The sequence below is a fragment of the Streptomyces sp. NPDC026522 genome, assembly GCF_055567555.1.
This window is the reverse complement of sequence record NZ_JBVHQF010000019.1, coordinates 1-57671: the sequence shown is the minus strand read 5'-3', so window position 1 is coordinate 57671 and position 57671 is coordinate 1. Positions and strand designations below refer to the sequence as shown.

Sequence of the window (57671 nt, the reverse complement as noted above, 5' to 3'; positions counted from 1 at the left end):
CGGGTCGGGGTGTCCATGTAGCCCGGGCTGTTGCTGACGCCTGCCATCTGGTGGCCGGCGGCGTTGCGCAGCGCGTTCACCATGGCGTTGTAGCTATCAAAGTCTCGGGCCGCGTATGAGCTGCCGTCTGAAAGCCCGTGGTACATGTGCCAGTCGATAGTGGTGAACCGCTGGCTGGTCTCCGCGTTGGCCTTGGGGGCGGCGGCCCCGAAGAGGACGCTGCACGCGGACACCAGGGCGAGCAGCAGGACCGCGAGCTGCTTTCCGGTTCGGTGCGTGTTGGATGTCGGATGCAGGCGCATCGGGTGGTTCTCCTGGAATTCTTGCGCGCGGGTGTGGGCCGCACGGCGAGGACCCCCGCGCGAGCGCCTGCCGCTGCGTCGGGGCAGGGGCGTCCTCGCGGGACGGATGGAGAGGAAGCGGCCGGCGTCCCGCCCGCCGGGCCCCTCGGGTCCCGGCGGGACGAAGGGTCGGCGGCGGAGGGCTTCCGGGTGGCTCCGGGGCCGTCTTCCTCAGGCTTCGATCCAACTCGGGCGGAGGGGCGTGAACCAGGCACTTTCACCGGCACAACTAGGTGGCGCATACTTTTGCCGGTTGGGTTCGCGGCCGAGCGCTACGTGGGGGGGGCTGCGGTGCTGACCTATTCCAAGATCATGACAGCCGGGCGGGGGCGTGACCATGAGTCGCTTCACGGACAAGTTGACCGGCACCAAATATCCCTGCAGGGGAGTCGCCGCGCAGCCGTCGCCGGAGGTGCGGGCCGCACTCCTCGCGATCAACGGCCCGACCGTCAGGTTCCTTGTGCGAGAAGGAACCCCCAAGGAACGCGCCGACGTAGTGGCGGAGTTTGAATACCCGCCGTTGGATCTGACCCTCAAAACCCGCATGCGCCTGAACCCCGCAAAGCACGAAGTCCGTGTCCTTGAGGAGATGTGGGAGCCCACGGCCGACGCAGCCCGCAGACAGTACGGACGCGGACCGGCGCACAAGGTGTATCGGCAGTGGGAGAAGCAGCAGGGGGCGGACGGCCGCCCACGCAAAGTCGAATCGTTCCGGTTCGCCACCCAGGACATGAGGATGCCCCTACAGCAAGTGGTCCTCGGCGCGGGCTGGACGTGGCGAGGTGTGCTGTTCAAACTTTAAGCTTCTTCCTGGTCTGTTTTTGTCACATTCGGTGGTGGTTTCGGCCATCCGACCATCAGCCCACGTCGTAGCGGGCGGCGGCTTGGTGGATGCACCCAAGGACCCGCTCGGAGACCTCTTTAGGCACGTTGACAAACGTGTTGAGTGGCGTCCGGGCCCTCTCGAGGCGGTCGTCGAGGAAATGCCGGTCGCTGCAGCATCGGCTCGTCGGCACGAGGCCGGGTCGATCCTGCGGCCACCGAAGTGGTGATGCTGGCACCCCCCAGAGCGGACTGTCGGATTCCATGTCGGTGGTTGAGCCACCCTTGTACATGTTCCGGTCAAAACGAGCGCAATGTCGTTGTCATGTGCATTCCTTCGGTAGATTCGCCCCGGCATTAAAACGATCTTCATTCAGCAGGGGGAATTTTGCACTTACGGGGAAGACTGCTCGCGGCCTTGTCGGCGGTGGGCGCAGCTACGGTGGTGCCGTTCGCAGCCGCATCACCTGCCAGTGCCAGCGCACCAGTCCAGAGCTGCAACGAAACCCATCAGGCGCGCATCTTCTTCTGGGCCGTGGCCTGCGCCCAGCCGGGACAGCCAGTGATCGGCGCATTCGGCACCTGGCGAAACATACCCATCACCTTCGGTGGCGGCGACGCAGGATCCGTGCAGGCATCGAACTACATGCGGATGGTCCCCAATACCGAAGGAGGCATGTTCGCCAACTCAATCGAGGTCGGCTTGTACGCTGAGAAGACCGGTACAACCACCAGCACATATGGGCCGCGGTGGACCGAACTGGGCAACAGTGGAGGGAAGACCAAGGCCATCACGGCCGGCATCAACCCGGCAGCAGCGGACAACATGAACCACACCTACATGACCATCCGCCAGGCCAGCGGTGACCAGTGGGACGTGTTGTACGACTTCAACTGGGTCGGCAGCACCACCGACCAGCTCAAGGTGCCTCGTGGCAACTCCAACCGCATCGACATAGGCCTGGAAGTCATGGGGCCCCAGAACGTCACGGTCCCCGAGATCGCGAACCGTGTGCAGTTCATGTCGGAGAACAAAGCCTGGTCCAGGGCGGCCACAGCGGACACCGCCCAAGTCGCCACCCTGGGTATCTGCGGGAAATCAAAAGGCCTGCCGTCCGACCCGACGGCCGTCTACACGGCGCCGTACTGCTTCAACACGAAGCTGACCGACACCACACAATTCACCCAGTGGACCGTGAGCAAGCCCGGCCCCGCGACAACTCCCGTCAGCCCGCGGCCTCTCCAGGCGGCCGGGACATTCAACGGTGTGGACCAGAAGAAGCTCTCCAGTTGCCTGGCCACCGACCCCGACTCCTGCCTGACCTCAGTGCCCGGACTGGCCACCTGCGTCCAGACCACCAAGACATGCAACGCCGCCGCACTCCGCACCACTCCGCCTCCCACCCTCCGGGGAAACAGGGCAGAAGGACCGACCGACATCCCAGCCCGTGCCGCAGCGACCTTCGGCGTTCCCCGGAATACCCTCACCGTCAAGACGGGCACCCGAGCACTCACCTCCGGGACCTTCGACCTCAACCGGCAGTCGCCGACCGCCGGCGACACGACTGTGGTGTCAGTGCAGTCTTCGGCGGCGACCCGCGGCCTTGACCGGCGTGACCTGACCTTCCAAGGCTTTCACGCCACCTATTCGGCCACCACCGGCGAGCTCCTGGACGCCTGCTGGGGACAGCTATGCCGCCCCTGATCGCCGCCACAGCGCCTGCCCCAGCCAAGGAGCCTCCCGTGCCCGACGAACCCACATCCCCCTCCGGCCAGCCCATACGGAAACGAGCCGCAGCAGCAATACTGACCACGGTACTCATGCTCGTGGCCGGCCTCGGAACCGCCGGATCGGCCAACGCGGACACCGCGCCCACAGCCGGCCCTCACGCCACGACATCCGCCGGGCAAGAGGACAAGGACCTGCGCACCGAATGCGCCACCCACCCGGAGGCGAATACCCGCAAGGGCTGGGTCAAGAGCCGCTTCGAGACGTGCGTGCACCAACCCGTCTACCTCAAGCTAATAGACGACAAGAAGCGCCTCAGAGGCGAGCTCTGGTTCGACCTGTGGATCCTCGGATTCTCCTACGACGGATCCCGCCGCGTCGACTACACCAGCAGCATCGAAGACATCCGCACCAAGGCGGTCCCCGGTGAAAACCCTTCGACGTGGACGATCGAGCAGAACTTCAGCCACACGATCAACGCCTCGGCCAGCGGCCCCAACCCCCAGATGACCAAACCGGCCGTCACCACCCGCAGCGAGAACATCGCACAGTGGGCCGCAAAACCCTTCTGGCAGCTCAACTACACGTCGCCCGACACCGGCAAACTTGATCCCGCCAACGCACAGATCGTCACCGGGATGGTCTCCCTGGACATGAGGGTGAGCTCACCCACCGCGGTGCCCTGGACGGATCCCGTCATGGCCTACTCCAGCGTCCGCTTCGACTACACCGGCCGCGCGGCAGGCAAGTACAAGGGCACCGTGTTCACCGAAGCGCGCGTGGAACTCGTGATGAGCCTCAAGGACCCCTCCGTGGACCAGAGCGCCCGGCACATACTCGATGCCCAGCAGTTCCCCGAACGCACCTTCCCCTCCTGGGCTGGCAAGACGGTGCCGGGATCGACGGAACCCCTGCACCGCCGCATCAACAAGACCAAGCAGGACGAGAACCGGGACAAGTCGATCAGGGAGTGCAGGGAAGTGTGGGGTGACTACAGCGGGACCCCCCTGGAGTGCGACGAATATCCCTTCGCTTCAACCTACGAAGGCTCGACGAAGGGAGACAACCGCTTCTCGGTACGCCTCATCGATGGAGGAGACAACGGAAGAGGAGGCCTGCTGATACAGAAGGTGTATGAAGAGAACCGGATCCTCGACGGTGATCCCTTCTACGTGAAGATCAACCCCTGACCGATGGAGACGGCGATGGCACTCATCACCGAGTACCGCACTCCCGCCCGCCCGAATTACCGCCTCGTCGAGGTCTACGATGCTGACGCCTACCTCACCGACAGCGCCGCCGTCGACCTGGCCCGCCAGCATGTCGTCGGCGGAAACGGCTATCACCTGTACCTGTACAGCCTGCAGCCGGATGTGACGGTTGAGGTGGCGATCCGCGTCTGGGACGCCCCTCGGCAACCACCCACTGACGTGGAAGGAACCCTGCCGGTGACGATCGAGTCGGAGACCGGGATCCTGGTGGTCGGCCAACTCACCCTCGGTCCTGCCGGAGAGATGACACTGCCCCGCCCTGGCGTGTATGAGGGGCACGCATCCTGGACGGGACGTGCGGCCACGGCGGCCTACTACGCCGAGACCCTTAGCCGGATTGACACCGACTGGACTACCGAGCGGATCGGTCAGGCCTGGAAGCAGAACCCTGTTACCGAGCAGTACACCCTCGACCTCTGGTTCGTAAGGGAATCTGAACCCGAGGACGAGGACGACGAATAGCCCTGGGGACTGCTCCCCCAAACACCACGTGGGGCCCGTGACTTCCCTCCACCTGCGCGGAAGCACGGGCCCTCTTCTCAGATTGCCTGCTACGCCCCACCGCCCTGGGGGGGCGGGCTGCTACTCCAGACCCGGCGCGGCGTGCTATCCCCGCAACTACCTGGCCTTCCTCGGTCTTGCAGCAGCCCTCGCGCTCTACCGGCGGACAGCCGAGATCAGTCCGCCGGGCCGCTCCTCTGCTCGCGCTGGAGCCGGCCCCGCGGCCGGTCGCCGAAGTCGAGCGGTTGTGGATCGTGGACGGCACCCTCATCCCAGTCCGCGACCGCACCATCGCCGCCTCGTCCCGCAACTACCGCTTCTCGGCGAACGTGCAGGTCATCATCGACGCCGACACCCGCTTGGTCGTCGCCAGCGCCCGGCCGGCGCCGGGGAACAAGGCCGATGCCCACGTCTGGCGGGAGTCGGATCTGCCGGCAGCCGCGGCCGGCACGACGGTGATCGCGGACGGCGCGTACCTGGGAACCGGCCTGATCGTCCCGCACCGCAGAAGGGCAGGACGCCCCCTCCTGCGCGGCCAGGAGGAGGACAACGCCGAACACCGACGCGTCCGGGCCCGCGTCGAGCACACCTTCGCCCGCATGAAGAACTGGAAGATCCTCCGCGACTGCCGCCAAAAAGGAGACGGCCTCCACCACGCCGTCCAGGCCGTCGCCACCATGCACAACCTCGCCATGACACAGTGAAAGATGCAGGTCAGGCGCCACTTCGGCCTGCCGAAGCCGGACCTTCGGCAACACCTTTTAGGCCGTGTATCGAAAGTGGATCTTGGGCTGTGAATGATCACGGTTCATGGGTCGGGGAGACCTCACGGACGAGCAGTGGGCAGTGCTGGAGCCGTTGTTGCCGAAGGGGACGAAGGCGGGACGGCCACCCGTCTGGCCTCGGCGGCAGCTGATCGACGGCATACGGTTCCGGGTCCGGACCGGTGTTCCGTGGCGGGACGTGCCCGTCGAGTACGGGCCGTAGAGCCGGGTCTACGACCTGTTCCGCCGATGGCAGCGGAACGGCACCTGGCACCACATCCTCACCCGGCTGCAGTCCCTGGCCGACGCGGAAGGCGCGATCACGTGGGACCTGAACGTCGATTCCACAGTCTGCCGTGCCCACCAGCATGCGGCCGGAGCCCGAAGGCAGGGTTACCTGCAGAAGGAACCACCAGGCGGTGTCCATGAAGAGCCCAGAGATCACGGACTGGGACGGTCGCGCGGCGGGTTCACCACCAAGCTGCACCTGGCCGTCGAGCAGGGCCAGAAGCCCATGGCGATCGTGGTGACCGCCGGGCAGCGCGGGGACTCGCCGCAGTTCGAACCCGTCCTGGCAAAGGTCCGCGTGCCCAGCCTCGGGCCGGGCCGGCCACGCGTCCGCCCCAACCGGGTCCGCGCGGACAAGGCGTACGCCTCCCGCAAGAACCGTGCCTACCTGCGCCGCCGCGGGATCCGCTGCACCATCCCCGACAAGGCCGACCAGGCCCGCAACCGCCGGAAGCTCGGTTCCCGCGGTGGCCGGCCACCGCACTTCGATCCGGTCGACTACCGCGAGCGCCACGCGGTGGAGTGCGGGATCAACCGCCTCAAGAGACACCGAGCTGTCGCCACGCGATACGACAAACTCGCGGTCCGCTACGAGGCGACCGCCCTCGTCGCGGCCATCAACGAGTGGCTGTGACCCTCGGCCATCACACGATGGGATCCACGTTCCACGTCTCCGGCAGATCGCTGCCGCAGAAGACGCAGACGAAGTCGTCCTCGTGCACGATGTTGTGCTCCTGGCAGTCAGGACACCGGCGGAACACCACCTCGTGGGTGAAGCTGGAGGGCCGTTCGATCCCTACGTCTTCCAGAGCGCGAGCGACTGCCGACCAGGAGCCGATGTCGGGGCAGTATCCGGTGGACTGGTTGCTGACCGTGCTCACAGCCCACCGGTCCCGCTCGCGCACGAAACCAATCTCGCCGGCACTCAAGACCATGGCTCCGCCGGCACAGGCCACGTGCTCGCTCCGTCGCGGCGCCAGCCGAAGCACACCGTCCACGCCGACCACGAAGGTGAACGGTTCGGTCAGTTCTGCTGCCGATAGCTCAGCGATCCAGCTGTCGAAGTCAGCCGCCGAGCCGATCGGGCACCCGCCGCTGTCAGGCCGGACCGCAGCCTTCAGCTCGACCGGTCCGACGTATCGGTAACTCCGCCCCCGCGTACTCACGTCAGCCAACCTAGAGCACTTCCGACACATCCTCCCAGCTCATACCCCTCACCCTCCCCGAACTCTGACGCCTGATCAGCCGACTCACTCGGCCCCGTCCGAGCATCGACCACATCCTGCACTGGTCACACTGGCGACGACGACGCCAGTTCCAAGCCCGCATCAGCCACTACAAACGACGCGGCCACACACCACCAGAAGCCAACAACCCATCACGGCAAAGACCGTTACAGTACTAGGCGGCAACACCATCGAGACCGGCATTCCTATCGCCTCGTCGCCGCCCGCCTCCAGGCCGAACTCATGATCAGTTGATCGTCGACAGACGGCTATCGAACAGGACCGCACTCATCGACCAGAACGTTCGGCTCCGACAAGAACACGTTCGGGTCGACGGGCCCATAGGCAACGTTGAACGTGTCGAGCCAGTACGACCAGCCTCGTATTCCGGCGGCGCTACTGAACCGATAGTTCAACTGCCAACGGATCCACTGCCCCGGGGCCAGACGCACTGCCGGCGGGCGCCGCGGGCGCGGCGGCAATCCGAACAACGGCTCCACACGCGCCAGCACGCGGAGCCGGTCGCCCTCGTCTCGCAAGCTGAGTCCGACCTGGCGCAAGTCCTTCTCGCTTTCGTGCGGCTCGAAACCGTCACGCTCGGACATCTGGATGACCTGGGCGAAGGAAGACGGCACTGGTGACACCAGGAACCCCGTTGGCGCTGAGTTCCTGCGGGCAGCAGCGTCACCGCCCCTGGAGTGCTTCGTCCAGGACGTCCTGATCCACTGAACCGTGATCTCCACTGGAACCGCCTTTCGCCCCGGACACTACGGCGACCACGGCCTGCACGGCACTCTGGGTTCGGCTCGCTGCTCGGCGGCCCGGAAGATTCTGGCTGAGACGGACCTATTGCACAGCGCTAGACTCCAGCGGAGGAGGCGAAGATGGTGCTGAACAAGAAGGGTTCCCGGCGCATAACCGTTGACGGGATCGAGTACCGCTGGCGGATCCGCAGGAAGCCCTCCTACATGCAGGGACTCTGCTGGACACCGATGACCTATGCGGTTGAAGCGGCCAGCGGCAGCCAGCCGGGCACGCCGTTGATCGTCACCAGCGGTCAGGCCCATCCCAGTAACTGGGTGGGCGTCGAGACGGAGCCCATTCGTCCGGCTCACGTTGCTGCCAGCATTCGAAAGGCGCGGGATCAAGGCTGGGATCCAACCCGGGTCGGTTCTCCTTTCCAGCTCGACCGATCCGCAGGATTCATCGCCCAGCCATGAGACAAGGCGGAGTAGCGCGGTGCATCTGGCCCGGCATCATGGCCTGCTGACCACATGGATGCGCTGTTACTGGGACGAGGAAGACACCTGGTTCTACTTCGAGGTCGACGCCGAAGGCTGGGTGATCCGGCAGGTCGAACTCGAAGGGCCAGAGCTGATCCCGATCGCAGCAGCCTCCCTCGCCGAGTGGCAGCGGGCCCGCGACGCGGGCCGCCTCGGTGATTACGACAGCAGATTCGGGATTACTGCCGAGCTGCCCGTCTCGGAATGGGAAGGCCACGACCCCGAACAACTCACCTTCGAGGAGTTCGAGGAGGTCTGGGGCTCTGCCCGTCAGCAGATCGCATCCCGGCCCAGCTGACCTCTCGGCGCCGCACTGGTGTGAAGATCGTGGAACTCCCGGGCGGGCCGGCGTTCCATGGTTGGTGCCTGCATCGGATGGCGGCCCTGCAGGCGTTACCGGCGGCCGCCCTGATGTGTCTGGTGTTGTTGCCTGGGCGCAGGGATTGCCGTCTACGATCCGCAGACGCCCTGCCGCCGTTTCGACGAGCCGGACTGCGTTGACTCACGTGTTGAGTGGCGTCCGGGCCCTCTCGAGGCGGTCGTCGAGGAAATGCCGGTCGCTGCAGGATCGGCTCGTCGGCACGAGGCCGGGCCGATCCTACGGCCACCGAAGTGGTGATGCCGGCACCCTTCAGAGCGGACTGTCGGATTCCATGCCGGTGGTTGCGCCACCCTTGTACATGTTCCAGTTAAATCAAGCGCAATGTCGTTGTCATGTGCATTCCTTCGGTAGATTCGCCCCGGCATTAAACGATCTCCATTCAGCAGGGGGAACTTTGCACTTACAGGTCCTACCACCACCTCCGCCCCCCGGCTCCGGGGACAGCGGTCACGGTCAGTACGGCGACCGCCCCCGCGGGCAGGCTCTCAAGCGTCACCGTGACCACAGTGGCGGGCGACGGTACGAGACGGACCTGAAGCAACGGCTCACCCTCGCCGCTTCGGCCGGAGTCCTCACGGACGGCCGGCAGGGCGCACCCACACGGGCCGGACTTTCCGACCCTGCGGTGCTGCCACAGGCGCATCAGTGCGCCCAGCGCGTGCAGCGCGCTCAGGGCGGCCGGGACGTGGCCCGCCGCCTCCATGAACGCCGTCATGTAACTGGCTCCATCTATCGGGACCGGAGCACCTGGCGGTGCTCCATCGCGTCCTAGACGCCGCCCGAACCGCCGATATCCGCCCTGCCACCACAGGGTTCACTCGGAAGAGTGCTCATCCGCACATGTATGCGAGTTCTCGCCGTGCCTGAACGCGGTCGGGTCGGCCTGCCGCTGAGGGAAGTAGCGGTTCCGTGGTCGAAGTGACATGCGGGCTATGGGTGTGCGTGCGAAGAACTGTGCAGAACGGTTGTTACTTGATCAACTACTCCGGGTGGGTGAGACGGGTCAGGAGTGTGCCTGGTGGTGCGCCGGAGCGTGTTGTCGCTGGGTGCCGTTTGTGGGGCGGGTGAGCGTGGGGCCGACGAATGTCAGGGCCACGCCCGACAGGTTTGTATGGGGTGTACAGGCAAGCGTGACGGAAATGTCTATGTCCGGTAACCGCCCTCACGGCGTGCTGCGCCTGGGCTGGGCGGGGGTCGAGAGTGTGGCCCTCGGCTCACTCCGGGCCGGGAATTCCGCACCGGTTGCCGTCTCCTGCTTCGGCAGGTGGGGCACTGTTGTTGAGGGAGCGTCACCCATGTCTTCTGCTTCTTCCTCCGTCCGTCGTATCGCCGCGACCGTCCTGGCCGCCGGGGCCGTGGTGGGCGCTGCCGCCCTGCCGGCGACCGCACAGGACCGAGACCACGGCCGGCATTCGCGGGTGGAGATCAGCCGGGTCCAGGCCGACAGCCCCGGACGCGACGACCGCTCCAACCGCTCACTCAACGCCGAGTGGGTGGAGATCACCAACACCACCCGCGACGCCGTCAACCTCCGCGGCTGGACTCTCCGCGATGAGGACGGCAACCGTTACCGCTTCGATAACGTCCGCATCAACGGCCGCGCCACCCTCCGCATCCACACCGGCACCGGCCACGACACCCGCACCGACCTGTTCCAAAACCGCCGCGACTACATCTGGGACAACCACGCCGACACCGCCACGCTGCGCGATGACCGCGGCCGCACGGTCGACACCGAGTCCTGGGGCCGACGCCACCACTGACCGGTGTCAAGGTGTCGGCGGCCGCCTGGACGGCGGGCGACCGCCCGCACCGCACTTCACAGCGCAAGCCGGCCGGCCCGGACAACGGAGCAGGGCAGTACCGGCTGAGGGGCCTGAGGGCTGTGGCACCGGAAGAGAACCATGGGCCACAGCCCACGGGATCGGGCTTCGGCAGCGGCAGGCCGAAGCGGGCGAAGAGGAGTTGAAGCCCGGGAGTCAGGGGGGAAGGGTGACTGCCCAGGCCGGTGTCGCCTACCGCGGGGGAGCGGTATGCATGTGCGTCGCGACACTTGGAGGAACGATTCACCGGGCCAAGAGGTAACGATCCCTCCCCGCGCCGCCTGGCCAACGATGGACTTCACCGAGTGAGCCCTACCGAGTGGACGCCACAGGGTGCGCGCACCGGATGACGATGGACGTCGCTTCGGTGTGCCCCGCGATGTCCGACACCGAACCGATCCGGTGTGCGCCACCCGACGATGCACAACACTCTCGCGCGCACCTGGTGCACCACTCCCTGCACAACACAGCACAGCGCCCCGGCCCCCTGGACGGAACACTGCTTGACGTGACAGACCGGCCCCCGCAGGAAGTCGGGGCGGTCTTGATGTCGGTGCACGGCGCTGTCGGGTCGGGCGGCCGATCCGGCTATGACCCGGCCGAAGGTGAACGTGGCACCGGCGACGTCGGCCGGTTCGTGTGGCGGGGCGACGTTCCGTAGGCGCTGCAACGCTGGTCGGACCAGGTCCCGTGCCAGGTCCCGCCCGCCTGGGATGTCCTGGTATTCGCTGAGCTGGTTCGTTGGTGGCTGGTTCGTCTTGGTCGTGTTGTTGATCAAGGTTAGTGTTCGTGTCTTTGGGGTCTGTTGGCCTGCTGGGGAGCGAGGGGTTGTGGGTTTGGCTGGGGAGATAGCCGCGTTCCGTGAGGGGGGCGGGGAGCCCGGGCGTTTGGTGGGGGAGTTTCGGCGGGCTGTGTTGCTGGTTCCGTTCGCGGCGGGTTCGGCCGACGGCGTGGACGGGTTGATGTCGGCGGTGTCGGGTGGTGTGCGCTGGTTGTACGCGTTCACCGACGAGGAGGCGCTGTCCCGGTTTGCCCTGGCGCGTGGTGAGGGCGGCCGGGAGTGGCCGTATCTGGCGGTCCTTGGTGCGCGTCTTGTCGACGCGATCGTTCCCCAGGTGGGTGGTCCTGCCGGTGTGGCGGTGAATGTCGCCGACGGGGACGGGTCGATGTTGTTCCCGCCGGTTGCCGGGATCGTGCCCGACGCCTGCGCCGTGGACGTCGAACCCGAGGCCGACCACGAGGCTGCGGCGGGGGTGGCGTGATGGCCGCTGACGGTGATGGTGACCTTGAGGTGTCGCCGCAGGCGGTGGCCGCGATCCAGAAGGGGTTGCGGGCGGCGATCTCCGAGCTTCGCGAGTCGGGGGACGCGGCCGGTGCCGAGATGGGAGCGGGTTTCGAGAATCTGTCGATGACGGCGATGGAGACCGGGCACAGCGGGTTGTCGAAGGACTTCGAGGACTTCTGCGAAGGCTGGGAGTGGGGGGTGCGCTCCCTCATCCTGGACGCATCAGCGCTCGCCGCCAATTTGGGGATCGCCGCGGGCACGGTGTGGGAGGAAGACCACTACCTCCAGGGTGCCTTCAAGGTCGGTGCGAACTCGTTGTACGGCAATCCGCACGCCGCCGAGGACGAGATCGAGGAGAAGTCCTGGGGTGACATCTTCCGCGCTGACGTCTACAAGCCGGACTTCAGCGCTCAGTCGGTCGTCAAGAGCAACGAGGACATCGACAAGATCTGGTCGGACACCAAGGACACGGTGACCTCGACGGGGAAGATCGGCTCGATCAAAGACCTGCTCGAGCAGGCCGAGAGGTATGGGGAAAACCGCTGATGGGCTGGGGTGACTACATACCGGACTTCGTCGAGGACATCGCGGAGGACAGCGCGGAGAAGGTCGGGGTCGTCGTCCAATGGGGCGGGAACAAGGTCGCCGACCTCGCCGATGACGTCGGCCTGGACGACGCCGGGAACTGGATCCGCGACAAGAGCCGCTCCGCCGCCAACCAACTCGGCGCGAACGTCACCGAACTCGAACTCGGGCAGACCCAGGATCCGAGGAAGCTGGTCTACGGCAGCGTGCCGAAGATCCGCGCACAGGTCTCCCACCTGAACGACTTCCAGACGGCGTTCGAGTCGGTCGGCAACGGGCTGAAGGCCATGACCGAGCCCGCCGGTCTGAAGGGCAAGGCGGCCGAGGCGTTCGCCAAGGCGGTGGCCAAGCAGCCGCCGCGCTGGTTCAAGGCGGCCGAGGCGTTCGGGAAGGCGGCCGACGCCATGGGCCGCTTCGCCGACACCGTCGAATGGGCACAAGGCCAGGCCAAAGAGGTCCTGGAGGAGTACAACCAGGCCAAGAAGGCATCCCAGGACGCCTACAACGCGCACAAGAAACTCGTCGACACCTACAACGACGCCGTCCGCGCCAAGAAGGACCGCCTGCCGCCGCGCCCGTCGGAAACCTACGACGACCCCGGCACCGCCATGGCCACCGCCGCGCAGGACAAACTCGACAACGCCCGCAAACAGCGTAATGAGCAAGCCCAGACCGCGGCCACAGCAGTCCGCGCGGCACGCGAGGTGGCCCCGCCCAAGCCCTCGTACGCCGAACAGTTCGAAAACGGCATGCTCTACAACGGCCTTGCCATGACGCACCTGGCGGGCGGCGTGATCAAGGGCACCGCCGGCATGCTGGACTTCGCCCGGGGCCTGAACCCTTACGACCCCTACAACCTGACCCACCCCGCCGAGTACGCAACGAGCCTCAACTCGACCGCGGCCGGCCTGGTCACGGCGGTCAACGACCCATGGGGCGCGGGCAAGCAGCTCCTCGACGAGTTCATGAAGGACCCCAACGAAGGCATCGGCAAGATGCTTCCACAGCTTGTCGGCTCCAAGGGACTGGACGCCTTCAAAGAAGCCGGTTCCGCCGCCAAGTACGCGGACGACCTGAAAGGCCCAGGCCGCAGGGCGGTAGCCGAAGACGGGCCAGATCTGCACAACAGGCCCGATGAGGGGAAGACCACGGGCCACACCGATCCGGTGGACCTGGCCACGGGGCTCATGTACCTGCCTCAGACGGACCTGGTTCTCCCCGGCACCCTTCCCCTGGCTTTTACCCGCCGAGCGGAGTCCGGGTATACGGCCGGCCGCTGGTTCGGCCCGTCATGGGCCTCTACGATCGACCAGCACTTGGAGATCGATGCCGAGGGTGTAGTGCTGGTCAGCGACGACGGCCTGCTCGTCGCCTACCCGCACCCGGACCCCGGCCACCCGGTGCTGCCAGCAACCGGGCCCCGCCATCCGCTGGAATGCACACCGGACGGCGATTGGACGCTGACCGACCCAGCGACGGGCCGGGTCCGCCGCTTCTCGCCAGCGCCGGGCTGGAACGGTAAGGGGGACGGTCTCGCTCCGATCGCCCAGTTGGAGGACCGCAACGGCAACTTCATCACCTTCGAGTACGACCACACGGGCACCCCGCTGGGAATAGCCCACTCCGGTGGCTACTACCTGCGCTTCGAGACCACCGAGGGCCGTATCACCGCCTTGCACCTGACCGGCGGTCCGCGCGTCCTCGCGTACGGTTACACCGACGGGAACCTGACGGAAGTCGTCAACTCCTCCGGGCAGCCGATGAGGCTGGCATATGACGACCGCGGTCGCATCATTTCCTGGACCGACACCAACGGCAGCCGCTACGACTACGTCTATGACGAGCAGGACCGCTGTGTCGCAGAAGGCGGCACTGAGGGACACCTCGCGCTGACCCTTACCTACGACACCCGCGATCCGGAAACCGGCCACCGTGTCACCGCCGTCACCACTGCCGACGGGTACACCCGCCGATACCTGATCGACGAGCGGTGCCGTGTCGTTGCCGAGATCGACCCGCTGGGCGCGGTCACTCGCTACCAGTACGACAGTGCCGGGCGCGTGATCAGTCGTACCGATCCGCTGGGCGCGACCAGTCTCCAGGAGTACGACGAGGCGGGGCGGATCACCCGTTCGATACGCCCCGATGGCCGCACGGCCGGCAGCAAATACGACGAGCTGGGCCTGCCGGTAAAGGTAGTCAACGCCGACGGCACGGTCTTGCGCCAAACCTACGATGAGCGGGGCAACCGCACCTCGCTCACCACCTCCGCCGGCGCCGTCACCACCTTCACCTACGACGAACGCGGCCACGTCGTCACGGTGACCAACCCGTTGGGCGCCGTTACCCGCTTCACCACTGACGCGGCCGGTCTGCCGGTCACGATCACAGACCCCCTCGGCGCCACCTCCCGGTTCGAGCGTGACGCCTTCGGGCGCCCGGTGCGCGTGACCGACCCGCTCGGCGGGGTGACGGCCGTGGAGTGGAACCCCGAGGGCCGTCCCGTCCGCAGGGTCGACCCGGACGGCGCCGAGTCGGTGTGGACCTACGACGGCGAGGGCAACTGCACCGCCTTCACCGACCCGGCAGGCGGCGTCACCCGCTTCGAGTACACCCACTTCGACCTCCTCGCCGCCCGGACCGGGCCCGACGGCGTACGGTACGAGTACACCTACGACGCGCTGCTGCGCTTGACCTGCGTACGCAACCCTCAGGGCTTGCTCTGGGAGTACAAGTACGACGCGGCGGGGCGGCTGATCTCAGAGACCGACTTCGACGGCCTGACCCTGACCTACTCCTACGACCCGAACGGGCGGCTGCGCTCACGCGTGAACGGGCTGGGCGAGGAGATCACGTACGATCGCGACGTACTCGGCCGGATCATCCGCAAAACCTCCCCCGCGGGTACAGCGACTTTCGAATGGGACGTCTTCGACCTGCCGGCCGTATCGGTCTCCTCCGACGGCACCAGACTGGTCCGCATCCGCGACCGGCACGGCCGACTGGTAGAGGAGCAGGTCGACGGCCGCACGGTCCGCTACACGTACGACGAGCTGAGCCGACCGGTCGGCATGACCACACCCACAGGAGCGGAGACCCGCTGGACCTACGACGAAGGCGGCCACTGCACCGAAATTACCGCCTCCGGCCGGACCCTGACCTTCGAGCGGGACGCAGCCGGCCGGGAACTGACGCGACGCATCGGCAACACCACGGAACTGCACCAGACCTTCGACGCGGTGGGCCGGCTCATCAACCGGCACGTCACCGGCTCGGGCCAGCGGACCCTGCTGCGCCGCGGCTACAGCTACCGTGCCGACGGCAACCTGCTGGCCATCCACGACGAGGCTGCGGGACCACGAACCTTCACCCTGGACTCGGCAGCCCGGGTCACCGCCGTGGATGCCGCCTCCTGGTCGGAGCGTTACGCCTACGACGAGGCCGGCAACCAGACCGCGGCCGCCTGGCCGGAGCAACTGGGCACAGAGGCCACTGGTGAACGCGCCTACACCGGGACGCGGATCACTCGCGCGGGCCGCGTCCGCTACGAGCACGACACGCAAGGCCGCGTGATCCTGCGACAGAAGATCCGGCTATCCCGAAAGCCGGACACCTGGCGCTACACGTGGGACGCGGACGACCGACTCACGGAGGTGACCACCCCGGACGGGACGCGTTGGCGATATCGCTATGACGCGCTGGGCCGCCGTGCCGCCAAGCAGCGCCTCGCGCTGTACGACTCGCCCGACATTTCGGCGAAGCCGGACGAGGTTGTAGAGGAGACCGTCTTCACGTGGGACGGCCCGACTCTCATCGAGCAGACGACACGCTCGGCGGGCAACCCGCACGAGGTCACACTCAGCTGGACGCATTCCGGCCTGCACCCGCTGACGCAGGTGGAGTCCATACGCCGGACGTCGCAGGAGCCGGACAGAGCGCAGGTCTTGCAGGTCTCGAAGGCCTCGCAGGAGGAGATCGACAGCCGGTTCTTCGCCATTGTCACCGACCTGGTCGGCACACCGACCGAATTGATCGACGAACAGGGAGAGGTCGCCTGGCGCACCCGCTCAACCGTATGGGGCACGACGAGCTGGAACAGGGACGCCTCCGCCTACACCCCACTGCGGTTTCCGGGCCAATACCACGATCCGGAGACCGGGCTCCATTACAACTACTTCCGCACCTACGACCCGGAGACCGCCCGCTACCTGACAGGCGACCCGCTGGGCCTCGCGCCGGCCCCGAACACCGTCGCCTACGTCACCAACCCGCTCGTATGGGCGGACCCCCTGGGCCTCAACCCGAAAGAGGCCCAGGAGCAGAAGGCCCTGCCGCCAGCCAGGCGTGAACCCCCGCACCTCGAGGGAGCACCGATCCTCGCGCGTTTTGCACAGCCAGGCGAGGAGTTCAACATGGTGGTTTCGGCAGGTCAGAAGAGGCCGGGTGGATTCGGTACCTTCGACGACGTCCCCAACCAGCAGTTCGTTCGCGACCAGCTGGCTGTCCGCACCGACTGGAAAGACGACGTCTCGCTCCTGCAGCGCTACCGCATCTCAGACGGAGACCCGATCCTCGTCCAAGAGAGCATCATCGGACCCCAGATAGACCCGAAACTCGGCCATCTTCCCGGCGGCGGAACTCAAATAGAAGTCATGGAATTCACAGACCGAGCCCGGCTGATCCCAGTCGGCCCACCCACGGAGATTCCCAAGTGACAACAGACAACAAGGACATCCTCATCACCTGGACGGAAGGTGACACCACGGTCCGATGGAGCGGCCCCGCCGGAGCTATCGAGAAGTCATACGGGCTTCCACCGCAGGCTGTCATGGCGTGGAGGGAACACGACGAATCCCTGGTGTTGGTGGTGGAAGCGCTCAACGGCGCACCCTTCACTCCGTCCGACAACGCGGTGGTCTACAATCCCGACGGCACAGAGCGCTTCCGGCTGCACCCGCCGCGCGACCTGCTGCCGAACCCAGACGACGTACACGGCTTCTACGATGCCTTTCCGCAGGACGAGAGGCCGCTTCTGATCATGGTCACGCGCAACGCAGGAGATTTCCACGGCCGCATCGACCTGGAGTCAGGCGAGATCGTGGACACCAACACCTGGCGATGAGTGGGAGGAAGCCGTGACGCGACTGGAACCACGGTGACACCACAATCCGGCCCCCGCTGATGCCCAGAAGCCCAAGTCTTGGACTGCCGTGAGCGCACGGCGACGGCGTCCGACCTGGGCTCTCTGTGTTGGCCTGATCAGTGCCTGCCACGCTCAGCGGCTGATAGCAGTTCGGTTTCCGTCGCTGCGGTCATTGGACGCGGCAGCCGGTCTGTTCCTTGCCAAGTCGGGCCGTGGCCCGCTGACCCATGAATGGGGAGGCGTAAGTGAGTGACTGGATCCCGCGCGAGGAGTGGGTGAAGACGCAGCCCCAGGCGCTCGTGGCGTCGTGCGTCATGCTGCTGGACCATCAGGACCGAATGCTTCTCTCCGGTACGGCCCCGGCCAGGAGGAAGCCAGCGGGACGTGGTGGCTGCCAGGCGGCATGGTCGATGAGGGCGAGAACCCGTGGCCGGCAGCCCGCCGCGAGATGGGTGAGGAGACCGGCATCACGTTGGGCTCACAACCTTGCCTCATCGGCATCGACCACAGGGCCAACGTCCTTGGCACCGGCCCTGTTGTGGACTACTTCTTAGCCGCGAGGCTGCCCGTGTGAGCCGCATCCGCACAGCCGACCCGGAGGGCGAGGACGTCCGAGCCGCGTCCCGTCGGGCAACTGTCCGTAGAAGCGTTACCCCCGTGCTCCTCCGCCGTCTACTGGCGAGCGCCGTCAGCGGGCGTTGCCGTTGCCGTACTTCTGGCAGGGCCTGCCTGCGGCGGAGCGGGTGGCGTGGAAGGCCTGCGAGGCCGGGCGCCTGCTGACGCTGCGGCGCCTGGCGGCAGACCCGGCCGAAGTGGTTGGCCGATAGGATGGTCGCGCCCGCCCGCTACCCCGGCGACGGGCCCCGCGTCCGGCAAGGAGACCACGTAGTGAACCAGCAGCACCGCGCCCGTGCGGCGGTGTTCTCGGCTGGTTCGTGGGGCACTGCCGTGGGCAAGATCATGGCCGACGCGGGCACCCGCGTGGTCATGCACGCGCGCCGCGCTGAGATCGCCGCCGCGATCAACACGACGCACCGCAACGCCGGGTACTTCCCGGACGTTGAGCTGCCCCACACGGTGACCGCGACAACCGATCCGGCAGCCGCGCTGGACGGCGCGGACTTCCTCGTGCTGTCCATCCCCGCGCAGTCCCTGCGGACCAGCCTCGCGGCCTGGGCCCCGCACATCGGCCCGGACACCGTGATCGTGTCGCTGATGAAGGGCATCGAGATCGGCTCCGGGCTGCGGGCGAGCCAGGTCATCACCCAGGTGACCGGCATCGGCGCCGATCGGGTCGCGGTGCTGTCCGGCCCGAACCTCGCGCGCGAAATCATGGAGGGCCAGCCCGCTGCCGCCACCATCGCCTGCCCCGACGAGGACGCCGCCCAGCGCGTCCAGCGCGCGTGCCACACCCCGTACTTCCGGCCCTACACCTCCACCGACGTCACCGGCTGCGAGCTCGGCGGCGCGGTGAAGAACGTCATCGCCCTCGCCGTCGGCATCGCCTCCGGTATGGGACTGGGCCACAACGCGCAGGCCATGCTCATCACCCGGGGACTCGCCGAGACGACCCGGCTGGCCACCGCGATGGGCGCCCACCCGGCCACCCTCGCCGGGCTCGCCGGCCTCGGCGACCTGGTGGCGACCTGCTCCTCCCCGCTCTCCCGCAACCGCACCTTCGGCACCCACCTCGGCCACGGCCTGACCGTGACCGAGGCGACCGCAGCCACCCGCCAGACCACCGAAGGCGTCACGTCCGCCGAGGCGATCCTCGCCCGGGCCGGCGCCCACGACGTCGAGATGCCGATCACCCAGATCGTCTCCGACCTGCTGCACGAGAAGGTCACGCTCGACCAGGCCGCGTCCGCGCTGATGCAGCGGCCCCCCAAATCCGAGCGCTGACCCCCGCGGCACCCCGGCCCACGGGCACGCCGCGCCGCTGCCATCAAGGCTGTGGCAGGCCGCCGCCAAGGGTGTGTGGCGTATGCGGTGACGATGGTGGCCCCTACGCCCGCGGATGCGGACGCCATGGGGGGCTGTGTATCAGTCGGGGTGGCTCCGCGATCTTCGCCGGTACTCCTGCACAGGGGTCCTGGCCGCGGCTCTCGGGGTCCGTGAACCGGTTCACGGAGTCCGGGGCGGTGACGGGGTCTAACCAGGTAAGGGCCGTCCCTGTGGGGCAAAGCCTGGGACCGGATCGTCGGTGAGGCGGGGGCCGACGCCCCGCCCTCCCGCAGCAACGCACCACCGAAAGGCATCTCGGCACCGGCTCGGACCTGCCTGGCACCGTCCGGACGGCCCCCCGCAGGCGTGCCGAGCCGCGTACTCGGTATCCAGACGTCACTGGCTTCATCAACTTCTACGACGTTGCGACAACGGAGGAAGTCGACATCGTCCCCGTCTTTCGGACCTACTCCCAGCAATACCTGAGCCGTCTCCCCCGGGGCCTGCGCGGCCCGCTACCACCGCTCCCACCCATAGGCCGCACCGGCTCCGGACTGCCCATCCGCGCCCCCCGCCGCTACGCCCCGCCCGCCCCTGCCCTCCGCGGGTTCCTTCTTCCCTGACAGCGCAGGCATACGGCAGGGACTGCCCCACGGTCAGCGGCGTTGGCTGCCCTCCCGCAGCACGCGATCGATGACGTCCGGGCTTTGGTCTTTCGCCTAGCGGTCCGGCTAGGACGTCGGGACGCATGAACAGGAATGATGAGCTGCTGCTTGGCCGCCACGGTCATTCTTCTACCTCCCGCTCCGCTGTTGGCCTACGCTTTGGCGCATGCTGAAGAAGTTCTTGAAGAGGTTGGCGATCCCGCCAATCCACGAGGCGGCAGCTGATGCGTGGGAGCGCGGCGACAGCGCCTTCGTGCGGAAGTTCTTTCCCAGCCCTACGAAGCATGACGCCGACCTGGCGGAGGCGGTCCAGGCAGTAACGGCGATTGGGTGGAGGCTGGCTTCGTCACAGTTCGAAGGCACCGGTCTCCAGCGGCATACGAACCTCGTGTTCACACGATCTTGACGTCAGTACTGCCAAGGCCGGCCGTACACGCCTGATCAACCAGTACTCGGACATGACCTTCGGCCTGTACAAGATGCTCGGTTTCCGCTTCGCCCCCGCTTCCGCGACCTGGCCGACCAGCGGTTCTGGCGGGCCGACCTGCTCGACGGCGAGCGTCGGGTTCAGCCTGTGCCGATATGGCGTGCGCGGGTCAGGCCCGCTGCCCAGTGTGTTGGGGGCAGTACCACCGGGCCGACCTCCACCGGTTGGGGCTCGGCAAGCCGGGCTCGCCCACAGGCCCTTCCCTGTGCGCGGCGCTGTGCTTTCCACTTCCCGGGCCTGGCCTGCGGGCGTTCAGCCAGCGATGCGGAGGAACGGCTGCGCTTCGGGCACTGGTGCGTCCTCGCCGTCGTCGGGGGTCGGGGCCGGGGCCAGTTCCGTGCAGGTGGTCAGAACCACGGGGCAGGTCGGTGGTTGTGTCGGGGAATTCGGCCGGAGTCCGGTCACTCTGCACGCCTGTGGGGCGGGCCGCGGCGAGTTGGTGTGGGCCGTAACGCCTTGCCGCTCTTTCGGTTACCTGAGCAGGAGCGCGGCCGGGGTGGAAAGGGGGCGGTCGGCACTGTCTCCGGGGCCCGGATTTGCGCCGCACCAGGCCCTGCCTTGCCCTGGCCGCCCTTCTTGTTGTGTGCTGCCCCAATTCTCAGGAGCTCGATGTACCAGTCGCCGGCCCAGCCGCCGCACCCTGCAACCGCGCCCCAGGCCGAGGGCCGTCGCTGGCACCCCGGGTGGGCTGTGCCAGTCGTGATTCTCGTGGGTCTGGTGCTGCCTCCGGTCGCGGCCGCGCTCGCCTTCATGGCCCGGTGGGGGAAGACTGCCAAGGTCATGACTGTGATCGCGGCTTCTGTCTGGTTCATGGTCCTGGTCGCGGCGGACCCGCAGACAATGCAGCCGCCGCGGGACGACGCGAAGCCACTGCCGGCGCCGACCGTCACCGTCACCGTGCTGGTGACGCCCTCGCCGCTGCCGAGCCAGGCCGCCATTCCTTCTTCGACACCCACACCGTCCCCCACCGCAGTTACGGCTCCGCCGGCTCCGCCGGCGATCGCACCCCCGCCCGCTGCCCCGGCCGATAGGCCAGGCGAGACCATCTCCGACAAGCCACGCCCCCTCGCGCGCGACAGTGCGTCGACCACCGATCGTTCCGCCTCCGGCACCTCATCGTCTTCCAGCGGCTCCTCGTCAACGAATGCCGGCAGCCACGTCTACTACAAGAACTGTTCCGCGGCGCGGGCGGCCGGCGCCGCCCCGGTGCACCGGGGAGATCCCGGATACGGCTCACACCTCGAACGCGACGGCGACGGCGTGGCCTGCGAGTAAGTTCTCCAGTCCGCCCGGCGGGGACCTGCCGGGCGGGCTGGAATCAACTGACCGAATGGGTGTGATCGTCGTACTACGGCGACTCCACGGTCACGGAGGCGTCCAAGCGGGACATCGACCACATAGGCCCGCGGGATCTCCATTCCGTGAAAAGCCGGTCGAGAGGTGCGGGAAGTCTGCTCCGTGCGAGGGCCGGCCGCCGTGGCGCGGGGCCGTGGGGGCTCGCGCGGCCGGACCTCTCGCCTTCGGATGGGCGGGGGTGTGCGTGGCGGGGCCCGGCCGGGGTGGCTCCTGTCCGGCCGGGCCCCGCGGTGGGTGGACCTCGCCCTGTCACGGTGCCACGCACGTGTCCGGGCTGCCCGCCGGGTGGGCTGCCCCGGTGGGGTACATCGTGCACGCCCGCCTCACCCGCCCCGGTGGCGGCCGGGGGCGTCGGGACGGGTTCAGGTGTGGGTGACGGGGAAGAGGTCGTCGGCGCCGGTGAGTTTGAGCAGGCGTTGGAACTGGGGCTGGGGGTTGCGCAGGCTGATGCGGCGGCCGTACTCGCCCGTGGTGCGTCGGGCGCTGATGAGGGCGTTGAGGCCGGCGGAGTCACAGAACGACAGGTCGGTGAGGTCCAGGACGGTGTCGGGCGGGCCGTCTTCCTGGGTGATGGCGGTGTGCAGGGCGGCACGGAGCAGGGGGACCGGTCGATGTCCATTTCACCGCCGACGTTCACCACGACCTGTCGGGGACTGTCCTCCGCCGGATGCCGGGGCTGTCGTCGTGTTCATCTTCCATGGCGTCCACTATGTGATGGGCGGCCCCATGGCGGCAGGAGTGGATCACGACCGGTCGCGGCGTTGGCGCTGGTTCGCCAGCCACACCTCGGTGCGGTTTCACGCGTGGAAGCAGCCGTGAGCTCCCTCTCGGATCAGGGACCGGTGGGGATGTCGTGGGTGCCGATGCGGTGCCAGATGACGGGGGGTATGCGGTGGCGGCACGCGCGGCCGGCAAGCACGAAGCCCCCGGCCGAGACCTGGGGCTTCGTCGTGGTCCAGAGCCTTCGGGTCTCACCGGACCCTCTGCTCCTTACGGCCCCTGCCAGAGGGCTTTACCAGGTGCCTGTGATGGGTGTGTCTCCCGGGTTGCCGAAGCGCTTGTTGTAGATCACCGTGTCGGAGTCCTTGGCGGCGCCTATGAAGTCGGAGGTCGCGGGGCGGTAGATGCCGATCTTGTCCGTGCCGTCGCCGTTCCAGTCGCCCTTGATGGGGGTGTCGCCGGGGTTGCCGAACTTCACCGTGTGCGACACGGTGGCCGTGGCGTTGGAGTCGCTGAGGTAGAAGGTGGTGTCGCCGGGGCGGTAGACGCCGACCGTGTCGGTGCCGTCGCCGTTCCAGTCGCCTGTGATGGGGGTGTCACCGGCGACTCCCATCCTGCGGATCACTGCCACCGTGGCGTTGTCGTTGGTGAGGTAGAACGTCTGGTCGCTCGGTCGGTAGATGCCGATGGTGTCCGTGCCGTTTCCGTCCCAGTCGCCCACGACCGGGATGTCGTCAGGGTTGCCCAGCTTCCGGGCCACTGCCACCGAGCCGTTGTCGTTGGTGAGGTAGAAGGTCTGGTCACTGGGGCGGTAGACACCGAAGGTGTCCTTGCCGTCGGCGTTCCAGTCACCGGTCAGCGGGATGTCTCCCGGTGCACCGAAACCGGAATAGCCGGCCAGTCCGCCCGAGGTGTTGGAGATGTAGAACACCGACTCACCCGGCCGGTACACACCCGCAGTCGAAGGGGAAGCGCTCGGCGTCGGATACGGGTCGGCATGGTCCGCCCCGAGACCGGCCGCCGGGCCACAGCTGGGCCATGCACCCTGCCCCTGGCTGGCCAGGACCTTCTCGCCTATCAGGATCTGCTGCTGCTTGGTGGCCTGGTGCGGATATGCCGCGTACTGCGCACCTCCGAACGCCTTCCACGTGCTGAGGCTGAACTGCAGCCCCCCGTAATAGCCGTTGCCCGTGTTGATGCTCCAGTTCCCGGTGGCCTCGCATTGGGCGACCTTGTCCCAGGTGCTGACCGAGGCTGCCTGGGCAGGCTGCGCCGTGACGGCCGTCAGGCAGGCCGCGGCCAGGGCCAGAGCGAGCGGACCAGCCGTGCGGGTGGCGGTCGACGTGGTGTGGCGCATGGGTGGGAACTCCTATTGCGATACGGGCAAGCAGGGGATGCCGTCAGTGGACGGCGAGAAGGGTGGCGACCGGTGCGCGGGCTCGGGCTTCCGGCCAGCGATACTCCGGTGCGAGTGCCAGAGGCAGGCGCCGACTGTTCGCCGGCGCCTGCCTGCCAGGTGCCTTGCTGCTTTGAGTGAGGGCTTTACCAGGTGCCTGTGATGGGTGTGTCTCCCGGGTTGCCGAAGCGCTTGTTGTAGATCACCGTGTCGGAGTCCTTGGCGGCGCCCAAGAAGTCGGAGGTCGCGGGGCGGTAGACGCCGACCTTGTCCGTGCCGTCGCCGTTCCAGTCGCCCTTGATGGGGGTGTCACCGGGGTTGCCGAACTTCACCGTGTGCGACACGGTGGCCGTGGCGTTGGAGTCACTCAGGTAGAAGGTGGTGTCGCCGGGGCGGTAGACACCGACCGTGTCGATGCCGTCGCCGTTCCAGTCACCGGTGATCGGGGTGTCGCCCGCGACTCCCATCCTGCGGATCACTGCCACCGTGGCGTTGTCGTTGGTGAGGTAGAACGTCTGGTCGCTCGGTCGGTAGATGCCGATGGTGTCCGTGCCGTTTCCGTCCCAGTCGCCCACGACCGGGATGTCGTCAGGGTTGCCCAGCTTCCGGGCCACTGCCACCGAGCCGTTGTCGTTGGTGAGGTAGAACGTCTGGTCACTCGGGCGGTAGACACCGAAGGTGTCCTTGCCGTCGGCGTTCCAGTCACCGGTCAGCGGGACGTCTCCCGATGCCCCGAAGCCCGAATAGCCGGCCAGTCCGCCCGAGGTGTTCGAGATGTAGAACACCGACTCACCCGGCCGGTACACACCCGCGGTGGTCGGCTGCGCGTCGTCGACGATTTTGTCGTAGCGGAGTGCCTTGTAGTCGCCGTTGGGGTGGCCGTCGATGGTGGAGGCGTTGATGGACATGCCGGTGACGTGCTTCACCGGGGTCGAGCCGAAGCTGTAGTATGAGAACTTGGTGTGCGCGTCGTCGTCCCACTTGTCGAAGAGGATGACGTGGTCGTAGTAGCTGTTGAGAACGTCACCGGCCTTGAGCTGGCTGCGGGAAATCTCGTGGGTGTCGGCGCTGTCCCCGATGCCGACGGTGTTGAGGCTGCTGGTCAGGTGCCAGGCCATCGACACGTAGCCGGAGCAGTCAGTTCTGTAGTACTTGCCGTCCGAGTCGGGGTACGAGCCGCCCTGGTTGTACGTGAGGCTCTTGCCCAGCCAGTACTTGGCGCGCTCGATGACCTCGCTTCGGGTGATGGAACCACCCACAGCGGACGAGGAGACCGTGGCCGCCGCGAGGGTCGTGGCCGTGGCGGGGGCGGTGGCCTGGGCGGGGATTGCGGCGGCGGTGCTGGCAAGACCGGCGATGGCCAGGGTGGCGGCAGCGCGGGCGGCGGAACGCTTCATGGACATGCGTGACTCCTGAGAGTGCTGGTAGGGCGTGTGGTGGTTGGATCCGCTCGGGATCACTTGTCGAGCTGTGCGCCGAGGGTCCGCAGGACGGTGGCGTCGCCTCGGAAGTCGTAGGACGGGGCGGTGCCCGGGGATGCCGCCTCGTCGAAGTGAAGGAAGGCGAGGACGGATCCACGCTGTACGGCGTAGACGTGGTTGGCCTGGTCGCCGGGGGACGAGAGGCCCTGGACTCCGGTCCAGCGGCGCTGCCAGGCCGCGCTCTCGGCGGTGGTGGCCGTTTCCCGGACTGTGGCGTCCTGGGGCAGCGCGCTCTGCTTCTGGAGCGCCCGGCTGGTCGCCTGGCAGGTCTTCATCGCCTCGACGGTCTCGCGATATGCGGAGTCCGCCGTGGCCTCGTCGGAGAAGGTGAGAGTGTCCTGGACGGCGATGGTCTCGCGGGAGGAGCCGAGGTAGCCCTGCTGCTTCCAGGCGGTCGCCTTCTGGACGGTCACGCACTCGTTGAGCTGGAAGTCCCCGCTGAGAGGAAGCGACTTGACGTCACTCATGGGCCTCCACTGCTGCCGGGTGCTGTCCGGGAGTTCGGTGGGGTGGAGCACGGGCTGCGCGGGAGACCCACTCGGCGCGGCCGACGGGGTAGCGGTCGGCTCGGCAGCCGGCCGGGCGGTCGTACGTGCCGGGGCCGGGGCCGGGGCGGGGGTGCCGGCGGGCGCGGCGTGCGTGGTGGCGCCGGCCGAAGGGGCAGTGGTGGCCGGGGCGGCGGCGGTCGGCACCGGAGCGTTGGTCGCCGAGGCACTGGTGTGCTGGGCCAGCCCGTAGGCGGTGGCGGCGGCAAGGACGCCCGCACTGGCGAGCACGGCGGTACGGACACGACGGGGCGCGGCAGTGCGGGACATGGTGGGTCTCTCCTGGAAGTGGGCAGGCCGAAGAGGGCCTCGGTGCAGGGAAGTCGGGGCACGCCGCCTGATGGAGGCGTCAGCAGTGCGTCACGGTGGCGCGGTAGCCATGCGTGACGAGGTGGGGGAGGGCGCCGGTGAGGATGGCGTGCGCCTGCTCGAGGGCTGCGGCCTCGGATACGGCGCGCAGAAAGAGGTAGATGTCCATGCCGTCGTCGGAGGACTTGGCTCGCAGGTGCTCCAGGCCGTGAGAGGCGGCGGTGTGCGCCCAGATCAGGTCGGAGACGAGGGCAAGCGCGCTGTCCTGGGCCGGACAACGGGGAGTCCCGGCGAGAGAGGCTCGGATGACGCGCATCGAGGACTAGTCCCAGTTGATGCTGTTCGCACCGGCCGCGGGGGTGGTGTCCCAGTTGATGCTGCCCGGAGCGGAAGCGGCGAACGTGGTGCTGCCGTCGGTGACGGCGGCCGAGGCGGTCGTGGCGGCGCCGGCGCAGAGCAGGGCGGAGAGGGCGGCGGCAGCGGCGATGTGGGCGGTGCGGGACATGGGATCCCCCTGGATCGAAGGTCTTGAGCGGTCGGGCGGTGTGCTGCTGCGCGCGGCTCCGGATCGTCCTTGCGGCTCTGGCCTGAGTCGGGGACTCTCGCCCCCGCCGTTCCGGTGATCACCATGTTGCTGCCCCTCCGACCTGCGCAGAAGGGCTTTGGGGTGGCACCAAGACGCCTGTCACCTTGGTGCCACTCGTGGCTTACGATCACGGAAGTGGCCGCCGACATGAGCGGTCCATGTCAGCTGGGGGGCTGAGAATTGCTGCAATCGCTTGGCTTGGAACCGACTGTGGAAGCCGTGTACAGGGGGATGGTGGCCGACCCGTCGGGCGGTGTCGCGGAGCTGTGCGTACGCCTCGGCCTCACCGACGCGCAGGTGCGGGACGGCCTGGACCGGCTCGTTGATCTCGACCTGCTGAGGCCGTCACGGGACAGCCCGGGCGCACTGCGTGCGGTGAGCCCCGATCTGGGCCTGGAGCTACTGCTACGCCGGCAGGAGGAGGACCTGGCCCGTCGCCAGGCGGAGTTGGCCCGCAGCAAGGCCGCTGCCGCGCGGGTCGTCTCCGAGTTCGCCGACCTCCGCCCGAACACGGAGGTCGACGGGGCGGAACGGCTCGTCGGCATGGACGCCATACAGAGCCGGCTCGAGGAACTGGGTCACGGGCTGACGCGGGAGTGCATGGCGATCCTGCCGGGCGGTGCCCTGTCCGAGGCGAGCCTGGAGGCCTCCCGTCCGCTCGACCGGCGCGCACTCGGCCGTGGCATCGAGATGCGCTCGGTCTATCAGGACAGCGCCCGCAACGACCCCGCGACGCTGGCCTACGCCCGGTGGCTGACGGAGGAGGGCGGCTAGGTGCGCACCAGCCCGCTCCTGCCGCCCCGCCTGCTGATCTTCGACGCCAAGGTGGCCGTCGTACCGATCGACCCCGCCAACTCCCGTCTGGGCGCCCTGTGCACCCGCGCACCCGGCATCGTGGCGTCACTGCTGACCTTGTTCGAGCAGACCTGGGACTCCGCCGTCCCCCTCGGCGCGGACCGCCCCCGTCCCACCGACTCAAAGCCCACCGCGGGCGAACTCGAACTCCTCAAGCTCCTAGCCTCGGGGATGACGGACGAAGCGGCCGGCAAGCGTCTCGGGGTGTCCCTGCGGACAATCCGCCGCCAGATGTCCGCGCTGATGGAACGCCTCCACGCCAGCAGCCGCTTCGAGGCCGGCCTGAAGGCGGCCCAGCAGGGCTGGCTCTGAGCGGACCGACCGACAGGACGGCAAATGGCGGCGCGGGTTCGCTTCCCGATTCGCCGGGGTCGCGGGGGCGGTGGTTGTCCGTGCTGATGGTGGTCGATGACGTGGTGCGTCAGTGGGCAAGCCTGTCATTCACCGGTGAGTGACGGGCTCTGTAGTCACCACTGCACCCCCCGTCGCAGGTCAGCCGGGGAGTTCGTCGGCAAGCCCGAATCTGGCATGCAAGGGAGCAGCTATGTCCTGGACGTGGGCCGGTCGGCCTGCTGCTCAGGGGCGCAGCGGTTCCGTGGTCGAAGTGACATGCGAGCAATGGGTGGCGTGCGAAGAACTGCGCAGAACTGTTGTTACCCGATCAAAACCGGGTACTGCAGGCAGTGGACCGAACCGGTGCGGTACCCGCCGCACACGCCATGGCGCACCGGCACGCCGCACAAGCCCGCGAGGCCTTCACCAGCCTCGCGGCCACGCCCAGCCGCGACTGGCTGGCCGACGTCTGCGATGAACTGTTCGCTCGCGTGGGGTGAGCCGGACCGCTGCTGCAGCGGCGGGGCCGATGCCACCGTCCACGACCTGGCCGCCGCGAAGAGGCGGGCGGTCCCATCCCGCACCCGCCGCTGCGGCGTGCGCTGACCCCCGACATCCGACGCATTACCGCACGCTGATCGTGGCTGTCGGGCCGTTGCGGTGCTTGGCCACGATCAGGTCGGCCTCGCCCGCGCGAGGCGACTCCTTCTCGTACGCGTCCTCGCGGTGCCGCGGCCGCCTCGCACACCCGCGATCCGCGGCATCCTCACCCGTGTGATCGACACCGCGGGCGACTCCGCAGCCGACGTCCAAGACCCTGTCAGTGTCGGACAACGCCGACCAGCTCGAAGCCCTCGCTAGGGGGAATGTCGGCGAGATACAGGTGCCGACGTCGCCGACGCATTCCGTCGCCTCTGGATCAGGAGAGCACCCACCGGGGCGGGTGTCCCGGGTCGGCCGGGCAGGTGAAGACGTGCAGGTCTCGGTCACGGCCGAAGCGGAGGCGGGTGGGTTGGGCGACGGACTGGCCGCCCTGGATCGAGGCGATCCCCTGTTGGGACGGAACGCGGTCTTCCAGCGGCATCCAGCTGTGCGAGTCGGGGTCCAACTCGTCGCCCCCGGCCGTCAGCAGGAGCCGCATCGGGGCCCCGCAGGTCGCGCACACGATGTCCAGCGGGCCTGTCGACGCCCAGCTGGGAAAGCCGCCGATCCGCCAGCCGGGCGGGATCGAGAGCGCGCCCTGGTAGTTCGGCGCGTAGCGGCCACCTTCCGCCACCTGGGCGTCGTCCCAGGCGTCGATGCGGGCGATCAGGGCCCCAGGCAGCGTGTTGTCCTCCGCCCACGGATAAGTGTCCACCTCCTCGGGGTGCACGACACAGGGTTCGGGAAGTTCGTCCTCCCACCGGAACAGCGGTACTTCGGGCGGGTGGTCAAGGAAGTGGTCCGCGCGCTCGGTCTGCGCAGCCCACCGCCGCCGCAGGAGGTATCGGCGCTCCAGGTACTGGCCGTGGGTGCGCGGGCAGCGGAAGAACTGCACCAGGTCCGCGCCGCCTGGGCCGGCGGCCAGGCCGGGTACGTCCCGGCCGAAGAACTGGGCCAGCCCCACGAATGGCGTCGGCCCGTCCTCCCTCAGGCTGTCTGCGTCGGGCCACGGGCGGCTCCGAGGCCACACGCCCGCGGCCCGGGCGGCGCGGATGTCCTCCGGGGCATACCCCTCGGTCTCGGGTTCGTGCCGCTCGCGGCAGACCGGCCACGGCTCGTCGCCCGGCCACAGCAGCGGTCCGCCGACGTGGCTGTCGTGCCGCCCGGGCTGCCCCGGCCGCGGGTGCAGCCGGGTCGTCCGCCCTCGGTAGGCCGCCAGCTCCGGGAAGACTCTCTCCACGGCAACCGGCCTGGCCGGCGTTGTCCTGGTCATGAGCGGAACGTACGCGGCCGAGACCACGTCACGCGAACGGTTACCGCGACGACCGCGACGACACCATGTCCGGTCGAAGCAGTCGCCAGGCCGAGCACAACCACGGTCGTGACACAAGGCTGTAGGCGTTCCCGAATCTCGGCAACATCACTTCTCAGGGCAGGAGAGCGTTCCTGGCGTTGAGCAACAGGCGCTCTCGCTACTGACGTATAAAGCCACTGCGGGTGCTGTCGGGGTGAGACGACGCAGCACAGTTGGCAATTCAGCATGCTTGTTGGCAAACGACGTCGAAGCTGCTGCGCGACTACTTTGCGGAGTGATCAGTTGTGATCAACGGCTGCGGGGACGGTGTACGAGCTGCTGATCTGGTGCGGTGAATCCGAAGGCTGCCCCGCAAGTCCGTTCCGACGCTTGTGTCCTGGATGAGCTGACGTCGCCGTACGGGAGCCTGGATGAGGCCCGTACGCGACTGGCCATGCGGGACAACTGGCCGAGTCGCTGGACGGCCGCCTGGCAGATCAACGGGTCGGAGGTCGTCTGGCCGGTTCAACGCCGAGAAGGGCTTCGGCTTCATCGCGCAGGACTTCGACCCTGACCTCTTCGTGCACTGCTCCGAGATCCAGGGCACCGGCTACCGCGGCCTGGAAGAGGGCCAGCCTACGAGGCCACCCAGGGAACCAAAGGCCCGCAGGCCACCGCCGTCCCCGCAAGCGACAGCCTGCCGACCCCCGGCCCCCCGGCACGCGGGGATGCCTGCCGACGGGTTAGCGTCCCGCCCCGTACCTGTCTGCCTGCCAGTCAGCAAGCACCCTTCCACGTCCGGAGGACTCCTACAGCCGGCCGTGCGCTCGCGCCCGGCGTACCGGCCGCCGTGCGGCGTGGCCTCAGCTGACGCTCAGCTTCACCGATGCGCTGTTGAAGCCGTAGAACTGGTGGTGGATCTGCCGGCGGACACCTGAGCCGCACGCCGAGTCGTAGGTGGCCACGCGCTCACCGGCGGGCAGGATCTTCACACGGGCGCACCTGTTGTCCGGGAGGGTGTCCTCCACCCACCCGTCGATGGCCAAGTACATCTCCCCCTCTTCCCTCACGCACTTGAGCGTCCACGTGGCGACTGCGCCGCGGATCTTCGGTGAGTCGGAGGCGGGGCATGTGGCTGCGCTGGCCGGCGTAGCGGTGGCCAGCACCATTCCGCTCAGCAGGACGGCGGAAGCGAGCACGGCACGCAGCGATAAAGCCAGGGTTGTCACGAGCTGTCCTTTCCATGGGTCTTGACCGCGAAAATAGACGCTCAACCGGCGGATTTGGTGTGGAGTAACCCGAAAGAATGACACCTGTCGCTCATATGTGAGGGGTAGGGGCACCCGCCGCACGCTGTCGTACTGCGCAGTTCAGCGTTGGGCCCGGTGGCCCTGTGATTCCGCGCGCCGAGAGCGATCAGGGCGTCGGCCGACTCGTTTCGTCGCCGCTTCGCCCGAGCACGCCGATCAACCTCCGGCAGAAGGCGCATCGGCACCATCCTCGCCGCAGTCGCGGTCACGCTGTCGGACGCAGCCCCGGTCAATGCGGTCGCCCCCGCCACCGAGACAAAGGTCCAAACCCCTCATCGACCCCCTGTCCGGCATGCGGGTCGGTCCGTGTCGCCGGCCGCATCCCGCGCCCCGGGGACGAGGTCCGTGCCCTGAGGGCCTAGGCCAGCCACCCGGGCGGGGCTACGCCGCATGTCCTGGCGGCAAGGCGTCCCGGGCGGGGCGGCGGTGGCCGGCTCGATCAAGAACGCGTCACCGAAGTGCGTCAGGCGGAGCAGGCGAGCCACGCTGTGCGGCACGGCCCGCAACTGCAGTTCGTCGGGCACGGCGGTGAGCGGCGAGCAGAGCGCTCAGCCCGGCGCAATCGCAAAAGCGGACGCCCGACAGGTCCACGACGGTGAGCGGGCAGGTGGCCACGGCCTGCTGCAGCGCGAAGCGCACCTCGGCGGCGGCAAGCACGTCGAGTTCCCCGGCCACCGTGACCTCACAGCGGTCGGGCCCGTGGTGGTGGACCGGAATGTATGTACCGCCCCGGTCAGGATCCGGTCCATCCCGAAGCCCCTTCCTCCTCCCGCGGAAGGAGCGGCCAGGAAGACGAACGCGAACGCCGCCGCGAGGATGACCTCCTCCACGACGAGCGCGACCTACGCCGCGAAGAGGATTTCTGGACATCAGCGGCACCCCACGCACGCATAGCCCAGCCGGGCCCGTAGTCACCTCGGCCGGGCTCTGTCCTGTCTGCCGCGCCCCGCAAGGCTGAAGGGCTGTGCCCGGGGCCGCCAGGTCGGACACCGCCCCTCGGCTTGCGCAGGCGGCGCATCCACTCGGCATCGGCCATGCCAATGGCCGAGCCCACCCCGCGGACACAAGAATCCTCACGGGTTGAGTGATTCTCCTGCGGCGACCCGGCCCCTCGGCTGAGATGGGGATCATGATTGCGCTCCCCACTCGCCGCCCTCCGAGCCGCTCCAGAGCCAGAACCTCCCTGCGGCTGGCCGGCGCTTCGCTCCTGGCCCTCGCTGTCCTGACAGGCTCGGTGTTCCTGCTGTGGCGTGGGCCTTGGTGGTTCGACGGTGCGTACCTGAACAAGCAGGACCTCCGCTCCGGCTCGGCGGCGCTGGTCACCGGATTCCGTGCCAGCGTGGTACAGCTCCTCGCCGCCGTGGGTGCTGGTATCGCGCTGATCTTCGCAGCGATCAACTACCGGCTGTCCCGGAGGGGCCAGGTGACCGACCGCTTCACCAAAGCCCTGGAACGCCTCAGCTCCACCGATCGCTACGCTCGTCTGGGCGGCGTCTTTGCCCTGGAACAGATCGTTGCGGACTCGCCCGACCAGACGGAGCATGCAGGGCGAGTGCTGTATGTCTTTGTTCGCGATCGCGCGCCCAAGAGTGCAGTGCTCAGGCCCGAGGAATCCCGGCGCGTGCATATCGTGCGCGCACGCCGTGCCGCCCAGTCCAGGCCGACGGGATTGGCCACGTATCTACTCGCCACCGAGGGGGCGAAACACTCAAGTCGAGCAACCGCCACGGACGACCTCCCTGACAGGCCGGACACCGACGTGCAACAGGCACTCACCGCGCTCATCGGATTCCACAGCGAGTGGCCCCTGGACCTGAGCGGCCTCCATCTCAAGAACGCTCGCCTCGACGACGCTGATCTCTCCACAGTCAACTTCACGAGCGCGGACGTGAGCGATGCCCAATTTGGCGCCGCGAACCTCCATGGCGCCCACTTCATGCATGCCTGCGCCAGCGGCGCCCAGTTTGCCGGAGCCAACCTTCAGGGGGCAGTCCTCGATCATGCGGACCTCAGCGGAGCCTGGATGGTTGGTGCGGACCTTCGTCACGCATCCCTTGGGGGTGCGGACCTCACCAACGCGCGCGTGGGGGGTGCGGACCTGCGAAAGGCCCTGCTCGTTGCCGCAAATCTCTGCGGAGCAGACCTTCACGGGGCGGACCTGAGCACAGCTGAGGGACTTGACGCTGAGCAGATCTTGATGGCGCGGATTGATTCGCAAACTCGGCTCCCCGCACCCTTGGCTCAAGATCCGCTCGTGATCGCACGCATCGCCGATCTGGAGGCAGAGGGCTCTTGATGATCATCTCTGATGAGTGATTTGCCGCCTCGACGGCCAGCTCCCCCGGTGCGGGCGGGGCCGGTCATCTCTGGCTGCTACGCGCCAGCACGGGGCACCACCGCTTCTTCAGGAGCGTGGTCCCCGACGTAGCCCTTGATAAAGCCCTCGTGGTCTTTCGCATAGGTGGCTGCCGTTCCGCCGAGCTCCTGCATGCGTGCCATGGTCCGGTCGAAAAAGTCTCGGGTCGAGGGCCGACTTCGACGAGGGTGTCGAGTGGGTGATGGATCACGCCGTCCCAGCGCCTGGCACGCGAGGCAGTGCGCAAGTTCGGAGACCCCGGCAACGCCGGGACCGTGCTCATCGACACGAACCGACTGCCTCCTCAGCTGCGTGCCCTGCTCACCGACCTTGTCACCCCCGCGGGCCCCCTTCCGGCAGCTCCCGCAAGCAACGTGTCCTCGATGCGCTCGACGCCCACCCTGCGGCGGCTGCCGCATCCACCCGGCGGCCGAAGGAGTAGATCACGCCGCGCCACAGGCCGGGCGCCCGAAAACTGGCATTTGGCCTCCGCCTACCGATCGGCGGCCTACGGTGTCGGGGGCAGGCACACCGCCATGTGCAGCCCGACACCGTGGACCGCCGTTGCCTTGGACGACCTTCCCCGTGCTGCTTCTGGAACCGTTGTTCCGCGTTCGCCCAACTCAGGCGGCCAGTTGAGCACAGCCGGGCCACTCAACCTCAAGATGGCCACTCGCTGTGACATCAGCATGCCAACAACACTGCGGCACTCTTGCCAACTACGAAGCGTCACAACGCGTTGACCACCACGCGCCGACTCTGTGATTTGCCAACTAGGGTGCGTCGTCACACGGGGTCGGCGCCTACGGTGGAGGCATGACGACGTTCTCCGCCCCCTCCGAGCCGGTGCCGGTCCCCATCCGGGTCCTGCTGCCCGGGGACCAGGACGTCGTCGGACGCCTGTGGTCGAAGCGGCAAGTGCGTGACGGCTGGCTGTACGAGGTCGGCCTCCCGGCGTATCGCAACGGCCCGGGGGACACGGTGGAGCCGGCCGAGTACCGGGTCTGGGTCCGCGCGCCGCAGCACGTGCAGCCGCTGGACGGCGTCTCGTACGACGGTGTGCCCGTCGAGTACCTGGAGAAGCCATCGGTCGTGGAGCGGGAGCTGGGGCCGCGCCGACCGGCCGGCTGGGTGCTGGCGAAGGCCGGCGGCCGCGGGCCTGGCCGGGGCACCGTCCATGCTGTCGACTGCGCGGAGGCGCCGGCCGGGGCGCCGGTGCTCACCCTGGAGCATGCCCTGGACGTGGCGCAGCACCCGGGGACGAGGCTGTGCTCCCTGTGCGGTGCTGCGGCCGAACTCGACCCGGTCCTCAAGGGCTTCGACCGTGGCTTCGATGGCGAGGACTGACGCCTGAGGCGGGCCGCGTACAACGCCGTGGGGCGACAGGCGCGCCCTGTCTAGTCTTCGATCAGTTCCTTGAACTGCGGGCACCCAACGGCGTGCCACTCCCTGACGAGAATCTCGCCCTCGCCGATCACGACCTCGGCGTGCCACGGCAGGCAGTCGCGGCACGCATAGATCTCGTACGCGTTGCCCTCGTCGTCGAATGCCGGAAGGTCCACGCAGCCGACTGGCGCCCGGTAGGTGACGTCCTGGTCCGAGTCTGAACCCTCAGCCATCTGCGCGGCTCTTTGACCTGATCAGCTCGTTGGTGAGCTCCACGGTGCCCAGGTACCACCAGAAGATCCAGTCGAGGAACGCTTCGTCGTACTCACCGCGCTGGTCGGCGCGGCGGTGGCGGAGGTCGAAGCGGTTGGCGATCTCGAAGAGGGCGCCCTCGTCCTTGCCGAGCTGGTCCTTGATCAGGGCGCGGCGCTCTTCGAGGACGCGGCCCAGGTTGAAGATGGCCGACCGCTTGCTCTCCGGGGAGGCGTCCCGGCTCCGGTAGAGCGCAATGGCGTGGCGGACGTCGGCGGTGACGTCGGGTGGGCTGTCGTTGATGGCGCGGTGCACGAGTTGGCTGCGGGCGTCGTCAGTGACGGCGACCAAGCGCCCGAGGTCTTCCCCTTCCGCGGCGAGCTCGTACTGGATGCCGGCTGCGCGGAGGAGCTCGTTGACCTTCGCCCTGTACAGGGTGCGGGCCGGCCCGTTGTGGAACTCCGAGTGATGCCAGCCGCAGTTGCAGAAGTCGTGGTAGCGCCGCATCCGGGGGCGGCTGATGAGGTCGTGGAGGACCTCGATCAGGCCGTAGAAGGTGTCCTCGTCCCAGGTCTCCGGGGCCAGGGGCCACAGGCCGGGGATGCCCAGGCGTCGCTCGATCAGCGCGGCGGCGTCGGGCAGTTCATTCGGGTCGTCGACGCACTCCTGCCCGAAGTGCTCGACCAGGTAGCCGTTGTCTGCAAAGTCGCCGACGATCCTGGCGAAGTCGCGGCGGGCGTCACGTGCGGTGCTTCCGTCGACCGACAGGCCCCGGCCCTGCCGCTGCGGCCAGTACGGCCTGGGTGCGGCCGCGGGCCGGATCTCCGAGGCACGGCTGATGAGCTCGGCGAACCATTCGTGCTTCGTCATCACCGCCGGCGCGGACCGGCCCCATCCGGAGACGGTGCCGCCCCAGGGATCGACCTCGTTGTGGTTCGGCATCTCGTCGAAGTCCGCCACGGCCGTCGACCCCGACAGGGCCTCGGTCATGAGCCATTCAGCGCGGTCCGTCCAGGACGATCCGGTCGACGCGATGATGCGCTCACCTTCGGACACGAACAGGGATACGGGCCAGGTCAGCTCGTAGTTGCTCAGATCCAGACTCACCGCGTCATCATCACCCATTTGCCTGCCCGCCGGGACGGCATCGGTGAACATGCCCTGCCCCGCCCTCAAACGGTCGTGCGACGCTCCGTGCAGCTGTGCGGGAACTGAGCTCGCGCTGTCAGAGCCCGCTGTCACCATCCGGGCATGGCCCAGATCAGCCCCAGGCTCGCCCGCACGTACTTCGCGGAGATCTCCGCCGGATCCGCCGTCCCGCTCGACCTGGACGACCTCGTAAACATGGTGCTGCTCCGCCAGCACGGCCACGTGGTCCTCGGCCACGTCGCGCTCCGCTGCTACAAGTTCAGATCGAAGTGGACCTACGAGGAACGCGACATTCGCCGCGCCGCCCAGGTGTTCGCCGACTTCCGCCTGGACCCCGGCGACGTCGTCGAGGTCCAGCTGCCGCCCTACCGCGAGCACGGCGACCACGACCCGGAAGAACGAGGCCGGGCTGACTGGCGGGAGCGGATCGCCTCTTGGATGTACTGGCACGCCCGGCACACGCACCAGCGGGAGCGACCGTACGACGAGCGGGACGACAGCTGGCAGCGCATCGGCGCCGGCGGGCTGCCGGGCGAATTGACCTGGGAAGAGTTCCTCGCGGCGTCCATCGGCAGCCGGCGGAGCATCGGCAACACCAGGCCGCTGGAGCTGATGACCCGCTCGGACAACGGCCTCTTCCTGCCTAGGGCCTACGCCGACCTGCTCGACCGCGGGGAACAGGTGACAGAGGAACTCGTCGGCCGGGCCCGGACCTGCAGCCGTTGCCGCGCCCCAGGCCCCCGGTGGGGCGCCTGGCGCACACCAAGCCCGCACGGCTACGTCACCCTGTGCCCGCCATGCTCGGGCGCCACCTTCCAGCGGTACACCGGTCACCTCCACGGAGTGCTCTACGCGTCGGCCCGCACGCGCAGCACCCGCGCCGACGGATACCTGTGCCGCATGTGCGCGGAGACCCGAGCATCGGTCTGGGACCACTGCCACGACCACGGCTACGTGCGCGGCCCGCTGTGCGCCAGCTGCAACACCTTCGAAGGGAAGAGCTCGGCGCACTCCTTCCTACGGGACAAGGAAGGCTCCGCGCTGCATCTGCTGGAGTGCCGCGGCTGCCTGGAGGGGCGCACGCTGCCCAGCCGCTACCACGCCGCCCTCGCCCGGATGCATCTGGAGGCGACCGAGCGCCACGTAATCCGTTCCCGCCGCTGCAGGCGTGAGCCGTGGTTCGAGGACGTTGAACTCGACCACAGCGCGTACCGCTTCGAGCTGTCCTGCTGGTGGCACGACGCACGGTGGACGAAGACCGTCACGGTGGTGGAGGCTGCGACGCTGGTGCGGGAGTTCGTCGACCAGGCGCTCGCGGCCGCGCAGCCGGGCGCAGTGGTGCCGGCCCCGCGCACGACATCGGCCACGCCGTCGCCCTCGCCGCAGCAACATCGCCCATCGGTCTGAATCGGATACAAGGCTGAACAACATGTGCGACGTTGTCGGTAGCTTCTGCCACCATCCCACCGAGCCCCCGACCGGGTGCAGTGCTGCTTGAACGGAGACCCGAGTGGCCATCCGAGCTATTGAGACCCTCTACGCCGGACACCGCTTCCGCTCAAGGCTGGAAGCACGTTGGGCCGTCTTCTTCGACACCATGGGTATCCGGTGGGAGTACGAGCCCCAGGGCTATGCCGTAGGCCCGGACGGCAAGCGCAGGCCGTACTTGCCCGACTTCTGGCTGCCCAAGGAGAAACTCTGGGTGGAGGTCAAAGGAGTCGAGGATCAGCTCGATGTCGAACTTCTCGTGTACGCAGCGATTCCTCACTTCGGCCTGCCGAGGCCGTCCGTCCCTCGATGCGAAAACGAGTACGAGGTCAGACTCCTCATCCTGGGGCCGATCGACCGTACAGGAAGCCTGGTCGACCAGACGACCGGCGAGCATGCCGGCTACATGCAGCCCGCTCACACCCTTCTCAGCTTTCGGAAGGGCGATGTCTTCAGCGGATCGGCCTGCTTCTTCTCCTCCGGCATGGACCTGTGGCCCGAAGGAGGCGTCGTCGGAAACGACGGGCCACACATCTTCTGGGAAACCCGGGGCACCAAATGGGGTAATTGGGTCAACGGTGGCGGCCTCATCAGCGAAGGGTGTGATGAGAAGGTACATGCGGCCTACCGCGCTGCTCGCTCTGCACGCTTCGAGCACGGCGAGACACCCTGACTCGGTCAATGTGCCCCCGTAGGCCGGCCGGGGCCCGTGAGCCGAAGCTCAGGAGTTGTCACCAGCGGGACCGGCTGAGCTGGTGAATCGGGGAGGCCGAAGCAGTCCGGTTGTCACCAACGAGGCATCCGACTTGTCACAGACGCTCATTCGGCAGTCTTTCTGTCACCAGAAACGAAGATCCAGAGTCTGAGGTTCTCCACGGCGCTTCCATGAGCTCATGGCAGCTACACGTGCTGGGTCGGGAAGGGGAGTCGACGCCGCTGACACCGGGTCCGTCTGGTCGCATCAGTGCAGCTGGGAGGACCTTTTCGTGCCGATGGACGTCGACGCAGGCAGGTCCGGCCTGGATCTGGGCGACGGCTGGACGCGACGGTGGACGGTCTCGTGGCGGTCCGGCGGGGACGATGCGTCCTGCTGGGTGCACGACCTCGTACAGGAGCCGGTGCTCACGAGCGACCCGATGCGGCACTTCACCTGGCGCCGGGACCAGCGGCACCGTCCTGGCCTGCAGTTCCTGACCAGCACCGGCCGTCACCACGGCGCGGAGAGCCTGGAGGAGAGCCGGGTGCTGCTGGCCCTGGATTTCGCCGGCGACGTGGTCGATGTCGTCTCGCAGCCGCTGAAGATCTCCTTCACAACCTGCGGGAAACGACGCGCCCACACCCCTGACTACCTCGCGGTGACCCGCCGCGGCGTCTGGCTGATCGACGTACGCCCCGAGCCCTTGATCAAGGAGGCGGACCGGGAGTCGTTCGCCGCGGCCGCCGAGGTCGCCGTCGCCTGCGGCTGGCGCTACGCGGTGGCCGCCCGCTGGCGCGAGCATGCCTTCGCAGGGCTGGACGCGATGGCGTCGCGGCGTCGGCTGAGGTCCGATCCGCTGGGGCTCCGGCCGGTGCTGCTCGCCGAGGCCGGGGGCGGGCGGAGGTTCGGCGAGCTCGCGGCGGCGACGGGCTGCGAGCCCGTCGCCCGGGCCCAGCTGCTGCACCTGCTGTGCTCCCGGCAGCTGGGAGTCGACCTGGCCGGCCCACTGCAGGACCACTCGCTCGTGATGCTCGCCCGGGAGGCGGGCCGGTGACCGCGGCGGCGGTGCTGGACCTTTCCCCCGGCGCCGGGCTGGTGCTGGACGGGACGGAGTGGACGGTCGAGCGCCGCGAACCGCACCTGGGCCGGGTGCAGTTGGTGAAGGACGACGGCACCCGCGAGCGGATGACCTTCCGGTTCCTGGCCAACCATCCGCAGTGCCGGCCGTCGTCGCGGACGTCGGCGGTGGGGGCCGACCGGGGCCGCCAGCGCAAAGCGCCCGAGGACCTGAACGCGGGCTGGCTGGAGCTGACCGAGCTGCGGATGGCCCACCTGCTGGAAGTGGCGACCGGGTTCCGCTCCGGCGACCCGTTCCACCCGGGCCCGGGCGAGCCGAGAGCCGAGTACGACCCGGCGACCACGACGCTCACCGAGCGCCGGCACGCGAAGGTGGCGGAGCTCGCGGCCCTGGACCCTGCTCACGCGAAACTGCTGGGGCTGGGCTCGGTCGGCTACCGCACGCTGATCCGGTGGGAGAAAGCCCGCCGCCGGTTCGGGCTGGTCGGCTGCGCGGACGACCGGTGGCTGCGCCGCAGCGGCGGAACCCGGACGGTTTCAGAGGAGGTGCGGGAGGCGGTCCTGGCGGTCCGCGAGGAGACGAAGCGGATGGCGAAGGTGTCGATGCGGACCAAGGACCGCATGATCCGCCAGTACGTCCGCGAGGAGTTCGGGCCCGAGACGAAGGTGCCCAGCTACGACACCCTGCGCCGGCTCTGGCAGGAGTGGTTCGGCCCCGGCGGCGCCCGGCAGCGCTACGCGCGGTCGGCCGATCTGCCGGAGTCGGACGGGCACGTCCTGGTGCACCGGCCGGGCCAGGTCGTCGCGCTGGACACCACGGTGCTGCCGGTGATGGTCCGCGAGCACGTCTTCGGCGATCCGGTGAAGATGCACCTCACCCTGGCCCTGAACGTCTGCACGCACTCGCTGGTCGCCTTCCGGCTGACGCTGGTCTCCGACACCTCGGTGGACGTCGCGATGGTGCTGCGGGACGTGACGATGCCGCTGCCGATGCGGGCGGACTGGGGCGAGGACCTGGAATGGCCCTACCCCGGCCTGCCCGCCGCGGTGGTGGCCGAGTTCGCCGGACACGCGGTGGCCGGCCTGCCGTTCTTCACCCCGGAGACGGTGACCACCGACCACGGATCGGTCTATCGCAACCACCACCTAGTCGAGGTCGAGCGGGTGCTGGGCTGCCAGATTCTGCCTGCGCGGGTGCTGCGGCCGACCGACAAGGCCGCCGTCGAGCGGGCCTTCGGCGTGATCCGACAGCTTCTGTTCGAGCACCTGGTCGGCTACACCGGCGTCGACGTCGCCGACCGCGGGGCCGACCCGGCCGCGGACGCGGTGCTGACGGCCGACCAGCTCGAGCACCTGATCGCGACCTGGATCGTCGGCGTCTGGCAAAAGCGCAAGCTGGGCGAGTACGCCCCGGCCTGGGATCCGGACGGCTCGCACAGCCCGAACTCGCTGTTCGCGGCGTCGTTCGCGCAGACCGGCTTCGCGATGGACATCCCTTCTCCGGAACTGTTCTACGAGCTGCTGCCCGTCCACTACGTCCGCATCGACAAGCGCCGCGGGGTGAAGATCCGCGGACTTCGGTACGACGACGCCGATGTCCTGCGGGACTACCGCGGCGAGCTGTCGACGCGGGGTGGCAAGCACAAGGGCAAGTGGCTCATCCGCCGCGACCCGCGCGACCGGCGCCAGGTGTTCTTCCAGGACCCGATCAGCCATGCCTGGCACCCGCTGCCCTGGACGGGCATGCCCCGGGCCGGCCAGATGCCGGCTTTCGGGGACGCGCGGGCCAGCGCCTTGCTCGCGAAGGCTGCGGCGGCCGCGCTGAAGCCGAAGTCGGACGTCGAACTGCTGCCCGTGTTGCTGGAGCTGATCGGCTCGAACATCCCGGTCAGCAAGTGGCCGACCCAGATGAAGAAGTCCCAGCGCACCGAGCACGCCCGCGAGATGCACCAGGCCAGGGCCGCGCAGGCCGACCGGCCGCCGAGCCCGCCTGCCCCGGCTGCAGGGGAGGAGACGGCGACGGTGCTGAGCTGGCCGGGCCGGGGCGCCAGACGCAGGAAGCGGTTGCCGGGGAACGGCGCCGGCGTCGGGAGGCCGTCCGGCCCGCTCCCGTCCCGCCGCCCGAGTTGGGCCACAGCTTCCGGGCCCGCAGTGTGTTCGTGCTGCCCGAGGACGACCTGGAGGAGGACCGTGGTGGACCAGACGACGCCGGATGAGCACGCGGTCGTCCCGTTCCTGCGGGCCGGCCCGCCGCCGGACCGCACCCGCTGGGAGGGCTGGCAGCAGTGGCGGAAGATCCGCGGCACGTTCGTGCCCGCGCCGCGTCTGACGCCGGCGGACTACCAGAGCCTGAGCCCGCGACGGCGGGCTCTGCACGACCTGCATCGCACCGCGACGCACGTCAACATGCGGCTGCAGGAGACGCCGATGAGCGCGCGGGTCGCGAACCTGATGCGCGGGCGGCTGCAGAACAACGCGGTGAAGTTCATGCCCGGCACCCGCGACGGCCTGATGATCAACGGCGGCGGGTTCCAAGGCAAGACCGAGACCGCCTGCGACGCGGCCGCGTCCTTCGAGGACGTCTGGCGCGAGGTCCACCACCAGCTGCTGCCCGGCCCCACCCCCGGCACCCGGGACGTGTTCGTGCCCGTCGCCTACTGTCGCCTGCCGGTCCGCGCGACCCCCAAGGGACTCTGCAAGGCGATCTTGAACGTCTACGGCAACCCGCACCCCGGACCGCTGGACGACCTGGTCAGAGCGGTGCGGGACGCGATCCGGGACCATCACACCACCGCCCTGCTGATCGACGACATCACCCGGCTCCGGCTCCACCGCGAGGACGACCAGGACACCCTCGACCTGATCCGGGAGCTGATGGACCTCAACGTCACCCTGATCCTGATCGGCGTGGACATCCCCGGCTCCGGCCTCCTGCGCGGCGCCTACGTCGACCAGCGCACCGGACAGTGGGTCTTCCCCGACAACGTGCGGGGCGGGCGGCACAGCACCGCGGCCGCCACGCAGACGGGCCGCCGGTTCGACATGGTCGATCTCGACCCGTTCGACTACTCCACCCCGGCCGGCATCACCGCCTTCCTCGACCACCTGGCCGGCATCGAGGACCAGCTGCGGCTCCTGCGGTCCTTCGAGGGCATGCTGACCACCGGCGAGATGCCCGAGTACCTCTTCGGCCGCACCCGCGGCGTCGTCGGCCTGCTGCGGCGGCTGATCGAGGACGGCTGCACCGAGGCGATCCTCACCGGCGAAGAACGCCTCACCCCGGAACTGCTCGCGAAGACCACGATCCACCTCGGCAACCTGGACGACCTCGACCCCGGGGCCGGCGAGGTCCCCGACATCCCGCAGAACACCGCCTCGCCCACGAAGCCCCGCCGCCGACGCGGACGCAACACGGTCCTCGACGACCGCGGGAACAGGCCGGCCGCGGGTGACTGACGCGACCGCGGGCGCCGGGCCGCGGCCCTTCGGACTCGGCCTCGATCCGCTGGAGGGCGAGTCCCTGGCCGGCTTCGTCCTGCGTCTGGCCCACCGCCTGCACATCTCACCGAACGAGCTCGCCCGGCAGACCGGCCTGACCGAACAGGACCGACTCGGGCGGGCCCGAGCCTCGCTTTCGACCCTGCTGAGCCCAGCCGAGGTCAGCCGCTTCGCCCTCACCACCCGGCTGGACCCCCGCGAAGTGCGCGCGATGACGCTGGAGCCCTTCGCCTCCCGCTACCCGCCGGCGGCCCGCAGCATCGCCGACGTCCGGGCCGGGAGGGTCTACTCCATGCACACGGACCGATGGCTGTTCCCCACCACCGCCCGCTACTGCCCTCACTGCCTTGCTGGCGACGGCTCCGACATCCAGAACGCCCACGGCGGGCCCTGGCAGATCCTCTGGCGCCTGCCCGTCGTCTTCGCCTGCCCGCTGCACAAGGTGTTGTCGGCGTACAAGTGAACGTGGCTCTGACAAGATTTTCGTAGCCGGAGATCATCCCTGTGCAGTGGTCGGTCGATGGGTGCGGCTCATTTGCAGAAGCTGTTGCGTCGGCCGTGAGGGCGCGGTCTGTCCCGGTCAGGAGAGCCGCAAGTCGATCCAGGGGATGGTGTCTCCAGGCAGCAGGTATCGCTCGGTCTCGAGGAATCCGTGCTTGAGCGCGAACCGCAGTCCGTCCTCGTTGGAGGACAGGACGACGGTCTCGATCACCTCGGCCCCCAGTTGCCGGGCCCGGTTGAGCCCGCGCGCATAGAGTTCCTCGCCGAACCCCCGCCTGCGGTGAGCGGCGAGCACGCGGGCGATGACTGTGGCCGCCGGTGTTTCGTCCGTCGGCGGGCGCACCGTGCTGCAGCCCACAAGATCGTCATCGAGATACGCGATCTCCAGGTGGTTGCGCCGGGCACGTCCCCGTACCTCGTCCAGAGAGAGGGAGTGGGTAGGAATGATCACGTTGTGGGCGTACTGCCAGTCTTTGAGTGTGGCGTCGCCGTCCGGCTGCTGGATACGAAGATCAGACATTGCAGCAGGACACCCGAGGACACCTCGGACGTCAACTCCGTTGGGTGTGTCTATGTCTTCAGGTAAGTCCCTGATCAAGCCGTGAGGTCGTCGTGCTGCTGCTTGGAGGTGTCGGCGTACTGGTGGGTGTGGCTCTGTCGTAGCCGGAGATCATTCCGGGGTGAGGGTTGGCTGGTCCGCGTAGCGGCGGCGTAGGTGGGCGATCAGTACGACTCGGTGGCGGAGGAGTGGGACGCCGGCGCGGCCTGCCATGATGCGTTTCTGGAGCTTGACGTCGGTGATGCGGCCCTCGTTGACTCCGGAGTTGTAGGGGCTGGTGATCCCCTGGGCAACTGCGTGCCGGTCTTCGCGCAGGGCGGTGGCGATGCCGGCGAGGGGCAGAAGTCCGCTGTTGGTGAGGTCATCGAGCCAGGCCGGCAGCGGTGTGGCGTCGCGGGTATCGAGCATGGCGGCGAACTGACGGACCAGTTCGTGGGTGCGGTGCAGTTCCGGGCAGTGTTCGAGCAGCCGCCGCAGACGCTCCGCCGTCTGCGGGCCGTGCCGGACCGGGCTGGTGATGATCCAGCGTGCGGCTTCGCGTGGGGAGGGCGGTCGTTCGCGGGGCTCGTCCAGGGGCAGGCCGCGACGCAGCGGTGTCAGGGCCATCTTCACGCGCTGGTAGTGGCCCAGGTAGCCCTTGCCAGCGAGTTCTTGGTGGAGGATCTTGGCGCTGTGTTCACCCTCGTCCCAACGTTGCTGCAGGTAGTCGAGGTACGGATCCAAGGTTGACGGGCGGCGGGGAGGGCGGCGCATCACCTCGTGCCAGCTGCGGGCCCTGGCGTATTTACGGACGGTGCGGCGGTTCAGCCCGAGTTCGCGGGCCGTGGCACTGTAGGGGCGGCCGGCATCGGTCAGCGCGTGGATGGCCTCGAAAAGCCGCCGGGCGTGCCGGCTGGCGGGCGTGTCCTGCCCGGGTTCCGTTGTCGTCGAAGGAGGCTCCGGACCGGCTGGTTCGGAGGCGGGGAGAGCGGCTGGCAGGCAGCCGCGGTGGGCTGCGGCGACTTCCTGAACGCGCCGGGACAGGCCCTGCCACAAGTGAAAGCGGTCGCTGACCTGGACGGCGCCGGGGGCACCGTCGGCTATGCCCTGCCGGTAGGTGAGGGAGCCGTCGCGGCAGGCGATCTGAACGCCGGGATGCGCGCGGAGCCATCGGCTGAGCTGTTCGGCGTCCCGGCCCTCCCAAAGCGTAAGCGGGAGTCGGGTGGTGGCATCGACCAGGAGGGTGCCGTAGGTGTCGCCGTAGAGCGCGAAGTCGTCGACGCCCAGCACCCGGGGTGTGACCAGCGGCGGCAGCGGCATCCGCATCAGCTGGGCGAGCACGGTGCACCGCGAGAGTCTGACGTTCAGGACCCGCAGCATCCGGGCCCCGCCCCGGCCCGCCAGCACAACACCGACCGACTCGACCAGGTGCTGCAGCAGCGGCGTCCGCCGCTGGTAGCGGACGGTCAGCCCAGGCACCTGTTCGGCGAAGGTCACCTTCGGACAGGACGGGTTCTCGCAGTACAGACGGCGCACGGACAAGTCGATGCGGACCGGCCGGCCGCCGAGCGCCGCATCGGCGAGGTGCCGGACATAGCGGCTGTGGATCCAGTCGCTCAGGACACCGCACCCGCTGCATCCCACTGGGACACGGGAGCGGGTATGAGCCTCGATCACCACGGCAGGACCGGAAGTATCAGCCGAGAACACCAGCAACCCGGCCAAGTGCGGTAACAACTCTGGCAGTTCAACAGAACACACTCAAAGGCTGCCCACCCCGCAAACCCGGGCGACCGGCTGCATCGAGATGATCTCCGGCTACGAAAATCTTGGCAGAGCCACGTTCACTTGTACGCCGACAAGTGGTCGACCGCGACCGTCGGCCCGGACATCCACATCAAGGTCGGCCGCACCCTCTACTCAGTGCCCTGGAAGCTGATCGGCCGACGGGTGGACGTCCGCTCCACCGCCACCATGGTGCAGGTTTTCCACGACGGCGGGCTGGTCAAGACGCACACAGCCCTCGAGCAGGGCAAACGCACCGACGCCGGTGACTACCCACCCGAGAAGATCGCCTTCCAGATGCGGACACCGATGTGGTGCCGCAGCCAGGCGTCCGAGGTCGGCGATGCCTGCCGGGAAGTGATCGACCAGCTGCTGGAGATCAACGCGCTCTACCGGCTCCGGGCCGCCCAGGGAGTGCTGGGCTTGCGGAAGAAGTACAGCGACCGCCGTCTCGAGGCCGCCTGCGCGAAGGCCACCCTGGTCGGCGATCCGTCCTACCGGACCATCAAGGGCATCTTGGTCGCGGGCACCGAGACCGAGCCCGAGCCCGATACCGGGGACGCCGGAGCCGCAGCCTTCCTCCACGGCCCCGAGGGACTGTTCGCCGCCGACATCCCCACCCAGACATCGGGCGAGAGTCACGATCACCAGGAGGACGGCGACGCTGAGGAGGCCGCCCGGTGAGCGTGATGGACACCAGCCTGCGCGAATCACTCAAGACCTTGCGGCTGTCAGGGATGCTGGAGACCTTGGACGCCCGCCTCGCCCAGGCCCACGGCGGTGAACTCGGCCACCTCGACTTCCTCCAGGTCCTCTGCCAGGACGAGATCACCCGACGCGAGACCGTCGCATTCGAGCGCCGCCTGCGCAAGGCGAAGTTCGAGCAGCAGGTCACCTTGGAGGGCTTCGATTTCAACGCATCCCCGAAGTTGCCCGCCGCCCAGATCCGCGACCTGGCGGCACTGCGCTGGCTCCACGCCGGCGAGTCCGTAATTCTGTTCGGGCCCGTCGGGGTCGGGAAGACACACGTGGCACAGGCCCTGGGACATTTGGCCATCCGCCAGGGCGCCAACGTCCGCTTCGCCAAGACCAGCCGGATCCTGGCCGAGCTCGCCGGCGGCCACGCGGACCGCACCTGGGACCGCCGCATGCGTGAGATCGTCCGTCCCGACCTGCTGATCCTCGACGACTTCGCCATGCGTCAGATGACTGCCCCGCAGGCCGACGACCTCTATGAACTCATCTCTGAGCGGCAGGGCCGTTCCGTGATCATCACCAGCAACCGGGCGCCCAGCGATTGGTATCCGCTTTTCCCCAACCCCGTCGTCGCCGAGTCCCTCTTGGACCGGCTGATCAATGCCAGTCACCAGGTGATCATGAACGGCCCCAGCTACCGGCCCAACAAGCGCCCCAAGAACCCCAGCGACAAGCCCTGACCGCCCTGATCCATCGCGCAGGAGCGCCGATACGACTGCCAACACCGGCGCCCCTGCCTCGCTGTCCTTGCCGCGTGAGAGGCTGCCCGGCGACACCAGGACGTCGATGGAGAGCTGGCGGGATGGGTTTCGAGGGCGAAGTCTGGCGACTGACGCGGCAGGAGGTTCTGCTCGGCGAGATCGTGATCGACGAGGCCGACTTTCCCTGGCTGAACGGTCGCTTCGTTCCAACGCCGGCGTTCGGAGAGGTGAAGCCGTGGTTCGACGAGTCGCTGGCTCTGATGGAGGCGGAGAAGTACGAGCGGTTCGACGACTCCTACGACCGGATCGCGGACACCTTGTCGCTGGTGGCCCCGTCAGGGCCGGTCGCGGAGTTCCTTCTACACATCAGTGACGGTCGTGCTTGGTTCAGGTGGAGTGACGAACCATTCGATGATGTCTGAGCCCGCCAGGCCTTGGGGAATTGCGTGACCACAGCCCCTGGGGAATTACGCCGTCGTCGACAACGCACAGTGATGTGTGACTCCGTCAGGGGCGCGACATAAGCCTGAATGACCTAGCAGAGGCCTGAGTTCGCTGCCATGGCTTCGGCCACTCCCCGCCAGAAACCAGCCACCGGCCCCCCTCTACCGCGCCCGCTCGCCACCATGAGATGACCCCCCACCCGACCAACCGCCTGCCGCACGGCACGCCGAAAGGGGCCACGCACCAGATGAGCGACCCGTACGAGAGCTACGTGTTCGACCATTCCAGGGGCTGGATGAGCCTGGACATCTACTACGAGCCTGGCCTCAACGTCGCCACTCTCCACCACACCGGCCATATCTCCGTGAAGCAGGGTGACAGCCGCTACGCCGACACCTGGATCGACCGGCTTCAGGACTGCAAGCCCATCGCGCTGCACACGTTCCTCGTGGAGGACGAGAAGATCCCGGCCCTGTTCCAGCCGTGCGTCTACGACGACAAGGACAGCCCGTCCGCAGTCGGTGGCAGCGGCTGCCTGTGCCGAAAGTCCATGACCGACCCCATCACCGGCCTGCCCGTCGTCCGCGAGCACTACCGCACCCGCAGCGGCAACATCGAGAGCTGGACCTACAAGACGATCACCAGCCGCGGCTTGCCCGAGGGACGGACCGTCCGCAGCCTAATCGTCGACAAGCACGAGTTCTGGATGAGGGACGACGAATCCGAGCTCCACTTCCTGCCCCGCACCGACTCCTCCGGCTACGGCATCGGTTACGCCGGAGGCGGCCCCTACGCCCTCTGCCAGATGATCGAGCAGCTGGTCGAATCGGACGGCGCCAACTCCACCCCCGTCCGCTGGCGCGACAAGCCCAACGGGGCACTCGCCGCGTGGGCTCGCAACGATGAGATCAGCCACCAGGGCGAGTACACGATCAAGGAACTCCGCTCCATGATCCGCTAACAGTCGCGGCCCCCGTCCTCACGGCGGGGGCCGCCCGTACTTACCGTCGGTCAGTGTCATCCACCGACCCGGACTTCACGGGCGGCCGCCCCCAACACAGCGTGGCCGCCCTTGTGACTTCCGGGCCACCACACCCCTTCACACCAAGAGCAGCAGCATGCTCCCTGTGCTGGTGACTGCCACCGGTGAGTGACTGGTGACTGTCGGCGGTGAGCTTTTCGGTGAGTAGCCGAAGCCGGCCGATGACGCCTGTTCGCCGCGCACTGTGCAGGGCGGTGTGCTCCGTCGCGCACCCGGTTCTGGCCTGGGGGAGGGCGGAGTGAGTGACAGCGCACTGTGCGCTGGGATCAATCGCGGTCGCGGTCCGCGGCGGTGCCGGGGCCGAGGTCGCGCCGGCCGGTGACGGCCTGGTGGTGTTCGTCGGTGGCGGCCTGGGCGGGCGGGGCCATGTCGGTGCCCTCGGCGGCGAGTCGGGTCCGGCGCCCGCCGTGGGGTTCGGCGGCGGGTGCGGTGGGGTGGGGGCCGGTGCCCAGTGGGCGGCGCTCGGTCATGAGGTCAGTCTCCCGGCGCCCGGTCCGCCCCCGTCAACTGGGGGGAAGTCAAGGGGGAAGCCTGGGGGGAAGCCTGGGGGGAACCTGGAGGGGGAAGCCTAGGGGGAAGCTGTATTTTCGGCGGGTCTGCATTTTTCCTGGTCAGCGCCCCTTTTTTCGCTGGTGAGTAGCCGGACTTATATGTGTGGAGGGGTAGGAGGGTGCTGCGCTGGCTGGTGTTGGGCGGAGTGCCCGCAGGGCCTGGGACGTGCTGTGTGGGTCGTTACGGTGGCGTGTTCACTGGCGGCTCGGGAGGCACGGGTGCGGGTTCGGACGGGGTTACGAGCGATCGGTGCGGCGGTGGGCCTGGGCCTGGTCGTGGTGCTGGCCGGCTGCGGGAGTTCGGAGACGGACGCGAAACCGGCTGTGGGGCCGTCTGTGGCGCCCGCGTCGTCGACTGCGCCCGGATCCTCAGGCGGGGAGCGTGCGGCTGTCCTGGAGGCGTACAGGGTGATGTCGGCGGCGGAGGTCCGCTCGTACTCGGACGGGCGCCTGGGCCCGGAGTTGGAGCGCTACGCCACTCACACCGCCCTCGCGGACATCAAGTCCACGGTGTTCTGGTACCAGCAGCGGGGCACCGTGATGCGGGGCGAGCCGGTCCACTCCCCGGAGGTGACCTCGCTCGACACCACCGGGGACCCGTTGCGGGCGGTCGTCACGGACTGCGTGGACTCCAGCCACTACGACCAAGTCGACAAGCACGGCGCCCCGGCCGCCACGCCGTCCGAGCCGCGCCGCCATGTGGTGACCTCCTCGGCCCAGCGGACCCGCACGGGGCCCTGGCTGATCTACACGTCCACGATCGAGCGGGACCGCACGTGCTGAGCCGGCCCCGCCTCGACGCGGCCGGCCTCGCGGCCGGACTGCTCTGGGCGGCCGCCGCCCCGTTCGCGGTCGCGGACGGCCCCGGCGGCGTCGTCGTGTGCCCACCGCGAGACCTGGACTGCAACATCACAACTCAGGACCCGGGCAAGCCCGCCTCGGAGGCGGGCTTGCCCCCGTGTGCGATCGACGGCCGGGAGGTGCCGTGCTCCACGCCGGAGATGGGCCGGTTCAGCTCGGCGGACTCCTGCTACTGGAAACCCACCGACGGCCCGGACGGGGGCCTGCCAGCCGGGTTCGACACGGGCGCCCCGGACGGCTGGCGGCCGGGCGATCCGGGCGGGTCGCTGTACCTGGTGACCTGCCCGACCGGGGACGGCGACGTCCGCGGCGGCATCCGCTGGTCACCCACCGGCCCCGCCGACGGCGGCGTCGACGTCCAGACGCTCGCCCACCAGCCCGTCGAGCAGCTGCGCCTGGAGGGCTCGGACATCGGGATCGTGCCGTTCCCGACCGGGCGCGGCGTCGTCGGCATGTCGGTGTGGATGTGGAACCAAACGCAGCCTGCCCCACACTCATCGGGCCAGGAACCAGGCCGAACTCGCCGCCGAAACCCGCCGGTTCTTCCACCGCCGACAACGCCAGCCCCACATCGTCACCGGCTACTTCAGAGCCCCACACGTCCGCTACATCCTCGACACGTGAACCCCACGAGTTTCTGATCAATACGACTCGACCGAGGATCTCGCCCTCTGCGGGCGCGCCTGGGCAGGCCGCCGTGCACGGCCCGCAGACGCCAGCGACGTCGCCGTGCCTGGCGGTCGCAGTCGAACGCCCTCTGACCGCGCGACAACGTCTCAGATTTACCTGGTCACCTATGTTAACCGCCGGTATGGTAATCAGCGCGTAGCAGATGGCAACCACTGACCCGGTGCGCCGTCGCACGCGTCAGTGGCGGCCGGGGGATCAGTGTCGCTACGGGGGGACTCATTGTTCATGCCGCGACATCGGTTCATCAGGAGCGCCGCTTCGGTCGGCGCTGCGTGCTGCTGCTTCGGGACAGCAGGCTGACACGAGCCCTCCCTGCGTGCTCCCCGCCTGCCTTCATTTGCCATGAAGGAATGCTCTGTTGCGTCCAAAACCAGCCTTCTTCCCGCCCGGATCGCGTAGATCCGCCCTCCTCAAACCGGTCCTGACGTCAGTCGTGGCGCTGGCCGTCCTCGGTGGTCTCGCCGTGCAGCCTGCGGTGCTCGGGAACACCAAACTCCGCGCCAGCGCCGCCGGCAGCCCGTACGACTGGCTCGACGACACCGCCGCCGAGCAGTGGCGGCAGGACCAGTGCCTGATGGCCGACGTGCTGCGGCTGGGCGGTCCGGCCATGGCGCAGGTCGCCCAGGACGGTCTCAATCAGTCGCAGGACAAGCTCCACGTGCTGGCGGATCGCAATCACTGGGAGCAGACTCCGCTCGCCGCGGCGTACCAGAAGGACCGGGACGCGGCGAACGGCGCCCTGACGGCCCTGAACTCCTTGCGCGATTCGTGGCAGAAGCCACTGGCGGGCCTGACCACCCCGGCGGGTATCAATGACGCTGACTTCCACCGGCCTCCGGGTTCTCCGGGTGACGGAAAGCAGTCGTTCCACGCTCAGACCGGCCTGATCCAGTGGACCGCCGACCGGTTCTGGACCTCGGAGAGCGACTTCTACCAGGACCCCACCCCCAAGGCGGCCGGGCCGACCGTTACGGCAGTGAAAAGTTTGGGTTCGCCGCTCTACGGCAAGGACCCCGACCCGAAGACCACCCCTGCGGACCAGTGGCAGCGCGCGCTCGCGGAACGCGATGCGTTCAAGTCCCTGACGGAGTGGTCGGCGGAGCCCACGGGCGCGGACAACGCCCGCATGTTCCTGGCCTCCGGCGGCTTCCCCCGTACGGCGCCGAAGGCGGGGACGGCGGAGTACCGCATCGCGGTCGAGGACTTGAAGTCCCGGTTCGCCACCTGCGCCTGGCGCGACCCGATGGACCCGAGCAAGGTCCTCGCTGGGATCACCGACACGGCCGCCGGTGAGTGGCAGCAGGAGATCACCTCTCAGCAGACCCAGCGTAACCAGATCCTGGCCGCAAACAAGGACGCCACCCAGTCCTTGACCGCAGGTGCGAAGGCTCTGGGCGAGATGTTGGGGCACTCCTGGGTGGCCGATCACGCCGCCCGCTTCCAGGACTACTGGTCCCCCGGCGGAGCGGGCACGGTCGGCGACAACACTGCCGTGATCGAGGTCCACGCAGCCAACGGCAAGTGCCTTGACGTCGAGAACAGCGGCGCCGTGGACGGCACGCCCGTACAGGTCTACTGGTGCAACGGCACGGATGCGCAGCAGTGGTGGGTCTACGGCGATGACCACGGCCTGCACTTGCGCAACCGGAACTACAAGTGTCTGGACGTGTCGAACAACGACCCGACGAACGGCACCAAGATCCAGGTCTGGACGTGCAACAGCTCCCCGGCGCAGACGTGGGAGTACAACCTGCGCGCCACCACGAGCCTGAAGAACGTCGGCACGGGCAAGTGTCTGGACCTGCACACCTACGACGACGGCAACGACTCCAGGCTGTGGGACTGCAAAAACGGGTCCGGTCTGCAAGAGTTCGACATCAAGCCGTCCGGCACCGGCACCGTTCCGGCGCAAGCCGAGTTCGACAAGGCGAAGAAGGCCGTCGCCGACGCCCAGACCGGCGCGAAGAAGCAGCTCGAGATCCTGAAGGCGCAGGCCGCTGCGGCCAAGAAGGCCGCCACCACCAGTGACACCGCCGAGCAGGCCGCCTATGCCGTCGCCGACTCAGCCGGCGCGCCGCGCGGTCGCGGTCTGCTGGTCGGCCAGCAAAAGGCACAGGTCACCAAGGGCGCGGTAGCCGCTCTGGACGCGATGGTGAAGGCCGGCGAGACCGCCGAGGCGGCCACTCGTGCCTCCGGCGCGGACAGCGAGACCATCGCCCAGCGCGCGCTGGCGCAGGCCGCGCAGGCGAAGGCGGAGTTCCGCCGGGAGGCAGCGCACACCGCCGAACTGCAGGCCAAGGCGGCCGCGGATGCGGCCAAAACGCACCGGGACAACGCCAAGAAGGACGCGGAGACCGCCAAGTCCAAGCTTGGCGACGCGCTGAAGGCGGAGGCCGACGCCAAGGCGGCGGCGGCCAACGCCCACGCCAAGCGGCTCGCCGCCGAGGCGGAAGAGGCCACAGCGAAGAAGGAGAAAGAGACCGCCGCCGCCAAGCAGGCAGAGGCGGCAGAGCACAAGAGGAACGCGGAAGCCGAGGCGACGAAGGCCAGGGACGCCAAGGGCAAGGCCGAAGCCGCCGAAGCCACCGCGGTCGAGCGCAGAAACGGCGCCGTCAAGGCCCGGGACAACGCCAAGGCCAAGCGCGACGACGCTTGGCAGGCGGAGCAGAAGGCCGACGCCGCGCGCGCCAAGGCTGATGCCAAGGCCGCCTACGCCGCTTCCCTCGAATCGGGCTCGGAGGCCACCGCCGCACGCGCGGCCGCCAACGAGGCGGACAAGGCCGCGACCGACGCGGAGACGGCAGCCGGTAAGGCAAGGGGTGAGGCCAACGCGGCGACACAGGCGGCTGCGGACGCTGACGCGGCAGCCACCCGTGCCGAAGCGGCCGCCAAGCGGTCCCGCTCCGACGCCGACGCCGCTCAGGCCGCCAAACTGAAGGCAGACGCGGCGGTCGCCACCGCGACCAGTGCGGCCGCCGACGCGATCGCCGCCTCCCAGCACGCCGCGTCCGAGGCGAGGGCGGCCGTCGCCCTGGCCAACGAGGCAGACGGGCAGGCCAAAACCGCGAAGTCGCAGGCGGACAAGGCGAGCGTCGAGGCCGGCAAGGCCCGCACCGCTGCGGCCAAGGCGGCAGGCTACGCGTACGTGACCGCCCAGGCCGCGGTGGACGCCGGCAAGGCCGCCGCGCAGGTCGCCAAGCCCGCCAACGACGCCATCCAGCTCGGATCGCCCTACGTCACCACCGACTCCGCCGCGAGCCTGATCGTATTGACCGGGCAGGCGTCGAAGAGCATCGCCGAACAGCAGAAGGCAATCGCCGACGCCCACGCCAAGAACGCCCAGGACGAGGCCGCTGCGGCCAAGGCCCTCGCCGAGCAGGCGCAGGACGATACCAAGGCCGCCTACCAGCACGCAGCCACCGCCGCCGGGTACGCCTCGGACGCCCGCACCTACGCCAAGGAAGCTCTCGGCTACTCCGCCGACGCCGCGAAATCGGCATCCCTGGCATCAGCCTCCCTGGCTCGCAGCGTCGAGTACGCCGGCCAGGCCGCTGCGGACGCCGTGGCCGCGGACCAGGCGGCCGGACGATCGGAGGGCTACGCCAAGACCGCTCGCGACTCCGCCGACCAGGCCGCTCTCGACGCGACAGCCGCCCGCACAGCGGCAACCCAGGCGGAACAGGACGCCAAGACCGCCCGCGCCGCGGCCGACCGCGCCGCCATCGTCGCGACCGAAGCCGAGAAGGCGGCGCAGGACGCCGACAAGTACGCCAAGGAGGCGCAGGAAGCAGCCGACCGGGCCGAGAAGGCTGTCAACGCCAAGCAGATCGAGACCGGAACCGTGCCCGACGGATCCGGTGGGTCCATCGGCAACGCGTTCTACGTCATCGACCACACCGAGCAGATCGGCAAGCCCGAGACCCTGAAGAAGACGGCCGGCTGCGAAGGCTGGATCGACGCGCTCTTCTACAAGGGCGACTGCACGATGACCGTGAAGATCCGGTACAAGGCGTTCCTCGACCTGTACCTGTGCACGGCCCCGGTTTTGGACCCGTCGAAGTCCACGTGCCCTTCGAGCGAGACGACCTACCTGGGTCAGTTCCCGACCGACGAGCTGTCCCAGGAGGTCACGCACACCATCACGATCGGCGAGTACCAGGCCGGCATCGACCCGGTGGACATCCTCTTCGGGAGCTGGATCAAGTGCAGCGAGAAGTTCACTTCCGGATTTGAGCGCGGAAGCTGGGGCGGCTGTGCCTGGGCTGCCGTGGACGTCGCAAGCCTGTTCGCCGGCAAGATTCTCAGGCCCATTGCGGACGCCGTAAGGGCGGCCGATGCCGCCGTGATGACCGGCATCGGATTCGCGGACGCCTACAAGGCCCTGCGTACTCTCGGTGTATCGGAAACAGCCATTGCGGGTATCACCGGCAAGGCTTTCCAAAAGCTGCGTGAACTCTGCCTGAAGCGTACCCCGCCTGCCGGAGTGAAGAGCGGCCTGTCCGTCAAATCAGGTGAGTTCAGGGCCAAAGCGAAGGCCAGCCAGGCTGGCAACTCCCCCTGCACCGAATGGGCCAACGACTACGGCAGCCAGACTCACGGGATCATGGCCTCGATCGACAGCGATGGGATTCTGAACCTCATCGTTCTCGCCAAGGAGGGCGTCACTCCGGCTGGCAGTGAGATGATTGCCGAAGTCATGGAAAAGATTGGCGGAAACGCAAAGGGGATTCGGGGCACTTGGCTGGGCGGTGGGGACATGAAAGACAACCTGGACAGCTTCAATGCTGGCATACAGAGTCTCAAGTTGACCCGTGAGGAAGCGGCGCGACAGACGTTCACCGGCAAGATGGCCGCCAAATACGGATTCAATGGCAAAGTTGACATCGTGAAGACTGAAGGTACTATCGGCAATTACACCAAGGCTGAGGTGGTGTTCTGGAGATGAAGGACCCGAAATTGATTGCCCTGGGCGTTCGCGAGCGTGCGATGCGCGGCGATGACGCGGTGGACATCGCGTTGTGGGTGAAGGCAGAATTGGGAAGCGAAACAACTTTTTTCGCTTTTGCCAGCTGTTTCTTCCATGGATTGGGGGTTCCTGTTCATGCGATCAGGGAACTTGAGGGATGGAATGGCGTAGGGGGTAATCGGGACGTGCCGGATTCGGACGTGAGAAGGAGTTTGGATCCCTATGTCATGCCCCTAAGGCAACAGTAGTAATAAACGCGTTGGATGCCGACTGGTGAACGGCAGGACGAACACCTGACACGCGGACGCCCGGCCGGGGAGAGAATGCTCCCCGGCCGGCGGAGGTCGGCTACGGCTGGCTCACTGAACGAAGGAATAGACATGAAGAAGAATCGATTCGCCAGTTTCGGTCTCATGGCCGCACGATGATTCTGGACAACGGCCGCGTCGCCGTCGCGGAACGCGCGGTGCGCGTCTACCGCCTCCGCGCCTGCCGCCCCGGTCGTCATCCGTTCGAAGGGGGCTGGCGCACCCCCGTCCAGGCGCGGGGGCGTGGCTGGGATGCTGGGCGGAATGCCTCGTGTATGGATTGGCGTATATGCGGGTGGGGGAGCGAACAAGCCGGTCCGACCGAAACCGGGGCACGACTACGTCGAGCTGGCCAGCCCTGGACGGCTGCTGCTCGACGTGACCGGCTGGGACCCGCAAGAGATCGTCGACGGGGCGATGCTGATCTCGGCACAGGCCATACCGACCCGGACCTTGTGCTCGCCGAAGCCCGCCGCACGCGCCTGGCTCAGCCGGCTGCTCGCGGACTTCTTGGCCCTGGGCATGTCCTACGGCGGAACTGCCCACTATCGGTAGCACTCTGAGTCCCTGTCACGCTCTGACCCACCCTGCCGAACTGAGCCTCAGCGGGGGATACTCCTAGGCCAGTTTCAATCCATATCAGAAAATGAATCATAATCCGAGCCCAGGATGCTGAAGCCGGTCCCCAGCCCTGCTGAGGGTTGCAGAGTCGGCGGGATACGAACCCGCAGACCGGGGGAGACAGGCCCGTCCAGTACCCGGTCAGTCGGGTGAGAAGGGCCTTCCTCACGCCGATCGCAATGGGCCGCTCTGCCACGACTCCGCAACCAGTGGGAGCTGCTGCTCCCACTCCGAAGACGGTAGGAGGACCCACCGCGACAGAGCGACCCCTTTTCCCTGGCAGAGCCCATGACCGGCCCGAGAGCTCCGCAAGCCAGGAACCGCCCCGCACCACGTCCCCCTGCTGCCAGCGCCCGCGAAGCGGGCTGGTCCTGGAGGCGGAACCGGAAGGAGGGGGCTGGGGAGCGAAGCGGACCGGCCCAACGGGCCGGAGGCCCGGACCCCGTGAAACGGGGTCACTCAGGCCTGCGAAGCAGGCCGTTCGGAGTGGAGTGAAGCGGAACTCCGAACCCGTCCGGAGCAAAGCGAAGGACACCGGGCCGAAGGCCCGGCCATGGCTCGGCGAAGCCGAGCCTCGCCGAGCGCAGCGAGGCGGTTCGTTGGCACAGCGCGCAGCGCTGTGGGACCCGCTCCGCGGG

General features: G+C 68.2%; 51 protein-coding genes, 1 tRNA gene and 4 pseudogenes (1 of these 56 running past the window's edge). 37 read left to right on the top strand and 19 right to left on the bottom strand.

What is annotated here, in order from left to right:
• Positions 1-302, bottom strand: partial view of a ribosome-inactivating family protein gene (locus ACZ4M3_RS34265; RefSeq protein WP_467739406.1) — the 5' end (the start) only. 712 nt of this gene lie to the left of the window's left edge; the window shows 302 of its 1014 coding nt (coding positions 1-302); its start codon is at positions 300-302; the stop codon falls past the left edge of the window.
• A 376-nt stretch (positions 303-678) separates the two neighbouring features.
• On the opposite strand from ACZ4M3_RS34265, the gene ACZ4M3_RS34260 reads away from it, so the two are divergent.
• The 6 genes and pseudogenes from ACZ4M3_RS34260 (at position 679) to ACZ4M3_RS34235 (ending at position 6350) form a co-directional block, all read left to right on the top strand.
• The gene (locus ACZ4M3_RS34260; RefSeq protein WP_467739404.1) at positions 679-1143 is read left to right on the top strand and encodes a hypothetical protein; all 465 of its coding nucleotides are present in this window, start codon (positions 679-681) and stop codon (positions 1141-1143) included.
• A 462-nt stretch (positions 1144-1605) separates the two neighbouring features.
• Positions 1606-2868, top strand: coding sequence for a hypothetical protein (locus tag ACZ4M3_RS34255; RefSeq protein WP_467739402.1), 1263 nt, complete (start codon positions 1606-1608; stop codon positions 2866-2868).
• A 38-nt stretch (positions 2869-2906) separates the two neighbouring features.
• Positions 2907-4082: a NucA/NucB deoxyribonuclease domain-containing protein gene (locus ACZ4M3_RS34250; protein ID WP_467739400.1), complete on the top strand. Its 1176-nt coding sequence runs from the start codon at positions 2907-2909 to the stop codon at positions 4080-4082.
• A gap of 15 nt (positions 4083-4097) precedes the next feature.
• The gene (locus ACZ4M3_RS34245) at positions 4098-4625 is read left to right on the top strand and encodes a hypothetical protein (RefSeq protein WP_467739398.1); all 528 of its coding nucleotides are present in this window, start codon (positions 4098-4100) and stop codon (positions 4623-4625) included.
• A 224-nt stretch (positions 4626-4849) separates the two neighbouring features.
• Positions 4850-5368, top strand: a pseudogene (locus ACZ4M3_RS34240) (transposase); the annotation flags it as partial.
• 106 nt (positions 5369-5474) lie between these two features.
• Positions 5475-6350, top strand: a pseudogene (locus ACZ4M3_RS34235) (IS5 family transposase).
• A gap of 10 nt (positions 6351-6360) precedes the next feature.
• On the opposite strand, the gene ACZ4M3_RS34230 reads toward ACZ4M3_RS34235, so the two are convergent.
• Entirely contained in the window at positions 6361-6882 is a 522-nt protein-coding gene (locus ACZ4M3_RS34230; RefSeq protein ID WP_467739396.1) for a hypothetical protein, read from the bottom strand.
• 329 nt (positions 6883-7211) lie between these two features.
• Complete coding sequence (locus ACZ4M3_RS34225; protein ID WP_467739394.1) at positions 7212-7685, bottom strand: hypothetical protein; 474 nt, start codon at positions 7683-7685, stop codon at positions 7212-7214.
• A gap of 141 nt (positions 7686-7826) precedes the next feature.
• Here ACZ4M3_RS34225 and ACZ4M3_RS34220 point away from each other — a divergent pair, with 141 nt between their 5' ends.
• Both ACZ4M3_RS34220 and ACZ4M3_RS34215 read left to right on the top strand, forming a co-directional pair.
• Positions 7827-8162 (top strand): hypothetical protein, encoded by a 336-nt coding sequence (locus ACZ4M3_RS34220; protein WP_467739392.1) that lies wholly within the window; start codon positions 7827-7829, stop codon positions 8160-8162.
• Positions 8163-8220: 58 nt separating this feature from the next.
• Positions 8221-8523 (top strand): hypothetical protein, encoded by a 303-nt coding sequence (locus ACZ4M3_RS34215; RefSeq protein WP_467739465.1) that lies wholly within the window; start codon positions 8221-8223, stop codon positions 8521-8523.
• 493 nt (positions 8524-9016) lie between these two features.
• Here ACZ4M3_RS34215 and ACZ4M3_RS34210 read toward each other — a convergent pair whose 3' ends face one another.
• Positions 9017-9322 carry a hypothetical protein gene (locus tag ACZ4M3_RS34210; RefSeq protein WP_467739390.1) on the bottom strand — a complete coding sequence of 102 codons (306 nt, stop codon included), beginning with the start codon at positions 9320-9322 and terminating at the stop codon, positions 9017-9019.
• A 580-nt stretch (positions 9323-9902) separates the two neighbouring features.
• Between ACZ4M3_RS34210 and ACZ4M3_RS34205 the strand changes: the two genes are divergently transcribed.
• The 9 genes from ACZ4M3_RS34205 (at position 9903) to ACZ4M3_RS34165 (ending at position 21814) form a co-directional block, all read left to right on the top strand.
• On the top strand, positions 9903-10370 hold the full coding sequence (locus tag ACZ4M3_RS34205; protein WP_467739388.1) for a lamin tail domain-containing protein: 468 nt from the start codon (positions 9903-9905) through the stop codon (positions 10368-10370).
• Between the two features lie 971 nt (positions 10371-11341).
• Positions 11342-11692, top strand: coding sequence for a hypothetical protein (locus tag ACZ4M3_RS34200; RefSeq protein ID WP_467739386.1), 351 nt, complete (start codon positions 11342-11344; stop codon positions 11690-11692).
• Positions 11692-12261: a hypothetical protein gene (locus ACZ4M3_RS34195; RefSeq protein ID WP_467739384.1), complete on the top strand. Its 570-nt coding sequence runs from the start codon at positions 11692-11694 to the stop codon at positions 12259-12261. The genes ACZ4M3_RS34200 and ACZ4M3_RS34195 overlap by 1 nt, the downstream gene beginning before the upstream one ends.
• Positions 12261-17015, top strand: coding sequence for a putative T7SS-secreted protein (locus tag ACZ4M3_RS34190; protein ID WP_467739382.1), 4755 nt, complete (start codon positions 12261-12263; stop codon positions 17013-17015). Before ACZ4M3_RS34195 ends, ACZ4M3_RS34190 begins: the two co-directional genes overlap by 1 nt.
• The gene (locus tag ACZ4M3_RS34185) at positions 17012-17422 is read left to right on the top strand and encodes a hypothetical protein (protein WP_467739380.1); all 411 of its coding nucleotides are present in this window, start codon (positions 17012-17014) and stop codon (positions 17420-17422) included. The genes ACZ4M3_RS34190 and ACZ4M3_RS34185 overlap by 4 nt, the downstream gene beginning before the upstream one ends.
• Before the next feature lie 424 nt (positions 17423-17846).
• Positions 17847-18017 (top strand): NUDIX domain-containing protein, encoded by a 171-nt coding sequence (locus ACZ4M3_RS34180; RefSeq protein WP_467739378.1) that lies wholly within the window; start codon positions 17847-17849, stop codon positions 18015-18017.
• A 314-nt stretch (positions 18018-18331) separates the two neighbouring features.
• The gene (locus ACZ4M3_RS34175; RefSeq protein ID WP_467739376.1) at positions 18332-19345 is read left to right on the top strand and encodes an NAD(P)H-dependent glycerol-3-phosphate dehydrogenase; all 1014 of its coding nucleotides are present in this window, start codon (positions 18332-18334) and stop codon (positions 19343-19345) included.
• An 873-nt stretch (positions 19346-20218) separates the two neighbouring features.
• Positions 20219-20458 (top strand): hypothetical protein, encoded by a 240-nt coding sequence (locus tag ACZ4M3_RS34170; RefSeq protein ID WP_467739374.1) that lies wholly within the window; start codon positions 20219-20221, stop codon positions 20456-20458.
• Positions 20459-21238: 780 nt separating this feature from the next.
• Positions 21239-21814: an excalibur calcium-binding domain-containing protein gene (locus ACZ4M3_RS34165; RefSeq protein WP_467739372.1), complete on the top strand. Its 576-nt coding sequence runs from the start codon at positions 21239-21241 to the stop codon at positions 21812-21814.
• 443 nt (positions 21815-22257) lie between these two features.
• Here the strand turns inward: ACZ4M3_RS34165 and ACZ4M3_RS34160 are convergent, their stop codons facing one another.
• The 6 genes from ACZ4M3_RS34160 to ACZ4M3_RS34135 all read right to left on the bottom strand — a co-directional run bounded on the left by ACZ4M3_RS34160 (position 22258) and on the right by ACZ4M3_RS34135 (position 26851).
• Complete coding sequence (locus ACZ4M3_RS34160; protein ID WP_467739463.1) at positions 22258-22494, bottom strand: STAS domain-containing protein; 237 nt, start codon at positions 22492-22494, stop codon at positions 22258-22260.
• Between the two features lie 413 nt (positions 22495-22907).
• Positions 22908-23972, bottom strand: a complete 1065-nt coding sequence (locus tag ACZ4M3_RS34155) for a transglycosylase family protein (protein ID WP_467739370.1) — start codon at positions 23970-23972, stop codon at positions 22908-22910.
• Positions 23973-24157: 185 nt separating this feature from the next.
• A complete protein-coding gene (locus ACZ4M3_RS34150) occupies positions 24158-25414 on the bottom strand; it encodes an NlpC/P60 family protein (RefSeq protein ID WP_467739368.1) in 1257 nt (418 codons plus the stop codon).
• A gap of 53 nt (positions 25415-25467) precedes the next feature.
• On the bottom strand, positions 25468-26307 hold the full coding sequence (locus tag ACZ4M3_RS34145) for a hypothetical protein (protein WP_467739366.1): 840 nt from the start codon (positions 26305-26307) through the stop codon (positions 25468-25470).
• A gap of 79 nt (positions 26308-26386) precedes the next feature.
• On the bottom strand, positions 26387-26662 hold the full coding sequence (locus tag ACZ4M3_RS34140; protein ID WP_467739364.1) for a hypothetical protein: 276 nt from the start codon (positions 26660-26662) through the stop codon (positions 26387-26389).
• A gap of 6 nt (positions 26663-26668) precedes the next feature.
• A complete protein-coding gene (locus ACZ4M3_RS34135) occupies positions 26669-26851 on the bottom strand; it encodes a hypothetical protein (RefSeq protein ID WP_467739362.1) in 183 nt (60 codons plus the stop codon).
• Between the two features lie 300 nt (positions 26852-27151).
• Between ACZ4M3_RS34135 and ACZ4M3_RS34130 the strand changes: the two genes are divergently transcribed.
• From ACZ4M3_RS34130 to ACZ4M3_RS34120, 3 genes are all read left to right on the top strand, one after another.
• On the top strand, positions 27152-27706 hold the full coding sequence (locus ACZ4M3_RS34130; RefSeq protein ID WP_467739360.1) for a hypothetical protein: 555 nt from the start codon (positions 27152-27154) through the stop codon (positions 27704-27706).
• Entirely contained in the window at positions 27707-28099 is a 393-nt protein-coding gene (locus tag ACZ4M3_RS34125; RefSeq protein ID WP_467739358.1) for a helix-turn-helix transcriptional regulator, read from the top strand. It begins immediately after the preceding gene.
• Positions 28100-28470: 371 nt separating this feature from the next.
• Positions 28471-28620, top strand: a complete 150-nt coding sequence (locus ACZ4M3_RS34120) for a hypothetical protein (RefSeq protein WP_467739356.1) — start codon at positions 28471-28473, stop codon at positions 28618-28620.
• Positions 28621-29039: 419 nt separating this feature from the next.
• Here the strand turns inward: ACZ4M3_RS34120 and ACZ4M3_RS34115 are convergent, their stop codons facing one another.
• Positions 29040-30035: a hypothetical protein gene (locus ACZ4M3_RS34115; protein WP_467739354.1), complete on the bottom strand. Its 996-nt coding sequence runs from the start codon at positions 30033-30035 to the stop codon at positions 29040-29042.
• A 545-nt stretch (positions 30036-30580) separates the two neighbouring features.
• On the opposite strand from ACZ4M3_RS34115, the pseudogene ACZ4M3_RS34110 reads away from it, so the two are divergent.
• A pseudogene (locus tag ACZ4M3_RS34110) lies at positions 30581-30738 on the top strand (cold shock domain-containing protein); the annotation flags it as partial.
• Positions 30739-30919: 181 nt separating this feature from the next.
• On the opposite strand, the gene ACZ4M3_RS34105 reads toward ACZ4M3_RS34110, so the two are convergent.
• Together ACZ4M3_RS34105 and ACZ4M3_RS34100 are read right to left on the bottom strand one after the other, a co-directional pair.
• Positions 30920-31285 (bottom strand): hypothetical protein, encoded by a 366-nt coding sequence (locus ACZ4M3_RS34105; RefSeq protein ID WP_467739352.1) that lies wholly within the window; start codon positions 31283-31285, stop codon positions 30920-30922.
• A 531-nt stretch (positions 31286-31816) separates the two neighbouring features.
• Entirely contained in the window at positions 31817-32236 is a 420-nt protein-coding gene (locus ACZ4M3_RS34100; RefSeq protein ID WP_467739350.1) for an STAS domain-containing protein, read from the bottom strand.
• 364 nt (positions 32237-32600) lie between these two features.
• Between ACZ4M3_RS34100 and ACZ4M3_RS34095 the strand changes: the two genes are divergently transcribed.
• Both ACZ4M3_RS34095 and ACZ4M3_RS34090 read left to right on the top strand, forming a co-directional pair.
• Complete coding sequence (locus ACZ4M3_RS34095) at positions 32601-33662, top strand: pentapeptide repeat-containing protein (RefSeq protein WP_467739348.1); 1062 nt, start codon at positions 32601-32603, stop codon at positions 33660-33662.
• A gap of 876 nt (positions 33663-34538) precedes the next feature.
• Positions 34539-35069 (top strand): DUF6233 domain-containing protein, encoded by a 531-nt coding sequence (locus ACZ4M3_RS34090; RefSeq protein WP_467739346.1) that lies wholly within the window; start codon positions 34539-34541, stop codon positions 35067-35069.
• 50 nt (positions 35070-35119) lie between these two features.
• Here ACZ4M3_RS34090 and ACZ4M3_RS34085 read toward each other — a convergent pair whose 3' ends face one another.
• Positions 35120-35341 (bottom strand): hypothetical protein, encoded by a 222-nt coding sequence (locus ACZ4M3_RS34085; protein WP_467739344.1) that lies wholly within the window; start codon positions 35339-35341, stop codon positions 35120-35122.
• The gene (locus ACZ4M3_RS34080) at positions 35334-36467 is read right to left on the bottom strand and encodes a hypothetical protein (protein ID WP_467739342.1); all 1134 of its coding nucleotides are present in this window, start codon (positions 36465-36467) and stop codon (positions 35334-35336) included. The genes ACZ4M3_RS34085 and ACZ4M3_RS34080 overlap by 8 nt, the downstream gene beginning before the upstream one ends.
• Before the next feature lie 144 nt (positions 36468-36611).
• Here ACZ4M3_RS34080 and ACZ4M3_RS34075 point away from each other — a divergent pair, with 144 nt between their 5' ends.
• The 6 genes and pseudogenes from ACZ4M3_RS34075 (at position 36612) to ACZ4M3_RS34050 (ending at position 43732) form a co-directional block, all read left to right on the top strand.
• Positions 36612-37916, top strand: coding sequence for an endonuclease domain-containing protein (locus ACZ4M3_RS34075; protein WP_467739340.1), 1305 nt, complete (start codon positions 36612-36614; stop codon positions 37914-37916).
• A gap of 103 nt (positions 37917-38019) precedes the next feature.
• Complete coding sequence (locus ACZ4M3_RS34070; protein ID WP_359236705.1) at positions 38020-38670, top strand: PDDEXK family nuclease; 651 nt, start codon at positions 38020-38022, stop codon at positions 38668-38670.
• A 313-nt stretch (positions 38671-38983) separates the two neighbouring features.
• A complete protein-coding gene (locus ACZ4M3_RS34065; protein ID WP_467739338.1) occupies positions 38984-39748 on the top strand; it encodes a TnsA-like heteromeric transposase endonuclease subunit in 765 nt (254 codons plus the stop codon).
• Positions 39745-41987, top strand: a pseudogene (locus tag ACZ4M3_RS34060) (transposase). The gene ACZ4M3_RS34065 and the pseudogene ACZ4M3_RS34060 overlap by 4 nt, the downstream one beginning before the upstream one ends.
• Before the next feature lie 190 nt (positions 41988-42177).
• Complete coding sequence (locus tag ACZ4M3_RS34055; RefSeq protein ID WP_467739461.1) at positions 42178-43227, top strand: AAA family ATPase; 1050 nt, start codon at positions 42178-42180, stop codon at positions 43225-43227.
• Positions 43220-43732, top strand: a complete 513-nt coding sequence (locus tag ACZ4M3_RS34050) for a TniQ family protein (protein ID WP_467739336.1) — start codon at positions 43220-43222, stop codon at positions 43730-43732. The genes ACZ4M3_RS34055 and ACZ4M3_RS34050 overlap by 8 nt, the downstream gene beginning before the upstream one ends.
• Before the next feature lie 117 nt (positions 43733-43849).
• Here the strand turns inward: ACZ4M3_RS34050 and ACZ4M3_RS34045 are convergent, their stop codons facing one another.
• Both ACZ4M3_RS34045 and ACZ4M3_RS34040 read right to left on the bottom strand, forming a co-directional pair.
• The gene (locus ACZ4M3_RS34045; RefSeq protein ID WP_467739334.1) at positions 43850-44290 is read right to left on the bottom strand and encodes a GNAT family N-acetyltransferase; all 441 of its coding nucleotides are present in this window, start codon (positions 44288-44290) and stop codon (positions 43850-43852) included.
• A gap of 150 nt (positions 44291-44440) precedes the next feature.
• Positions 44441-46033, bottom strand: a complete 1593-nt coding sequence (locus ACZ4M3_RS34040; RefSeq protein WP_467739332.1) for an ISL3 family transposase — start codon at positions 46031-46033, stop codon at positions 44441-44443.
• Between the two features lie 123 nt (positions 46034-46156).
• Here ACZ4M3_RS34040 and ACZ4M3_RS34035 point away from each other — a divergent pair, with 123 nt between their 5' ends.
• The 4 genes from ACZ4M3_RS34035 to ACZ4M3_RS34020 all read left to right on the top strand — a co-directional run bounded on the left by ACZ4M3_RS34035 (position 46157) and on the right by ACZ4M3_RS34020 (position 48955).
• A complete protein-coding gene (locus ACZ4M3_RS34035) occupies positions 46157-46777 on the top strand; it encodes a Mu transposase domain-containing protein (protein WP_467739330.1) in 621 nt (206 codons plus the stop codon).
• Entirely contained in the window at positions 46774-47529 is a 756-nt protein-coding gene (gene istB / locus ACZ4M3_RS34030; protein WP_467739328.1) for an IS21-like element helper ATPase IstB, read from the top strand. The genes ACZ4M3_RS34035 and istB overlap by 4 nt, the downstream gene beginning before the upstream one ends.
• 122 nt (positions 47530-47651) lie before the next feature.
• A complete protein-coding gene (locus ACZ4M3_RS34025; protein WP_467739326.1) occupies positions 47652-47972 on the top strand; it encodes a hypothetical protein in 321 nt (106 codons plus the stop codon).
• 209 nt (positions 47973-48181) lie between these two features.
• A complete protein-coding gene (locus ACZ4M3_RS34020) occupies positions 48182-48955 on the top strand; it encodes a hypothetical protein (RefSeq protein WP_467739324.1) in 774 nt (257 codons plus the stop codon).
• A 347-nt stretch (positions 48956-49302) separates the two neighbouring features.
• Here ACZ4M3_RS34020 and ACZ4M3_RS34015 read toward each other — a convergent pair whose 3' ends face one another.
• Entirely contained in the window at positions 49303-49506 is a 204-nt protein-coding gene (locus tag ACZ4M3_RS34015) for a hypothetical protein (RefSeq protein WP_467739322.1), read from the bottom strand.
• A gap of 492 nt (positions 49507-49998) precedes the next feature.
• On the opposite strand from ACZ4M3_RS34015, the gene ACZ4M3_RS34010 reads away from it, so the two are divergent.
• The 4 genes from ACZ4M3_RS34010 (at position 49999) to ACZ4M3_RS33995 (ending at position 56967) form a co-directional block, all read left to right on the top strand.
• Positions 49999-50370: a hypothetical protein gene (locus tag ACZ4M3_RS34010; protein ID WP_467739320.1), complete on the top strand. Its 372-nt coding sequence runs from the start codon at positions 49999-50001 to the stop codon at positions 50368-50370.
• A 1342-nt stretch (positions 50371-51712) separates the two neighbouring features.
• Positions 51713-56083 carry a ricin-type beta-trefoil lectin domain protein gene (locus ACZ4M3_RS34005; protein ID WP_467739459.1) on the top strand — a complete coding sequence of 1457 codons (4371 nt, stop codon included), beginning with the start codon at positions 51713-51715 and terminating at the stop codon, positions 56081-56083.
• Positions 56080-56352 (top strand): hypothetical protein, encoded by a 273-nt coding sequence (locus ACZ4M3_RS34000; protein WP_136217262.1) that lies wholly within the window; start codon positions 56080-56082, stop codon positions 56350-56352. The genes ACZ4M3_RS34005 and ACZ4M3_RS34000 overlap by 4 nt, the downstream gene beginning before the upstream one ends.
• 324 nt (positions 56353-56676) lie before the next feature.
• On the top strand, positions 56677-56967 hold the full coding sequence (locus ACZ4M3_RS33995; protein ID WP_467739318.1) for a hypothetical protein: 291 nt from the start codon (positions 56677-56679) through the stop codon (positions 56965-56967).
• A 149-nt stretch (positions 56968-57116) separates the two neighbouring features.
• Here ACZ4M3_RS33995 and ACZ4M3_RS33990 read toward each other — a convergent pair.
• A tRNA-OTHER gene (locus tag ACZ4M3_RS33990) sits at positions 57117-57235 on the bottom strand.
• Positions 57236-57671: the final 436 nt, after the last annotated feature.

Excerpts from the sequence above, each read along its gene's own strand:
- ACZ4M3_RS34260 (WP_467739404.1), top strand. The coding sequence starts at position 679 with ATGAGTCGCTTCACGGACAAGTTGACCGGCACCAAATATCCCTGCAGG.
- ACZ4M3_RS34245 (WP_467739398.1), top strand. The coding sequence starts at position 4,098 with ATGGCACTCATCACCGAGTACCGCACTCCCGCCCGCCCGAATTACCGC.
- ACZ4M3_RS34220 (WP_467739392.1), top strand. The coding sequence starts at position 7,827 with ATGGTGCTGAACAAGAAGGGTTCCCGGCGCATAACCGTTGACGGGATC.
- ACZ4M3_RS34215 (WP_467739465.1), top strand. The coding sequence starts at position 8,221 with ATGCGCTGTTACTGGGACGAGGAAGACACCTGGTTCTACTTCGAGGTC.
- ACZ4M3_RS34210 (WP_467739390.1), bottom strand. The coding sequence starts at position 9,322 with ATGACGGCGTTCATGGAGGCGGCGGGCCACGTCCCGGCCGCCCTGAGC.
- ACZ4M3_RS34205 (WP_467739388.1), top strand. The coding sequence starts at position 9,903 with ATGTCTTCTGCTTCTTCCTCCGTCCGTCGTATCGCCGCGACCGTCCTG.
- ACZ4M3_RS34195 (WP_467739384.1), top strand. The coding sequence starts at position 11,692 with ATGGCCGCTGACGGTGATGGTGACCTTGAGGTGTCGCCGCAGGCGGTG.
- ACZ4M3_RS34190 (WP_467739382.1), top strand. The coding sequence starts at position 12,261 with ATGGGCTGGGGTGACTACATACCGGACTTCGTCGAGGACATCGCGGAG.
- ACZ4M3_RS34180 (WP_467739378.1), top strand. The coding sequence starts at position 17,847 with ATGGTCGATGAGGGCGAGAACCCGTGGCCGGCAGCCCGCCGCGAGATG.
- ACZ4M3_RS34170 (WP_467739374.1), top strand. The coding sequence starts at position 20,219 with ATGCTGAAGAAGTTCTTGAAGAGGTTGGCGATCCCGCCAATCCACGAG.
- ACZ4M3_RS34155 (WP_467739370.1), bottom strand. The coding sequence starts at position 23,972 with ATGCGCCACACCACGTCGACCGCCACCCGCACGGCTGGTCCGCTCGCT.
- ACZ4M3_RS34150 (WP_467739368.1), bottom strand. The coding sequence starts at position 25,414 with ATGTCCATGAAGCGTTCCGCCGCCCGCGCTGCCGCCACCCTGGCCATC.
- ACZ4M3_RS34145 (WP_467739366.1), bottom strand. The coding sequence starts at position 26,307 with ATGTCCCGCACTGCCGCGCCCCGTCGTGTCCGTACCGCCGTGCTCGCC.
- ACZ4M3_RS34140 (WP_467739364.1), bottom strand. The coding sequence starts at position 26,662 with ATGCGCGTCATCCGAGCCTCTCTCGCCGGGACTCCCCGTTGTCCGGCC.
- ACZ4M3_RS34135 (WP_467739362.1), bottom strand. The coding sequence starts at position 26,851 with ATGTCCCGCACCGCCCACATCGCCGCTGCCGCCGCCCTCTCCGCCCTG.
- ACZ4M3_RS34115 (WP_467739354.1), bottom strand. The coding sequence starts at position 30,035 with ATGACCAGGACAACGCCGGCCAGGCCGGTTGCCGTGGAGAGAGTCTTC.
- ACZ4M3_RS34100 (WP_467739350.1), bottom strand. The coding sequence starts at position 32,236 with ATGTCCAGAAATCCTCTTCGCGGCGTAGGTCGCGCTCGTCGTGGAGGA.
- ACZ4M3_RS34090 (WP_467739346.1), top strand. The coding sequence starts at position 34,539 with ATGACGACGTTCTCCGCCCCCTCCGAGCCGGTGCCGGTCCCCATCCGG.
- ACZ4M3_RS34085 (WP_467739344.1), bottom strand. The coding sequence starts at position 35,341 with ATGGCTGAGGGTTCAGACTCGGACCAGGACGTCACCTACCGGGCGCCA.
- ACZ4M3_RS34075 (WP_467739340.1), top strand. The coding sequence starts at position 36,612 with ATGGCCCAGATCAGCCCCAGGCTCGCCCGCACGTACTTCGCGGAGATC.
- ACZ4M3_RS34055 (WP_467739461.1), top strand. The coding sequence starts at position 42,178 with ATGCGGCTGCAGGAGACGCCGATGAGCGCGCGGGTCGCGAACCTGATG.
- ACZ4M3_RS34045 (WP_467739334.1), bottom strand. The coding sequence starts at position 44,290 with ATGTCTGATCTTCGTATCCAGCAGCCGGACGGCGACGCCACACTCAAA.
- ACZ4M3_RS34025 (WP_467739326.1), top strand. The coding sequence starts at position 47,652 with ATGGGTTTCGAGGGCGAAGTCTGGCGACTGACGCGGCAGGAGGTTCTG.
- ACZ4M3_RS34020 (WP_467739324.1), top strand. The coding sequence starts at position 48,182 with ATGACCCCCCACCCGACCAACCGCCTGCCGCACGGCACGCCGAAAGGG.
- ACZ4M3_RS34015 (WP_467739322.1), bottom strand. The coding sequence starts at position 49,506 with ATGACCGAGCGCCGCCCACTGGGCACCGGCCCCCACCCCACCGCACCC.
- ACZ4M3_RS34010 (WP_467739320.1), top strand. The coding sequence starts at position 49,999 with ATGTCGGCGGCGGAGGTCCGCTCGTACTCGGACGGGCGCCTGGGCCCG.
- ACZ4M3_RS34005 (WP_467739459.1), top strand. The coding sequence starts at position 51,713 with ATGGCCGACGTGCTGCGGCTGGGCGGTCCGGCCATGGCGCAGGTCGCC.
- ACZ4M3_RS34000 (WP_136217262.1), top strand. The coding sequence starts at position 56,080 with ATGAAGGACCCGAAATTGATTGCCCTGGGCGTTCGCGAGCGTGCGATG.
- ACZ4M3_RS33995 (WP_467739318.1), top strand. The coding sequence starts at position 56,677 with ATGCCTCGTGTATGGATTGGCGTATATGCGGGTGGGGGAGCGAACAAG.